This is a genomic window from Pseudomonas chlororaphis subsp. piscium (genome assembly GCF_003850345.1).
Lineage (GTDB): Bacteria > Pseudomonadota > Gammaproteobacteria > Pseudomonadales > Pseudomonadaceae > Aquipseudomonas > Aquipseudomonas piscium.
In genome coordinates this window covers 6904275-6959975 of record NZ_CP027707.1, presented here as the reverse complement: position 1 = coordinate 6959975, position 55701 = coordinate 6904275, and the positions used below count along the sequence as shown (strand labels likewise).

Here is a 55701-nt window from a genome sequence, read left to right as displayed (position 1 = left end):
CATGGCCGGCCTGCTGACCCCTTACGCCACTGGCCAGCTGGTCAAGGCGCTGAAGGCCGAGCAGTCGCTGCCGGTGTTCGTCCACTCGCATGACACGGCCGGCCTGGCTGCGATGTGCCAGCTCAAGGCCATCGAAAACGGCGCCGACCACATCGACACCGCGATCTCCAGCTTCGCCTGGGGCACCAGCCACCCGGGCACCGAGTCGATGGTTGCCGCCCTCAAAGGCAGCGAATTCGACACCGGCCTGGACCTGGAACTGTTGCAGGAAATCGGCCTGTACTTCTACGCCGTGCGCAAGAAGTACCACCAGTTCGAAAGCGAATTCACCGCGGTCGATACCCGGGTGCAGGTCAACCAGGTGCCGGGCGGGATGATTTCCAACCTGGCCAACCAGCTCAAGGAGCAGGGCGCCCTGAACCGCATGAACGAAGTGCTGGCGGAGATCCCGCGGGTGCGTCACGACCTCGGCTACCCGCCGCTGGTGACCCCGACTTCGCAGATCGTCGGCACCCAGGCGTTCTTCAACGTGCTGGCCGGCGAGCGCTACAAGACCATCACCAACGAGGTGAAGCTGTACCTGCAAGGCGGCTATGGCAAGGCGCCGGGTGAGGTGGACGAGAAGCTGCGGCGCCAGGCCATCGGCAGCGAAGAAGTGATCGACGTGCGCCCGGCCGACCTGCTGAAGCCGGAAATGACCAAACTGCGCACTGATATCGGCGCCCTGGCCAAGTCCGAAGAAGACGTGCTGACCTACGCCATGTTCCCGGATATCGGGCGCAAGTTCCTCGAAGAGCGCGAAGCCGGCACCCTGACTCCGGAAGTGCTGCTGCCGATTCCGGAAGCGGGCGGCGTGACCTCAGCCGGCGGCGAAGGCGTACCGACCGAGTTCGTCATCGACGTGCACGGCGAAACCTACCGCGTCGACATCACTGGTGTCGGCGTGAAGGCCGAAGGCAAGCGCCACTTCTACCTGTCCATCGACGGCATGCCGGAAGAAGTGGTGTTCGAGCCGCTCAACGAGTTCGTCGGCAGCGGCAGCAGCAAGCGCAAGCAGGCCAGCGCGCCGGGCCACGTCAGCACCACCATGCCGGGCAATATCGTCGACGTGCTGGTCAAGGAAGGCGACAGCGTCAAGGCCGGCCAGGCCGTACTGATCACCGAAGCCATGAAGATGGAAACCGAAGTCCAGGCGGCCATCGCCGGCAAGGTCACCGCCATCCACGTGGCCAAGGGCGACCGGGTCAACCCGGGCGAAATCCTGATCGAGATCGAAGGCTGAGTTCAGGCCTTCATCTGCAACGTTTTACCTCGGGGGGGCTACGGCCTCCCTTTTTTTTGCCTGTCGCCAGGCGCTGGCGGAACAGCCCGGCGTGCCGCTGCAAGCTGCCTGAAGGGGTATTTTCAGTTTTGAATTTGAGTGCATTTTGATGCACTTATTTCGTTCTGAAATGAATGTATCTGCATTACAATGCACTTTGATGCCGTAATGTTCATTGAAAGTGTATTAAATTGCAGGTGATACAGTGCTTCGGCTGACTTTGCAGCTCTACTGCGCAGGGGCATGGAGCGACGCCATGACCCTGACCTTCGACAGGCCTGAAGAGGGCTTCGCCAGCCCCTGCAGTTTTGGTTATGTGCAGCAGTACCTGGTGGATAACCTGGAGGCGGTTGGCCGTCCGCTGGCCAGGTCGGTCAGTGCGCAGATTCCCTTGGGTTGGGAGCCTTGGCGCGAAGATCGGGCCCCGGCCTTTCTCTATGACCTTGCCCCGACAGCGGCGACCGGACGCTTCTTGCTGCACCAGATCGGCCATGAGCGGCCGGACGGCATGGGCGTCGAATTGTTCCTGTTGGCCCGGTCCACGGCGGCGCCCATCGGTAACCTGCGGATCAAGGAGTCGCTGACGGGGCTGCGCAGGCGTCCGGCGCTGGGATTCTCACGAGACCAGGTGATCGCTCTCGATAACCGCTTTCTCGAATACGCCCACGAACAGGGCGCGGCTTTTGGCGGCACTGCGAGCATCGGTGACCAGGCCCCCAAACTGTTGCTGACCCAGAACCCTGAGGGCCTGCTGTACCCCGACGCGTTGCTTGACGATGCCTCGGCGGCGCGCCACTGGTGGGTGAAGTTCCCCCGTAACCCGGCCACGCAGAATGCCGGCGACATCCTCAGGAGCGAGTTCCACTACTACCGGGCGCTGCAGCAACTGGGCATCGACACGCTGCCGGCCGAGGGCCTGGCCCTGGAAGAGGGCCCCAGGCCCAGCCTGTGGATGCAGCGCTTTGACCGCCGGGTGACGCAGGCGGGTGTCGAGCGCCTGGCGGTGGAGTCGATCTACTCCCTGGCGGGGCTGGTGGGCTATGGCCAGGGAATGCGGCACACCGAAGTGTTGGGGATTCTCGCCGAACTGTGGCGGTCCACGGGCCAGGAGTCGGCGATCCCCGAGCTGGTGGCGGATTACCTGCGCCGTGATCTGCTCAACAAGATCCTCGGCAATTCCTCCAACCATGGCCACAACATCTCGATCATCCGCACCGAAGCTGCGGTGCAACTGGCGCCGATCTACGATCTGGCCCCCATGGTCATGGACGACGAAGGCATTACCCGGACCATTAAATGGCCCGGGCGCATGGAAGTGGCGGGTGACGTGGACTGGCGCCTGGTGTGCGCGAGCCTGAAACCGCTGCTCGACCCTGAAGCTGCCCTGGCGCGCCTGCGGGAGGATGCCGAACGCCTGCGGGCCCTGCCGGATCTGTTGAGCGCCAATGGCTTGCCCGACGCCACCCTGAATCACCCGCGCATTCACTTGCGCCACTTGGACCGACGCCTGCAGGAGTGGGGACTGCGATGACTACAGCCCTGGAAGAGCGCGGCGCGCTGATCGACAACATCCAGCAGGAACTGGCTGCCGGCCGCTTGCCGCTTGGTGATGCAGTCAGGCGCCTGCGTACCGAAGTTACGGCGCTGCATCAGAGCCAGTTCGCCAGGATGTGCCGGATTTCCCTGCGCACCCTGATCCACATCGAGCATGGTGATGGCAATCCGACCCTCAAGTCGCTGAACGCGGTGTTCAAGCCCTTCGGTTTGCAGATGGGGGTGGTGAGCGTGCAGAAAGCCAGTCGCGCCCGCTCGCTGCTCAATGATCTCGAGCGCCTGGAAAAGGGTCCGGGTATGCCCGGGCCCTCGGCACTCAACTGAGCCTCAGCCGCGCTTGGCGTAAGCCTTGCCGTAATGCCTTTCCATCCGCGCCTGGATCAGTTCCAGGCCGATCGACAGCAGCCAGTAGATGATCGCCGCGGTGCTGAGCATTTCGATGTAGCGGTAGCTGGAGCGGCCATAGGACTGGGCCAGGAACATCACTTCCCAGACGCCCATCACCGAGATCAGCGACGAATCCTTGAGCATCGAGATGAACTGGTTGGTGGCCGGCGGGATGATGGTGCGCATGGCTTGCGGCAGGGTCACGCGCCAGAAGATCACGCTGTCGCGCATGCCCAGCGCCAGGGAGGCTTCGCGCTGGCCGTGGGGCACGCCGAGGATGCCGGCGCGGAAGATCTCGCTGAGGTAGGCGCCGTAGTTCAGCGACAGGGCGATGATCCCCGCGGCGATAGCGCCCGGCACCACGCCCAGCTGCGGCAGGCCGAGGTAGATCAGCAGGATCTGGATCAGCAGCGGCGTGCCGCGAAAGAACGAGGCGTAGAAGCTGGCGATGCCAAAGGCCACGGCGCTTTTCGACAGCCGGGCGAGGGCGGTGACGAAGCCCAGCAGCGACGACAGCACAATCGAGCACAGGCAGAGGAACAGGGTCAGCACCGCGCCTTGCAGAAAGCCGTTGGGGGCTAGGGTCAGGCCGAGCAGGTTGGGCAGCTTATCGAGGATGATCGAGAACTTCAGGTCGAAGCTCAGGAAGAAACTGGCGAACAGGCCGAACAGCACCGCCCAGGTCAGGTACAGGCGGGTGCGGAAACCGAAGAGGCGTTTGACCAGCGGCTCGGCTAGCACTTGCGGTGGCCGAGGCGGTTGCGAAAGAGAAGTCATTGGCTGATGTCGGCGCCGATCCATTTCTGCGAGAGCTTGCTCAGGGTGCCGTCCTGCTTCAGCTGGGCGAAGACTTCACGGACCTTGGCATGCCACTGGGCGTCGCCTTTCTCGATGGCCACCGCGTTGGGTTCGGCGTACAGCGGCTCGCCGGCGAGCTTGAAGCGCGGGTCCTGGCTCAGGCGCGGCTGGGCGGTCACCAGGTTGGTGAGGATCGCGTCCAGGCGCACGCCAGCGCCCAGGCCGAGGTCCTGGAAGGCCACGTTGTCGGTGTCATACGGGGCGATCTGCACGTTGTCGAACGGGTACTGCAGCTGGGTGTCCTCGGCGCCCTCGATCACCAGGTTCTTGTTCAGGTAGCTCTCGTAGCTGGAAGCGCTGGTCAGGCCGACCTTCTTGTCGCTCAGGTCCTTGGCGCCGTGGATGCGCTGGTCCTTGGCGTTGACCACGATCACCGCGGGCGAGGCGTAGTACTGCACTGGGAAGTCGAAGACTTCGGCGCGGGCCTTGCTCGGGGTCATGGAGCAGATGCAGATGTCGTAGCGACCGCTCCAGCGGCCGGCGGCGATCACGTCCCAGGACGGTGTTTCCAGGCGCAGCTTCACCCCCAGTCTGTCAGCCACGGCCTTGGCCACGTCGACGTCGAAGCCGTCGAGCTGGTTCTGATCGTTGAGGAAGGAGAAGGGCGGGTAGCTTTCCATCAGCACGCCCACCAGCTCTTTTTTCTGTTCGATACGGTCCAGGGTAGCGCCGGCAAAGGCCTGGCTGGAGGCAGCGAGAATCGTCAGGCCGAGGGCCAGCAGCGGTTTGAAATTCATGGAAGTCCCGAGCAGAAAAAAGGTTGTTATTAACTGAATGGTGCGTATTAAATAGTTATAAGAACGACTCAGATAGTGAGTTATTTTCATAAGCATATGAGTAAAGAGCATATGGGCGCAGGCAGCAGGGTAATTCTGGATGGCGGCATGGGTCGTGAACTGCAACGCCGTGGGGCGCCGTTCAGGCAGCCCGAGTGGTCGGCGCTGGCCCTGAGCGAAGCACCGCAGGCGGTGGAAGCGGTGCATGCGGCTTATATCGAAAGCGGTGCCGACGTCATCACCAGCAACAGCTACGCGGTGGTGCCGTTCCACATTGGCGAAGCGCGTTTTGCCGCAGAGGGGCAGGCGCTGGCGGCCTTGGCCGGCGAGCTGGCGCGGCGAGCGGTACAGGCTTCCGGCAAGCCGGTGCGGGTCGCCGGTTCGCTGCCACCGTTGTTCGGCTCCTATCGCCCGGACCTGTTCGAGGCCGGTCGCGCCGCCGAGTTGCTGGCGCCACTGGTCAACGGCCTGGCCCCCCATGTCGACCTGTGGCTGGCGGAAACCCAGAGTTCCACGGTCGAGGCACGGGCGATCCACGCCGGCCTGCCCAAGGATGGCAAGGCCTTCTGGTTATCCTTCACCTTGCATGATGAGAACCCTGACGAGGTGCCGCGCTTGCGCTCCGGCGAGCTGGTGGCGGATGCGGCGGCGGTGGCCGCCGAATTGGGGGTGGAAACCCTGCTGTTCAACTGCAGCCAGCCGGAAGTGATAGGCGCGGCGATCGACGCGGCGCGGGCAACCTTCGAGCGGCTGGGGGTGAAGATCAATATCGGCGCCTATGCCAACGCCTTCCCGCCGCAGCCGAAGGAAGCCACGGCCAACGATGGCCTCGACCCGCTGCGCGAAGACCTCGACCCGCCGGGTTACCTGCAATGGGCGGCCGATTGGCGGCAACGCGGCGCCAGCCACCTGGGCGGTTGCTGCGGTATCGGGCCGGAGCACATCGCCGTGCTGGCGCAGAAGCTGGCCTGAAAAAGCATCGCGGGCAATCGAGCGTCGACCGGCCGCTCCTACAAGGCCGGATGCTGAACCTGTAGGAGCGAGGCTTGCCCGCGATGACGTCAGCTCAAACACCGCCTGACAAGGGCGTTACCCCCGGCACTCCACCAACCCCTTCAACTGCCCCGAACCGCTCTGGTTGCCCTCGCTCAACCAGCGCTCGAACCCCGCACCGACCTTCGGCCACTCGGAGTCGAGGATCGAATACCAGGCGGTATCGCGGTTCTGGCCCTTGACCACCATGTGCTGGCGGAACACCCCCTCGAAGCTGAAACCCAGGCGCTCGGCCGCATAACGCGAGCGGGCGTTGGCGTTGTTGCACTTCCATTCCAGGCGGCGATAGCCGAGGGCGAAGGCTTCCTTGGCCAGCAGGTACACCGCTTCGGTGCTCTTGGGCGAACGCTGCATGGGCGCGCCGAAGGTGACGTGGCCGATCTCGATGCGGCCCTGGGCCGGGACGATCGACATCAGGCTGAGGATGCCCTGCACCTGGCCGCTGGCCCGGTCGATCACGCTGAAGAAATACGGGTCGCTGTTGGCCGCGTGGTTGTTCAGCCAGTCATTGAAGGCGCTGCGTTCGGTAAAGGGGCCGTAGGGCAGGTAGTCCCACAGCTTGGGATCGGCGCCCGGGCCCTGGAAGGCTTGCCACAGGTCGTCGGCGTGGCGCGCCGGGTCGAGTTTTTCCAGGCGGATGAAGCGCCCTTCGAGCAGGGTGGTGGACGGCGGCGGCACGCCTTTCCAGTCGGCGAGTGAGGTCGGCATGGGGTTCTCCTTGAACGCTTAAAGGGCTTTGCGAAATTGAATGAAACCCGGGCGTTCGGCAATCCGCTCGTAGAGCTGGATGGCGGTGGCGTTGGTTTCGTGGGTCAGCCAGTGGACCTTGCAGCAACCGTCGGCCTTGGCGGTGGCGTAGACGAATTCGATCAGTTGGCGACCGACGCCGGTGCCGCGTTGCTCCGGGATGACCAGCAGGTCCTGCAGGTAGCAGGAGCTCTCGATGCTCCAGTTGGAGCGGTGGTAGATGAAATGCACCATGCCCACCGCCTGCTCGCCGTCCCAGGCCAGGGCGGCGTGGGTCGGTTCGGCAGGGTCGAGAAAGCGCTGCCAGGTGCTGCGGGTGACCGCGTCGGCCAGCTCGGTGTCGTAGAACCGCAGGTAGGCCTGCCACAGCGGCAGCCAGGCTGCGTGATCATTGGCGGTGACGGGGCGGATCTGGATCTGGCTCTGGCTCATGGCTGCTCCTGGCGCATCAGTTGGGAAATGCTCTGGTCATGGGGATCGGCGCTGGCGGCCAATCCGTCGCGCACGCCGTCGATGTCGGTGGTGGTGCGGTTCTGGCTGAGTTTGCGTTTGCCCTCCAGGCGCTGGATCGGCAGGGCGAAGCCGACGATGGCGCGCAGCATGCTGTCCATGAACTCGGCGGGGGCGTCCTCGAATTTCCAGGGGCTGGCGCGGCCGGCTTCATGCTGGTTGGTCAGGGCGCTGACCACTTCGCGGATGCGCTGCGGATCATGGAACACCTCGGCCACGCCATAGGCATGCACGCTTACGTAGTTCCAGGTCGGTACCACTTTGCCGTGCTCGGCCTTGCTCGGGTACAGCGACGGGCTGACGTAGGCTTCGGCGCCCTGGAAGATCAGCAGGGCCTCGGCGCCGCTGGCCAGTTCCTGCCATTGCGGGTTGGCCCTGGCCAGGTGGCCGTAGAGGGTGCCGTACGGGCCCTGGTCCGGAGCGAACAACAGCGGCAGGTGATTGGCCTGCAGACCGCGTTCCCCGTAGGTCACCAGGGTGGCCAGGCGGGTTTCGCCAATCAGTTGGTGCAGGGTGGGCAGGTCTTCTTCGGCGAAAGCGCGGGGTAGGTACATGGAAAAATATCCTTGGCGAATGGCTGCATCCTAGGCAGGCTATTGGTCTGTTGTAAGAGCCATCTTTGGTCATTTTCATAGGTCCATTTGGCCACTCCATTCAGCCGCTCAGGGGACAAACCCATGAACAGCCCGGCATTGCCGCTTTCCTTCAACCCCGCCGGTATCGAGCTGGACCGTGGGCAGGGGCTCAGCCGCCAGCTGTACCAGGCGTTGCGCCAGCGGGTGCTGGACGGCCGGCTGGCCAGCGGCACGCGCCTGCCCGCCAGTCGCGACCTGGCGGCGGCCCTGGAGATTTCCCGCAACAGCGTGGTGCGCGCCTACGACCAGCTGTACGCCGAAGGTTTTATCGAAGGCCGGGTCGGCGACGGCACCTATGTGGCGCAATTGCCCGAGAGCCGGCTGCCGATCAGAAAGTCGGCGAAAAATTTATCCACAAAAGTATCCACAGGGTTATCACCAGGCTTACCCACAGGTTTATCCACAAAAAGCCCGAATTTACCTGGGATTACATCCAGTAAAGTTATCCACAGCGAGGCGTTGGAGCGGGTCGAACAACATCATTTGTCGACCCCGCAAAGCGGTCCGCCACGGGCTTTTCGGGTGGGGATTCCAGCCTTCGATCTGTTCCCGTTCGAAGTGTGGGCCAAGCTGAACGCGGCTTTCTGGCGCAAGCCGGATCTGGGCCAGCTGTGTTATGGCGATTCGGCCGGCGAGGAGCGTCTGCGCGGATTGATCGCCGCCTACCTGCGCAGTTCGCGCGGCATGCAATGCAGCGCTGAACAAATTGTGATCACCAGTGGTGCACAACAGGGCATAAGCCTTTGTGCACAGTTGCTGGTGAACCCTGGCGACGGCGTGGCTGTGGAAAACCCCGGCTATCGGGCGGCGGGGCATGCCTTCGCGATTGCCGGCGCGCGCCTGCACGGGGTGGCGGTGGACAACGAGGGCTTCGACTGCGCAGCCCTGGCGGGTCTGAGCGATTGCCGCCTGGCCTATGTCACGCCGTCCCACCAGTACCCCACCGGGGTGACCCTGAGCCTGGCCCGACGCCTGGAACTGCTGGCCTGGGCCGAGCGCACCAACGGCTGGATAGTCGAGGACGACTATGACGGCGAGTACCGCTACAGCGGGGCGCCGCTGGCACCCTTGGCGGCCCTCGACCGGCAGGGCCGGGTGCTGTACGTCGGTACCTTCGGCAAGGTCGCGTTCCCGGCCTTGCGCCTGGGGTACCTGGTATTGCCACCGGCGCTGGTGCAGCCCTTTGCCCAGCGCCGGGCGGTGGATGTGCGCCATTCCGAGGTCAGCACCCAGGCGGTGATGGCCGAGTTCATGGCCGCCGGGCATTTCCAGCGGCATATCCGGCGCATGCGCCGCGCCGCCTTGAGCCGGCGCGATGCCTTGTTGGCCGGCTGGCCTGTGGATATTCCCGGTGTGGGCAAGTTGCCGAACGTGGCGGCGGGCCTGCACCTGACGATCCCGGTGGACAGCCTGGCCCGGGAGCAGGAACTGGTGGCGCAGGCCGCGGCGGTGGATGTGGAGATCAATGGCCTGAGCAACTACTGGCTGCCGGATTCGCCGCTGCCGCGGGACCAGCGCGCCGGGCTGGTGCTGGGCTTCGCCGCGGTGCCCGAGGCCGCTATCGCCTGTGCCCTGGAGCGTCTGCGTCGGGCCTGGGGCGTGTGACGGCTATACTCGCGGCCATTGTCTTTGCCGAGAACCCTTATGAGCCTGACTCTTTCCGCGGCGCCTGAACGCAAGTTCGGCGCGCCTTTGTTCGCTTTGATCGTGCTGCTGGCCGGCGCTGTATTCCTGCAGGCCCAGGTCGGCTCGCGCCAGGTGTGGCTGTTGCTGCTGGGTGCGGCCCTGGGCCTGACCCTGTATCACGCAGCCTTTGGTTTCACTTCGGCCTGGCGGGTGTTCATCCGCGATCGTCGCGGTGCCGGCCTGCGGGCGCAGATGGTCATGCTGGCGCTGGCGGTGCTGCTGTTCTTCCCGGCCCTGGGCGCGGGCACTCTGTTTGGTTCGCCGGTCACGGGGCTGGTGGCGCCGGCGGGGGTTTCGGTGATTGTCGGTGCGTTCATCTTCGGTATCGGCATGCAACTGGGCGGCGGTTGTGCGTCCGGCACGCTGTTCACCGTGGGTGGCGGTAACGCGCGGATGCTGGTGACCCTGCTGTTTTTCATCTGCGGTTCGCTGATCGCCACCCACCATGTGGACTGGTGGTTCGCCTTGCCATCGTTGCCGCCGGTTTCCATCGTGCAGCACTTCGGTGTGGTGCCGGCATTGGGGCTCAGCCTGGGTCTGTTCGCCTTGATTGCCCTGGTCACGGTACGCCTGGAAAAGAGCCGCCACGGCGCGCTGGAAGCACCGGTCGACAGCGCACACCAAGGTTGGCGCCGTCTGCTGCGCGGGCCTTGGCTGCTGGTGTGGGGCGCGGTCGCCCTGGCCTTGCTGAACTTCGCCACCCTGGCCCTGGCCGGACGGCCCTGGGGTGTCACCTCGGCGTTTGCCCTGTGGGGCGCCAAGATCGCCAGCGGGCTGGGAGTGGATGTCGGCAGCTGGGTGTTCTGGCAGGGCGCGGCGAACGCCAAGGCCCTGGCCGCGCCAGTGTGGCAGGACATCACCAGCGTGATGGATATCGGTATCGTCTTCGGCGCCTTGCTGGCGGCGGGCCTGGCCGGGCGTTTCGCGCCGAGCCTGAAGATTCCCGCGCGTTCGCTGGTGGCGGCGGTGATCGGTGGTTTGCTGCTGGGTTACGGTTCGCGCCTGGCCTATGGCTGCAACATCGGCGCCTATTTCAGCGGCATCGCCTCCGGCAGCCTGCACGGCTGGCTGTGGCTGGTGGCGGCCTTTATCGGCAACGGCGTGGGCGTGCGCCTGCGGCCGTGGTTCTTTGCCGAGGAGCGTCAGCCGCAAGGGCTGACGGGGTGCTGAGGCGACCTTGAGCTTCTAGCTTTTGTAGGAGCGAGGCTTGCCCGCGATAGGGACGCCGCGGTGTATCGGCCACACCGCGTTATCGTTCATCGCGGGCAAGCCTCGCTCCTACAGAAGAACCGGGTGATCAGGTCCCGGCCTTGATCTTGGTCCAGGCCCGGGTCCGTGCCCGCTCCGCGTCGCGGGGTAGCGGCTGCAGGGTGTACAGCGTGTTCATCGCCGCGTCGGTCGGGTACAGGTTGGGGTTGTTGCGGATCGACGGATCGACCAGCTCGGTGGCGTCCTTGTTCGGGTTCGGGTAGCCGACGAAGTCGCTGACCGGGGCGATCACCTTGGGTTGCAGCAGGTAGTTGATGAAGCTGTAGGCATCGTCCGGGTTCTTCGCGCCTTTGGGGATCGCCAGCATGTCGAACCAGATCGGCGCCCCTTCCTTGGGCAGGCGCATGTCCACCACCACGCCGTTCTTGGCTTCCTTGGCGCGGTTGGCGGCCTGGGAGAAGCTGCCGGAATAACCCACTGCCACGCAGATGTCGCCGTTGGCGATGTCGGCCATGTACTTGGACGAGTGGAAGTAGGTGACATAGGGGCGGATCTTCAGCAGCAGCGCTTCGGCCTTGGCGTAGTCCGCCGGTTGCTTGCTGTTGGGGTCCAGGCCCAGGTGCTGCAGGGCCAGCGGCAGGATCTCCGACGGCGAGTCGAGCAGGGCCACGCCGCACTGCTTGAGCTTGCTGATGTTCTCTTCCTTGAAGATCAGGTCCCAGCTGTCCACTGGCGCGTTCTCGCCGAGGGCGGCCTTGACCTTGGCCGGGTTGAAACCGATCAGGATGGTGCCGTACATGTAGGGCACGGCGAACTGGTTGCCCGGGTCGTTGGCCTCGATCAGCTTCATCAGCTTGGGATCGAGATGGTTCCAGTTCGGCAGCTTGCTGCGGTCCAGCGGCTGGAACACCCCGGCCTCGATCTGCTTGGCGAGGAACACGTTGGACGGTACCACCACGTCGTAGCCGGAGTTGCCGGTCAGCAGCTTGGCCTCCAGCGCCTCGTTGGTGTCGAAGATGTCGTAGACCAGCTTGACCTGGCTGTTCTCGGCCTTGAAGTCTTCCAGGGCCTTGGGGGTGATGTAGTCGAACCAGTTGTAGACACGCAGGGTGCGTTCTTCAGCCTGTGCGGCACCGCCCAGCAGCGCCGCGCAGAGCGCGGGCGCGATGTAGCTTTTGAGCCTGTTCATGTTGCGGGTTTCCTTCACTGGGCGCTTTGAAAGCCTTCGAGAACGTTCACGGCGTTGATGCCGATTTCTTCCACCGCATAACCGCCTTCCATGACGAACAGCGTCGGCGTGCCCAGGGCGGCGATGCGCTGCCCCATGGCCAGGTAGTCCGGGCTGTCGAGCCTGAACTGCGAGATCGGGTCGTCCTTGAAGGTGTCCACGCCCAGCGACACCACGACGATGTCGGCGCCATAACGGCGGATTTCCTCGCAGGCCTGTTCCAGCGCCGCGCTCCAGCTGTCCCAGCCGCTGCCGGCGGGCAGCGGGTAGTTGAAGTTGAAGCCAACGCCTGCGCCTTCGCCGAGCTCGTCCGCATAGCCCAGGAAGAACGGGAATTCGGCTTCCGGGTGGCCGTGGATCGAGGTGAACAGCACGTCGCTGCGGGCGTAGAAAATCGACTGGGTGCCGTTGCCGTGGTGGTAGTCGACGTCGAGGATCGCGACCTTCTTGTGGCCCTGGTCGAGGAAGGCCTGGGCGGCGATGGCCGCGTTGTTCAGGTAGCAGTAGCCACCCATCAGGTCGCTGGCGGCGTGGTGTCCCGGCGGACGGCACAGGGCGAAGGCACTGCGCGCGCCGCGCTGGATCACCGCCTGGGCGGTCAGGGCGACTTGCGCAGCACTGTAGGCCGCCTGCCAGGTGCCGGCGGTGATCGGCGCGCCGCCGTCGAAGCTGTAGTAGCCGAGCTGGCCATGCAGGCTGGTGGGGATCACGCTGCGCAGGGTGCGCGCCGGCCAGGTGTAGGGCAGCAGGTCGCCGTCGATGCCCTGGGCGGCCCAGCGGTCCCAGGCGCCCTTGAAGAAGTCCAGGTAGGCGCGGCTGTGGATGCGCTCGATCGGCCCCAGGCCGAAGTCCCTGGGCGCCTCGACCGGGCCCAGGTTGCGATACTTCACGCGGTCCAGCACGTGGTCGGCGCGGGACGGCATTTCGAAGCAGGGCATCAGTTGCCCGTCGATCAGTTCGCAGCGGCCATGGTGCAGGTGGTGATCGTCCGAGTAGATCGTCAGCATTTCTTGTTCTCCGCAGGCTGGTTCGGTGTTCACAGTCTTGCGGCGCTGGGGCTTTTGGAGAACGGCAGGAGCGGCCAAAAGGGGATCGATATGGCCAAAACCTGTGTCCGCAATTCGCCCCCTGAAGCAGCACGGCGCCCCATTGCGGGGCGCCAGCGGGTTCAGCTTGTGGACGGTACTTGAATGAAGCGTTGCAGCACCTGGAGCATGTCCTCGCGTTTTTTCCGGGCAATGATATCCAGCAGCAGGGCGCGACCCTTTTTCTCGCAACGCTGGCCGACATCGGGGTCGGCGCCTTTTTCCAGCAGCAGGGTGAACATGTCCAGGGTCTCCTGCTGGCTGACAAAGGGCGCCTTGTCGTCGGCGGAGGTCTTGTCGGCGACGAACATCAGCAGGCTCTGGCCCATGGGCTGGTCATGGCAGGTGCCGCGACCGTAGCTCAGGTTGAGGTTGGCGCCGGCGTCTATCAGCAGCCTCATGGCCGCGTAATTGCTGCCCCAGAAGGCCCGGTACAGCGCGGTTTCGCCGTCGTCCGCGGTGCGCAGCTCGAGGTTCTGCGGGTGTTGCAGCAGCCAGGTGAAGCCTTCGAGGTTGCGCTTCTGTTCGGCCAGTTGCAGCAGCGGGGTGTAGCCCCGTCTGTTTTGTTCGTCGATGGCGACGCCGGCTTCCAGCAGGAACTTCAGGCGTCCGCCCTGGTTCAGGTCGGGGCTGTCCTTGAGGTCGCGCTCCATGGCCAGCAGGGCCAGGGTGCTCCAGTTGTACTGGCCGCTGGTATGGGCGCCGTGGGCCAGCAGCAGCCGGGCGATCTCCAGGTTTGGCGCGTCTAGGGCGTGCAGCAGGGCGCTGCGCCCGTCATCGGCCATGACTTCGCCACTGACGCCACCGGCCAGCAAGCGCCGGACCTCGGCTTCGTCGCCGGCATCCACGGCGGCCACCAGCGGCCAGAAGCCCTGGCACGCCTGTGGGTTGGCGGACTTCAGGCCCAGGCGCTGGAGTACCCGCGGCGGCACGCTCAACTGGCGTTGCAGGCGCATGCCGCAATACAGCCGATAGCGCTCGATGGCACGGCCCTGGTGGATGTTGTCCAGCGGCCGTTGTTCGAACTGGGCCCAGTCCAGGTCGGCCAGGTTGAGGTAAGTCGGCATGCGCCCGGGTTCCCGGCGCAGCACCTCCAACAGCCAGGGGCGGGCGGTTTTCAGTTGGCCGGCCTCGCTGGTCCAGTAGGCGATGTCGTTGAGCAGGCCTGGGTATTCGCTGTGGTCCAGGGCAATGGTGCGAAAGTCATGGGCGGAAAAGAAACCTTCTACCTGGCGAATGCCCGGCGCCTTGTCCTTGGCTTTGCGCAGTTGCTCGTGGAGTTCGCGGAACTGGGTCCAGACGCTGTCCGCCGTGGCCGGTGGCGAATAGGCATTGAAGGTGATCGGCCCCGTGCCGCTGCTGAAGGGGCGGAACCACTGGGGAAAGCGCTGCAGGGCATACAACCACTGTTGCTCGATCTCGGCGCCTATCGGTTGCAGCGGGGTGAAGTCCATCTGGGTCAGGTCGCGGCGGTGACTGATGGCCAGCATCGGCTGTTTTGGATAACGTTGGTCGATCAGCAGATAACGTTGGCTGAGCTGCCAGTCCGGGCTGATGCAGTTGAAGCTCAGGGGCGTCAGGCTCAGCCCGACTTCGAGTTGATTGCTGGGCGGCCAGTTGTCCGAGACCTGGATCGGGTCGTCCGGCGAGACGCAGGCCCGCAGTTCCTCGGGGCTGAACAGCGGCAAGGGCGGCGACTTGTAGATGCGCTGCTGGTATTGCGCGTCCTGATAGGCGTTGAGATAAAACAGCCCGCGGTACTGGCTGAGCACCATCCGCGCCGGCAGCTGCGCAAGGCCGGGCAGGGGGAACGGCTTGATCTGCAGGGTGGCGGTTTCCGGTTCGTCCAGGACAATGCCGCGGGAGACTTGCCACCATTTGATCTTGGCCAGGTCCAGGTCGAATGCCTGGGCGGCGGGTGCGACAGCGAGCATCAGCAGCGTCAGGCAGATCCCGTAAAAACGGTTGTGCCTGGCAACAGCGCCTGTAAAGAGTTTCAAGATTGCAGTCCCTTGCCGGTATCAAAGGCCGGCAATGTAATGCAATCGGCGGCTTTATGCCGGGGTTTGTGTCAGGGCCGGAACTGGCTGGGGGCGACGCCGCTCCAGCGCACGAAGGCATGGCGGAAGCTCGCGGTTTCGCTGAAGCCCAGGGCCTCGGCGATGCGGTAGATCGGCAGGTCGTCCTCGCAGAGCATCTGCTTGGCCCGCTCGAAGCGCAGCTCGTCGAGCAGTTCCTGATAGCTGCAACCCAGGTCCTTGAGGTGCCGGCGCAGGGTGCGGGCCGAGCAGTTCATCTGTTCGGCCAGGCCTTCCAGGCCCGGCGCCGCGTCCAGTTGCGCCGCCAGCAGCTGGCGGATGCGCCCCAGCCAGGCCTGGCGCCCGGTGAATTCGGTGTTCTGTTTGCGGCAGCGTTCGGCCATGGCCTGGTGGGTGATGGCGTCCGCCAGGGGCAGCGGCTGTTCGAGCCAGCGCCGGTCGAAGGCGAAGGCGTTGGACGTCGCATCGAATTGCAGCGGGCAGTCGAAACGCTCGGCGTAGCGGCCCTGGTAATCGGGGGCGGGGTAGTCGAAGCGGGCACCGCGCAAGGGCAGCGGATGGCCCAGCAGGTCGTCGCAGATGACCTTCATCGACACCAGGCAGAACTCGATATTGAAGGTCGCCAGCGCCGGGTTTTCGCGGTAATCGGCGGCGGTCAGCCAGATCAGCTCGCCGTCCGCTTCCAGGCTCAGCTCGAAAAGTGTTCCCAACAGCGCCGGATAACGCAGCGCCAGGCGCAAAGCGTCACCTAAGGTGGCACTGGTGAGCAGGGCATATCCGAGCATGCCGTAGCTGGAAACGTGCATGCGCCGGCCCAGCTCCAGGCCGATATCCCGTTGCAGGGCCACGGCGTTGGCGCACACCAGCATCTCTTGATTGGTGGTGATACGGGTGTCGGCGCGGCTCAGGTCGGCGGCGTTGATGCCGCTGCCGGCCAGCAGCGCTTCGCTGTCCTGGCCCTGGTCCTTGAAGGTATTGAGCACCAGCGAGACGGCGTTGAGGGTGGTGAGGTGGGAATGCAGCATGTCCGTTTCCAGCCCAGGGGATGCTGAAAACGGAGCAATTTGTATGCCGCGCTACGCAATCCTCTGTAGGAGCGAAGCTTGCTCGCGATGAATTCCAACGACGCTGCGGTGTGACTGTTGGACCGCCGCTTTGCGGCTATCGCGGGCAATCGAGCGTCGACCGGCCGCTCCTACAGGGGGACGGGTGTTTTTGGAGAGATCAGCTCAGCTCACCGCACAGGTCCAGCTCCACCAGGCGCCGCACTTCGGCGCTGTCCAGGCCGGCGCCCAGCAGGGCGTTGAGCTTGCCGAACGCCGCTTCGCGGGTCATACCGCCGCCGGACAGCACGCCGACGCCACGCAGGCGGCTGCCGGCCTCGTAGATATCCAGCTCCACGCCGCCTTCATGGCATTGGGTGATGGCCACCACCACGATGCCCTGTTCCTGGGCGCGTTGCAGGCTGGCCAGGAACTGCGGGTTGTCGCTCGGCCCGGTGCCGCTGCCGAAGCACTCCAGCACCAGCGCCTGGATGCCGCTGCCCAGCAGGGTATCGAGCTGTTCGGCGGCGATGCCCGGCACCAGTGGCAATACGCCGACCCTGGCCAGTTGCTTGCCCTGGCGGTAATCCAGCTGCGGTGGAATAGACGTCGCCTTGGCTCCGCCACCCTGGCGCTGCAACGCCGCGAACGGATGACGGCCGAAGCTGCGGATTTTCGCGCAACGGGTCGGCGCCAGCAGTTCGCCGTGGAAGTACAGGTGCACGCCCGGGGCCAGGCCCTGGCCGAGGGCGACCAGGGCGCCGCCGAGGTTTTCCCAGGCATCGCTGTCGGTCACGCCGGCCGGCAGCATCGAGCCGGTGAACACCACGCGGGCATGCAGGCCCAGCAGTTGGAAGCTCATGGCCGCGGCGCTGTAGGCCAGGGTGTCGGTGCCGTGCAGGATCAGCACGCTGTCGCAGCCCTGCACGTCGACCGCATCGACCACGGCTTCGCGCAGGCGCTGCCAATAGGCGGGGGTCATGTTGGCGCTGTCGATCAGCGGCGCCATCTCGCGAAAGCGCCAGTTGGGCACCACCAGCTCGGGCTGGCTGTGCAGGTAGTCGCGCATCCGCGCCTCGAAACCCGAGGCCGGGGCCAGGCCATGGGCGCTGGCCTGCATGCCGATGGTGCCGCCGGTGTAGAGCACCATGACGTTCTGCGCGGCAGGATAGGTGTTGGCATTCATTGGGGAGTCTCCGGAACGATGACAGCGTGCGGTCGAGCATGACGCCGACCGCAGGGAGTGTCACGTCGGGCGCAAGACATGCGCCCGGTTTTTACCCGATCAGCGTTGCGCTGCGGGAATGCCTTGCGGCTGAGCGTCAGCCTTGACAGCAACCGACGGGCTGGTCGGCCAGGCCTTCAGGTCCAGATCCAGATCGGTAAATTTGCTGGAGTCGAACACAGGCTGGTTGACGCCGGCGCGGCGCTGCTCGTCGTAGTCGCGCATTACGCGCATGCCGACCTTGAACAGCATGGCCAGGGCTATCAGGTTGACGAAGGCCAGGCAGGTCATGGTGATGTCGGCGAAGGCGAACACGGTCGAAAGGTCCTGCATCGAACCCCAGACCACCAGCGCCAGCACCAGGCCGCGGAAAGTCATCAGCGCAGCGCGGTTGCGGGTGAGGAACTGCAGGCTGTTCTCGCCCAGGTAGTAGTTGTAGAGGATACAAGTGAAGACGAACAGCGACAGCGCGACGCTGACGAACATGCGGCCCCAGTCACCGACCACGGCGGCCAGCGAGTTCTGGGTCAGGACGATGCCGTCACCTTCGAAGCCCGGGGTGTAGAAGCCCGACAGCAGGATCAGCAGCGCGGTGCAGGTGCAGATCACGAAGGTGTCGAGGAACACGCTGAAGGCCTGGACCACACCTTGGGCGCCGGGGTGCTTCACGGCGGCCACGGCGGCGACGTTCGGCGCACTGCCCAGGCCCGCTTCGTTGGCGAACACGCCACGCTTCACGCCCATGACGATGGCGCTGCCGAGCAGGCCGCCGAAGGCCGGGTCGAGACCGAAGGCGCTCTTGAAGATGGTTTCCAGCATGGCTGGCACGTGTTCGATCTGGGTGCCGATCACGTACAGGGTCACGCCGATATAGGCCAGGGTCTTGATCGGTACCAGCAGGTCGGACACCGAGGCGATGCGCTTGATGCCGCCGATGAAGGTGATGGCCAGCAGCACTGCCAGGACGATACCGGTGTGTTGCGGGTCGAAAGCAAAGGCGTTCTGCAGCGAGTGGGTCACGGTGTAGGACTGCAGGCCAATGAAGGCGAAGCCGTAGGTGACCAGCAGCAGGATCGAGAACACCACCGCCATGCCTTTGAGCTTGAGGCCGTGCTGGATGTAGTAAGCCGGGCCGCCACGGTACAGGCCGTCGCCATCGGCGCGCTTGTAGACCTGGGCCAGGGTGCATTCGAAGAAGCTGCTGGACATGCCGACCAGTGCGGTCACCCACATCCAGAACACCGCACCCGGACCACCGAGGGTCACGGCGATGCCGACACCGGCGATGTTGCCTGCTCCGACGCGGCCGGCAAGGCTGAGCATCAGGGCCTGGAACGAGCTGAGTTGTCCGGCGCTGCCTTTGAGGCTGTCGCGGAACACCGCGAACATGTGGAAAAAGTGGCGCAATTGAACGAAACGCGAGCGGATCGTGAAGTAGCTACCGAGCCCGACAATGAGCACGATCAGTACTTTCCCTGAGAGGAAGTCGTTGATGACTTCGAGCATGGATTATTCCTCGCTGTTTTTTGTAAAGGCAGAAGCTGGGTGGTCCGAAACATCGAGTTACACACCGTCGTGCGGGCAGCACGACAGGTGGGGCGAGTGTTCGTCCCGGTTCCAATTCGCGGGTTGTTATTAGTTCGGGTTTCCCGTGAGGTTGAGCCTCGTTACCGACGGCTGCCCACGTGAAGAGGGGGCGCACTATACCGGTGCGCGCGCCCGCCGTCTGCATGTTGCGCGTCGAGCCGAGGAATGGCTGGCGGGAAAAGGGGCTGAATCGGTTCTTGCGCGAGCGCCTCGGCGCGCTTTGCGCAGGCGTGGCCGATGTACCGCAACGCCTGGATTACGGCCCCTGCGGTACTGATCACAGCCTTGCAAGCTTGGCAGCGGCTACGCAGCGGTTACATACCGTTCATACAGCCTTTGCCTGGCATCGATTACGTAGCAATTACGTAACGGTTACGTAGCTATTACGTAGTGGACTGGAAGTCCAGCACCAGGCGCCGGCTCTTACAGCCGAAAACGCAGGCAGAGTTGTTGGTTTATTAGGGGAAAAAGAGGCCTTGAGGACGTTTATGGTCCTCAAGGAAAGTACCTGCAAGCGGGATCAGATCGACTCGGGGGTTACCGGGCATTTGCTCAAGAACTGTTGCAGTCCTTGTTGATACTCTTGGGGCTGCATGAGGTCGCTGTGCTTGGCGATGCGATAGGCCAGGCCCTTATGTTCCAGCTCGGCGCAGGCCACGGCATAGAAGTCGGGAGTTTCCCGCAGGTGAGCGATCTGCTCCCAGGCCAACGCACTTTTGCCGCCCTTGGCGTTGCTCAACGTAAAGCCCTGGTCGTCGAACGTCAGGCAATAGATGCCTTCGGCGGCCTTCAGGGACGCGCGCAACCTGGACTCGATCAAGCGTTGATTCAGCCCGCGCAACGGTGCGCGGGGCTTGGCGTGGTTGGCGGCGATACGGGCTTGCAGGTGCTGGAGCCAGCGCCCGGAATAGCGCCACCAGAGCGGGATGAAGATCAGCGCGAACAGCACCAGGGCGACGACCTTCTCTGGCGTGAAGCGCCGCTCGGGGAAATAGATCGCCAGGACGGCGCCGACCAGGCACAGGACGAGCATCAGGGGGCCGAGCAGGCGGCTCTGCCAGTGGGCGACGCGGCCCATGATCCGCGCCTGCTGCTGGTCGTGCTTGAGCATTTCCTGGCGCAGCTTTTCGGCGAGCCTGATTTCGGTGTGGGCGGGGGTGATGCTGAACTGCAGTTCCATGGGGCTGAATCCGATGTCCATGTTCGGTTGAGGGCGGCAGTCTAGCGGTTTGGGTAAATCCCGGCCGCTCGCCGCTCAGGCTGGAAACTGTCGCACATGCTGTTCCACCCACTCGAACAGGCGCTCGTCGAGCTGCGGTCGGTAGCGGTCGTAGGCGTCCTGGTGGCTGTTGAAGAGCGGGTCCTGATTGACCCGCGCGGCCAGCGCGGTAGGGCTGTCGCTCCCGGCGTGGCTCGCCCTCAGGTGTTTCTGTCGCTGATCGGCCTGTTCCAGGGTGTCTGCCAGGGCGTCCAGCCGCAGGTGCCTGAATTGGGCGATGGCCTGGGGCAGGTGAAAGTGCAGGGCACTGTCAAAGCCTTCCCAGCCCTCAAAGGCCAGCCACTCGTGGAGCACCATGAAGCAGCGCGGCGCCGGTGCCAGTCGTTCCAGCTGCTCGAAGGCCAGCCAGTACTGTTGTTGCAGTTGCTCGGCGACTTCTATGGCCTGGGCGATCAGGTCCAGGGCCCGGCCCTTGTCTCGGTGATGTTTGCGCAGGATGCGCTGGGTCAGGGTGAAGCGCGCTTCTTCAATAGCGCTCAAGGCGCGGCCCAGGTCATAGCCGGCGTTGTGCAGAGCTTCCCGGGCTTGCTCCAGAGACAGCCCGGACTTGCTCGCCAGCACTTGCAGCAGCTCGTTCTTGTAGTGCTCGGCGGCCTGCTGGGGGTTGCCTGCGCAGCGCTCGAGCAAGGCCTGGGCATGGCGCAGGCCCACGGGGACCAAGCTGCGCAGTTGCTGTATGGCCTGGATTTGCGTCGGGTCCATCGACGGCAGTGCCTCGGTGTCTGATTGGGCGGGACGCCGATTATCCTCCGCGCCGGGGGGAGTGTGCTTGTTTAAAGCGAGTGGTTTGCCAGACAGATTGCGCTATCAGGTTTGCGGCCCCTGCGGTACCGATCGCAGCCTCGCGGGCTCGGCAGCGGCTACGGGACAATGTCGATCAGGATCGATGGTGGCGCGGGCGGTGATCGGCCGGAGGGATGCGGCGATCTTAATACTGATGAAGTTCGTTGGTGTAGCCGCTGCCGCAGGCTGCGATCGGCTTGGGCGGCACTCCGACGAAGCGGGCGTGGCGATTTCAAGGACGAAGAGCGTCGGCGGAGGTCGGGAGAACGGCAGGCAAAAAAAAGGGCTTGGAGAAGAATCTCCAAGCCCTCAAAAGGTGAGAGGTGTCTAGTCCCTCGACCTGGTGAGCGGTGCCCTGTGGCCAGGGCGGGCGTTGGTCAGGCTTTGAGCGGGACCAGACGCGGGGCAATCATGTTTTCCGGGCGCAGGATGTCGGCGAGCATGGCGTCGTCGAGCAAGCCTTCTTCACGCACCAGTTCCAGTACGCCGCGGCCGCTTTCCAGGGCGATGCGGGCGATACGGGTGGCGTTTTCATAGCCGATGTACGGGTTCAGCGCGGTGACCAGGCCGATCGAGTGCTCGACCAGTTCGCGGCAGCGCTGCTCGTTGGCGGTGATGCCGGTGATGCAGTGCTCGCGCAGCATGTCCATGGCGCGTTGCAGCAGGCGGATCGAGTCGAAGATCTTGAAGGCGATCAGCGGCTCCATCACGTTCAGTTGCAGCTGGCCGCCTTCGGCCGCGATGGTCAGGGCCAGGTCGTTGCCGATGATCTGGAACGCCACCTGGTTGACCGCTTCCGGGATCACCGGGTTGACCTTGCCGGGCATGATCGAGCTGCCTGGCTGGCGCGCCGGCAGGTTGATTTCGTTGATGCCGGTGCGTGGGCCGCTGGACAGCAGGCGCAGGTCGTTGCAGATCTTCGACAGCTTGACCGCAGTGCGCTTGAGCATGCCGGAGAACAGCACGAAGGCGCCCATGTCGGAGGTGGCTTCGATCAGGTCGGCGGCCGGTACCAGCGGCTGGCCGCTGATGGTGGCCAGGCGCTGAACGGCCAGGGCCTGGTAACGCGGGTCGGCGTTGATGCCGGTACCGATGGCGGTACCGCCCAGGTTCACTTCGGTCAGGACTTCTGGCGCCAGGGTCTTCAGGCGGGCCAGGTCTTCGCTCAGGGTGGTGGCGAAGGCGCGGAACTCTTGGCCCAGGGTCATTGGCACGGCGTCTTGCAGCTGGGTACGGCCCATCTTCAGGACGTGGCTGAATTCTTCACCCTTGGCGGCGAACGACTGGATCAGGCTGTCGAGGCTGGCCAGCAGCGCGTCGTGGCCCAGCAGCAGACCCAGGCGGATCGCGGTCGGGTAGGCGTCGTTGGTCGACTGCGCCATGTTCACGTCGTTGTTCGGGTGCAGGTACTGGTATTCGCCCTTGCTGTGGCCCATGGCCTCCAGCGCGATGTTGGCGATGACTTCGTTGGCATTCATGTTGGTCGAAGTGCCAGCGCCGCCTTGAATCATGTCCACCACGAACTCTTCGTGGAAATCGCCGCGGATCAGACGGGCACAGGCTTCGCTGATGGCAGCGTGCTTGGCTTCGCTCAGGTGACCCAGCTCGCGGTTGGCGTCAGCAGCTGCCTGCTTGACCATTGCCAGGGCCACGACCAGTTTTGGGTAGTGCGAAATCGGAACGCCGGAGAGGCGGAAGTTGTTCACCGCTCGCAGGGTCTGGATGCCGTAATACGCTTGAGCAGGTACTTCGAGTACGCCAAGCAGGTCTTTTTCTGTGCGGAAAGATGCAGCGGAGGACATGATAGAAATCATCTCGATATGGACCCGGTCTGTGCCGGAACGCTGCGAATCCTAGGCCTGCGGGAAAATTTGGGCCAATGCTGTTAAACACTGGCCTATGCATAAACGGCATAATGCCCGTGTGACGCCGCTTGCGTGGCAAGCGTGTGACCTAAAATGGTGCGTTCCCCGGGAGGACGTGATGAATCTGGAAAGCAAATGGCTCGAGGACTTCAGTGCCCTGGCCGCCACCCGCAGCTTCTCGCAGGCCGCCGAACGGCGCTTCGTGACCCAGCCAGCCTTCAGCCGGCGGATCCGCAGCCTGGAAGCGGCGCTGGGGCTGACCCTGGTCAACCGCTCGCGCACGCCGATCGAACTGACGGCGGCGGGGCAGTTGTTCCTGGTGACGGCGCGCACGGTGGTCGAGCAACTGGGCGAAGTGCTGCGGCACTTGCATCACCTCGAAGGCGGGCAGGGCGAGGTGATGCAGGTCGCCGCGGCGCACTCCCTGGCCCTGGGTTTCTTCCCGCGCTGGATCGCCCAGCTGCGTAACGAAGGCTTGAACATCGCCACGCGGCTGGTGGCGACCAACGTCGGCGACGCGGTGCATGCCCTGCGCGAAGGCGGCTGCGACCTGATGCTGGCCTTCTACGACCCGGATTCGGCGATGCAGATGGACCCGGAAATCTTCCCTTCGCTGCACCTGGGGCACACCGAGATGCTGCCGGTGTGCGCGGCGGACGCCGCCGGCAAGCCGCTGTTCGACCTGGAAGGCGAGGCCAGCGTGCCGCTGCTGGCGTACAGCGCCGGGGCGTTTCTCGGGCGTTCGGTGAACCAGCTGCTGCGCCAACGCAACCTGCGGTTCACCACGGTGTATGAAACCGCCATGGCCGACAGCCTCAAGAGCATGGCCCTGGAAGGCCTGGGGATTGCCTGGGTGCCGCACCTGAGCGTGCGCGCCGAACTGGCCCGGGGCGAACTGGTGGTCTGCGGCGGCGCGCAATGGCATGTGCCGCTGGAGATCCGCCTGTACCGCTGCGCCCTGGTGCGCAAGGCCAACGTCCGGCTGTTGTGGCGCAAGCTGGAAGGTGGCGCAGCGCAGGGCACGACAGGTGCGTAAGGCTCTTCGCGGGCAGGCCTCGCTCCTGTGGAATCTTCTGTAGGAGCGAGGCTTGCCCGCGATGGCGTCAACCCGGGTGAAAACCACGCCCGGCGGCTGACCCCAAAGTCAATAAAACCGCCGCTTTGCGCCTGAAACATGGTGTATGACAGATGGTCGGCAAAAGTGCGTTTAACTCACCTTTTTCGGTATACTGCGCGGCCTTCGGCCGGTTTGCCCGGCCATAATTCGTACAATCAAGCCACGCACTCTGCGTGGCTTGTTGTTTTTTGACGCGCCCGCGGGCGCCCAGAGAGAAGAGGCACGACGATGAGTGCACTGGTTGGCGTGATCATGGGCTCCAAGTCCGATTGGTCCACCCTTAGCCACACCGCCGATATGCTGGAAAAGCTCGGCATCCCTTACGAGGTGAAAGTGGTCTCTGCCCACCGCACCCCGGACCTGCTGTTCCAGTACGCCGAAGAGGCCGAATCGCGTGGCATCGAGGTGATCATCGCCGGTGCCGGTGGCGCGGCCCACCTGCCAGGCATGTGTGCGGCCAAGACCCACCTGCCGGTGCTGGGCGTTCCGGTGCAGTCGTCGATGCTTTCGGGCGTGGACTCGCTGCTCTCCATCGTGCAGATGCCCGCGGGCATTCCAGTCGCCACCCTGGCCATCGGCAAGGCCGGCGCGATCAACGCCGCGCTGCTGTCGGCGAGCATCCTCGGCGCCAAGCATCCGCAATTCCATACCGTGCTGAAAAAATTCCGCGCTGAGCAGACAGACAGCGTCCTGGACAACCCAGACCCACGCGTCGCCTGAGGTTTTTGACGATGAAGATCGGTGTAATCGGTGGCGGCCAGCTGGGTCGCATGTTGGCTCTGGCGGGCACTCCGCTGGGGATGAACTTCGCTTTCCTCGACCCGGCGCCAGATGCCTGTGCCGCTGCCCTGGGCGAACACCTGCGAGCCGATTACGGCGATCAGGATCACCTGCGCCAGCTGGCTGACGAAGTGGATCTGGTGACCTTCGAGTTCGAAAGCGTGCCGGCGGAAACCGTGGCTTTCCTGTCGCAGTTCGTTCCGGTCTACCCGAGCGCCGAAGCCCTGCGCATCGCCCGCGATCGCTGGTTCGAGAAGAGCATGTTCAAGGACCTGGGGATTCCGACCCCGGCGTTCGCCGACATCCAGTCGCAAGCCGACCTGGAGGCCGCCGTGGCCAGCATCGGCCTGCCGGCCGTGCTGAAAACCCGCACCCTGGGTTACGACGGCAAGGGCCAGAAGGTTCTGCGCAGCCCTGAAGACGTGGTCGGCACCTTCGCCGAGCTGGGCAGCGTGGCCTGCCTGCTGGAGGGCTTCGTGCCGTTCACCGGCGAAGTCTCGCTGATCGCCGTGCGCGCCCGCGATGGCGAAACCCGCTTCTACCCGCTGGTGCACAACACCCACCACAGCGGCATCCTCAAGCTGTCCGTGGCCAGCAGCGATCACCCGCTGCAGGCTCTGGCCGAAGACTATTCCAGCCGGGTGCTCAAGCAGCTGGACTACGTCGGCGTGATGGCGTTCGAGTTCTTTGAAGTCGATGGTGGCCTCAAGGCCAACGAGATCGCGCCACGGGTGCACAACTCCGGGCACTGGACCACCGAAGGCGCCGAGTGCAGCCAGTTCGAAAACCACCTGCGGGCCGTCGCCGGCCTGCCGCTGGGTTCGACCGCCAAGGTCGGCGAGAGCGCGATGATCAACTTCATCGGCGAAGTGCCGGCGGTGGAGAAAGTCATCGCCATCGACGATTGCCACCTGCATCACTACGGCAAGGCCTTCAAGGTCGGGCGCAAGGTCGGTCACGCCAACCTGCGCTGCAAGGACAAGGCGACCCTCGAGGCGCAGATCCTCAAGGTAGAAGCGCTGATCGCCGAATAACTTCCTGGGGCTGCGGTGGAACCAATCGGGGCCGCCGTTCTCTGATGGCAGGATGCCAAGGCGCTGACTAGGCTTTGGCATACCTAACTCATACAGAGGGAAATGCCATGGGAATTATCGGAACCATCTTTATCGGCTTGATCGTTGGCCTGCTGGCCCGCTTCCTGAAACCGGGCGATGACAGCATGGGCTGGATCATGACCATCCTGCTCGGTATCGGCGGTTCGCTGGCGGCCACCTACGGCGGCCAGGCCCTGGGCATCTACCAGGCGGGCCAGGGCGCGGGCTTCATCGGTGCGCTGGTTGGCGCGATCGTGCTGCTGGTGATTTACGGCCTGGTCAAAAAGAACTGATTTAGCGACAAAGCCCTCTCTGCTGCGCAGGTAGAGAGGGCTAGAATGCCCGGCGTTGTCTTGTCCCTTTCTTGCCGAGCTCCTCCATGCGCCGTCTTCTGTTGACTCTTGTTCTGCTGGGCTCAGGCCTGGCCCATGCCGGTGAACTGCCGGAAACCGACTGGCTCGAACTGATGCCCAAGTCGGACCAGAAAGCCCTCGAGCAAATGCCGGAAATCGATCACAACTCCCCCGAAGCCAATGGCACCTTTACCGAAAAGGGTGGCCTGAAGCAGAGCAAGGGGTTGCCGGCGGTGATGTATTCGACCAAGACCGTGCCGGCCATGAACGGCAAGGACATCCGTATCGGTGGTTATCCGGTGCCGCTGGAGTCCGATGCCAAGGGGCGCAGCACGCTGTTTTTCCTCGTGCCTTACCCGGGCGCCTGCATCCACGTGCCGCCACCGCCGCCCAATCAGCTGGTGCTGGTACGCTTCCCCAAGGGCGTGAAGCTGGACGATATCTACACGCCGCTATGGGTGACCGGCCACCTGAAGGTCGAGACGGTCAGCAACGACCTGGCCGACGCGGCCTATGCGCTGGATGCGCAGAAAGTGCGGGTGGTGCAGGAGTCGGATCTGTAAGGCGGGATGCTTGCTTCTGTAGGAGCGAAGCTTGCTTGCGGTGGACGTCAACGATTACGCGGTTTCACTAAATCAGTGCGGTGTGTTGGCCATTCATCGCGAGCAATCGAGCCTCGACCCGATGCTCGCGCAGAAAGAACCCGGTGTTACAGCGCTACGCTGGTAACGCTCACACCCAGGGTATGGCTGGCGCCCGGCGCCAGGGTCACCACGTCATCCATCACGTTGGCGGTCTCGATGCACAACATGCGTTGCCAGCCATCGTTGGCCATGTCGCTGAACTGCTCGGCGCGGGCGATCCAGGGGTTCCAGATCACCGCCGAGCGCGAGCCGTTGCTGGTCAGCTGGATGCGTCGCTCCCAGGCCGGGTCGACGATGCTCAGTTGTGGTGGTGGGTCGAGGTAGATACGGTCGGTCTCGCCGCTGAAATGCAGGTCGCCGGACTGCTGCCGGGTCTTCCAGTCATCCAGGGTCTCGATGTAATTCAGGCCATCCAGCCCTTCGACATGCACCTTGCGCACATCGCTGACCGCGAAGTAGCTGTGCAGCGCCTGGCTGATGCTGACGCTGTGGTCACCCAAGTTGTGGCTGGTGAGGTTGATGTGCAGCTGGTCGTCGAGGCGGATGCTCAGCTTCAGCTCGACCTGGTGCGGCCAGCCTGGCAGCCCGCCTTCGGGGATCGGCAGTTGCAGTTCCACCAGCAGGCTTTCGCCTTCGGCCTCGATACCCAGCAGTTCCCAGTCGGTGGCGCGGACCAGGCCGTGGGCCCCGGCCGGCTCGCTGCTTTGGCGCATGGCCTGGACGCTTTGCGGGTTGCGCGCGAAATTGCCGAACCACGGCCAGCACACCGGAACGCCGGCGCGAATGCTTTTGCCGGTCTTGAACACCGCCTCGTCGTTGAGCCAGATCAGCGGCGGTTGCCCGGCCAATTGATAGCTGAGGATGTGCGCGCCTTGCTGGGCCACCAGCAGTTCGGCCTGACCGTGGCGGATGCGCCAGCAGTTCAGTTCATCCAGTTTCACCGTTTCAACGTGAGGGGTAGGCATGGTGCGGTTCTCGTTCAAAAGCAGGGCTGCTATGGACCACGTAACGGCCGCCGGGTTTAACCCTCGCCGGATTTAACGGGCTCTGGGCGGAACCGAGCGGGTGCGGCCGCTGCCGTCGATGGCAACGAACACGAACACTGCCTCGGTGACCTTGCGCCATTCGCTGGACAGCGGATCGTCGCTCCAGACCTCGACCATCATCTGGATCGAGCTGCGACCGATTTCCAGGGTCTGGGTATAAAAGGAAAGCTGCGCGCCGACCGCTACCGGCACCAGGAACGCCATGCGGTCGATGGCGACGGTGGCGACACGTCCGCCGGCCACGCGACTGGCCATGGCGGTACCCGCCAGGTCCATCTGGGCCACCAGCCAGCCGCCGAAAATATCGCCAAAGCCGTTGGTTTCGCGGGGAAGCGCGGTGATTTGCAGGGCCAGGTCGCCTTGCGGGATCGGATCTTCTTGTTCGAGCTCTATCATGCCGGGGGTGCCTCTGACCCGTGACTCTTCATTGGTACTTCAGGTGAATAGCCGTCTTGAGGAAAAACGATTCAGCCCGAACATACTACGTTCGTCACGTTCTTCGTAAGGCGTACTAAAGGGAAACTCTGCGAAACCGGCTGGCCCAGTCGGCGCCTGGGGCGCCCAGCGGCGTTTTCGCACAGCAACCCTTGCCGGGGCGGCTTTGCTCCAATGCCTGCGAGTATATCGATCGACAGGCTCCACGACGACCATCCGGTTCTGATTTTGACCGTCAATTGTGCGCATCTATGTGCTTTTTCGAACAATTTGCTATCGTGCCGAACCTGCCAGGCCACAACCAGCGCTGTTGCGGCTTCCAGAACCGACTATAAGAGAAGCCCTTGCCATGACCACTGTGCCTTCGAGCATCGCGCAGCCCGCTCGTCCGTTGACCCGCAACGACTACAAGACCCTGTCGCTGTCCGCCCTGGGTGGCGCGCTGGAGTTCTACGACTTCATCATTTTCGTGTTCTTCGCCACGGTGGTCGGCAAGCTGTTCTTCCCGGCGGACATGCCCGAGTGGCTGCGCCTGATGCAGACCTTCGGCATCTTCGCCGCCGGTTATCTGGCCCGGCCTCTGGGCGGGATCGTCATGGCGCACTTCGGTGATCTGCTCGGGCGCAAGAAGATGTTCACCCTGAGCATTTTCATGATGGCGGTGCCGACCCTGATCATGGGCCTGCTGCCGACCTACGCGCAGATCGGCATGTGGGCGCCGATCCTGTTGCTGCTGATGCGGGTGATCCAGGGCGCGGCCATCGGCGGTGAAGTGCCGGGCGCCTGGGTGTTCGTTTCCGAGCATGTACCGCAGCGGCATATCGGCTACGCCTGCGGCACCCTGACCTCGGGCCTGACCGCGGGCATCCTCCTGGGCTCGCTGGTGGCCACCGCGATCAACAGCATCTATACCCCGGGCGAAGTCGCCGATTACGCCTGGCGGATTCCGTTCCTGCTGGGCGGCGTGTTCGGCCTGTTCTCGGTGTACCTGCGCCGCTGGCTGCACGAAACCCCGGTGTTCGCCGAGCTGCAATTGCGCAAGGCGTTGGCCGAGGAAGTGCCGCTGCGCGCGGTGCTGCGCGACCACCGCAGCGCGATCATTCTCTCGATGCTGCTGACCTGGCTGCTGTCCGCCGGGATCATCGTGGTGATCCTGATGACTCCGACCGTGCTGCAGACGGTCTATCACTTCACCCCGACCACCGCGTTGCAGGCCAACAGCCTGGCGATCGTGTTCCTCAGCCTGGGGTGCGTGGCGTCCGGCGCGCTGGCCGACCGTTTTGGCGCCGGCCGGGTGTTCGTGTTCGGCAGCGCGCTGCTGCTGGCGACTTCCTGGACCTTCTACCACAGCCTGCTGGATCACCCGGACTGGCTGTTCCCGCTGTACGCGCTGACCGGCCTGCTGGTGGGCACCATCGGCGCGGTGCCTTATGTGATGGTCAAGGCCTTCCCGGCGGTGGTGCGCTTTAGCGGCCTGTCGTTTTCCTACAACCTGGCCTACGCGATCTTCGGTGGCCTGACGCCGATGGTGGTGACCGCGCTGCTCAAGGAGAGCCCGATGGGCCCGGCCTATTATGTTGCAATTATTTGCAGCATCGGGATCCTGGTCGGCCTGTACCTGTGGAAAAAGGGCCGCTGATCCCGGCCCATCTGTCGCCGCTGCCGCAGGCTGCGATAGGGCCGCAGGCCCTTATGCGCGCTGAAGATCGCCGCGACCCTTCGGGTCGATCGCGGCCTTCGGCAGCGGCTGCAAAACGCCAATCGCACCCTTATAAAGAAAGGCCAGCCTTCCATCGCGAATGCTGGCCTTTCATCTAATTGTCATATTTCAGCCATAGAGTGTTCACACGGCCTACAGATACTTGGCCCGACTTAACACACCCTATCTGCTAGGAGTAAGGCATGAAACTGAAGCGTTTGATGGCGGCAATGACTTTTGTCGCTGCTGGCGTTGCGACTGCCCACGCGGTTGCCGCTGTTGACCCTGCTATCCCGAGCTACACCAAGACCACTGGTGTGTCGGGCAACCTGTCCAGCGTCGGCTCCGATACCCTGGCCAACCTCATGACCCTGTGGGCCGAGCACTACAAGAAAGAATACCCGAACGTAAACATCCAGATTCAGGCCGCTGGCTCCGCCACCGCGCCACCTGCGCTGACCGAAGGCACCTCCAACCTGGGCCCGATGAGCCGCAAGATGAAGGACACCGAACTGGCTGCCTTCGAGCAGAAGTACGGCTACAAGCCAACCGCCATCCCGGTTGCCGTGGACGCCCTGGCCGTGTTCGTGCACAAGGACAACCCGATCCAGCACCTGACCATGGAACAGGTTGACGCGATCTTCTCGTCGACCCGCCTGTGCGGCGCCAAGGAAGACGTCAAGACCTGGGGCGACCTGGGCGTGAAAGGCGACCTGGCCAACAAGCCAGTCCAGCTGTTCGGTCGTAACTCGGTATCCGGCACCTACGGCTACTTCAAGGAAGAAGCCCTGTGCAAAGGCGACTACAAGCCTAACGTCAACGAACAGCCAGGTTCGGCTTCGGTGGTTCAGTCCATCAGCTCCTCGCTGAACGGCATCGGCTACTCGGGCATTGGCTACAAGACCGCTAGCGTGAAGACCGTGGCCCTGGCCAAGAAAGGCAGCAGCGACTTCATCGAAGACACCGAAGAAAACGCCCTGAACGGCAAGTACCCGCTGTCCCGCTTCCTGTACGTGTACATCAACAAGGCCCCGAACAAGCCTCTGGCCCCGCTGGAAGCCGAGTTCGTGAAACTGGTTCTGTCGAAACAGGGCCAGGAAGTAGTGGTGAAAGACGGTTACATCCCACTGCCAGCCAAAGTCGCCGCCAAGGCACTGGCTGACCTGGGCCTGCAGGAAGGCGCTGCAGTCGTAAAGAAGTAACACCCTAGGTCCGGGCCTGTCCCGGACCTTGTAGGAGCGAGCGGGCTCGCTCCTACACCCCCCAATTTTCGATCCGCTGCCAGCTCTGCTATGCGGCGGATTTGTTGCGTCACTGCATTGTCATCTTTCTGTCATACAGGATCGCTAGGGTGTGCGCATGAATGATCTGGCCAACTCCACCATGACTCCGACTTCCCCCCCCAAGCGCATTGACTTCAATACGCCTGAGCTGCAACGCAAGCGCCGCATCCGCGCGCTGAAAGATCGCCTGACCCGTTGGTACGTCCTCGTCGGCGGTCTGGCCGTGCTGGCCGCGATCACCTTGATCTTCTTCTTCCTCGCCTACGTAGTGTTGCCCCTGTTCCAGGGCGCCGACCTGACCTCCAAGGACCCGCTGACCCCAGCCTGGATGCAGGACGCCGGCAAGCCGCTGATGTTCTCCCTGGAAGAGCAGAACCAGGTCGGCATGCGGGTTTCCGACAAGGGCCAGGCGCTGTTCTTCGACATCGATAACGGTGCCGAGCTGCGCCGCGTCGACCTGCCGATTCCGGCCGGCGCTACGGTGACCGCCATCGGTAAGGATCAGCCGGGCAGCCCGCTGGTGGTGGTTGGCTTGTCCAACGGCCAGGCGCTGGTGTTCCGTCATACTTATAAGGTCAGCTACCCGGACGGCAAGAAAACCATCTCGCCGGCCATCGAATACCCCTACGGCGAAACCCCGATCGTGCTGAACGAGCAGGGCGGTGCCCTGGAGCACGTCAACCTCAACGCCAGCGATTCGGCGCTGGTGGTGGCCGGTTCCAGCGGCGCGCAATTGCATGTACTGCAACTGACCCGCGAAGAAAACATGATGACCGGCGAGGTCACCAGCGAGCAGAACCGCATCGAGCTGCCGCAGATGACCGAACCGGTCAAAGCCATGTACATCGACCCGCGCCAGCAGTGGTTGTACGTGATCAACGGGCGTGCCCAGGCCGACGTGTTCAGCCTGCGCGACAAGAGCCTCAACGGTCGCTACAAGCTGCTGGAGGATGCCAATGCCGAAGTGACCGCCAGCACCCAGTTGGTGGGCGGTATCTCGCTGATCATCGGTACCTCCAAGGGCGGACTGGCCCAGTGGTTCATGGCCCGCGACCCGGACGGCGAACTGCGCCTGAAGCAGATCCGGACCTTCCAGATGGGCACCACGCCGATCATCGAAATCACCGCCGAAGAGCGCCGCAAAGGCTTCGTCGCGCTGGACGCCTCGGGCAAGCTCGGCGTGTTCCACAGCACCGCGCACCGCACCCTGCTGGTGGACCAGGTGGTCGAGGGCGAAGGCCTGTTCGGCCTGTCGCCACGGGCCAACCGGGTGATCGTCGAAGCCGGCGGCAAGCTGCAACCGCTGGTGCTCGACAACCCGCACCCGGAAGTGTCCTGGAGCGCGCTGTGGAGCAAGGTCTGGTACGAGAACTACGACGAGCCTAAATACGTCTGGCAATCGACCGCGGCCAACACCGACTTCGAACCCAAGCTGAGCCTCTCGCCACTGACCTTCGGTACTTTGAAGGCGGCGTTCTACGCGATGTTGCTGGCGGCACCGCTGGCGGTTGCCGCGGCGATCTACACCGCTTACTTCATGGCTCCGGGCATGCGCCGCAAGGTCAAGCCGGTGATCGAACTGATGGAAGCGATGCCGACGGTGATCCTCGGCTTCTTCGCCGGCCTGTTCCTGGCGCCTTATGTCGAAGGCCATCTGCCGGGCATCTTCAGCCTGCTGATGCTGCTGCCGATCGGCATCCTGGTGGCCGGTTTCGTCTTCAGCCGCTTGCCTGAATCGGTGCGCCTCAAGGTGCCGGACGGCTGGGAAAGCGCGATCCTGATCCCGGTGATCATCCTGGTGGGCTGGTTCTCGCTGTACATGAGCCCATTCATGGAGAACTGGTTCTTCGGCGGCGACATGCGCATGTGGATCTCCCATGACCTGGGCATCACCTATGACCAACGCAACGCCCTGGTGGTTGGCCTGGCCATGGGTTTCGCGGTGATCCCGAACATCTACTCGATCGCCGAAGACGCCGTGTTCAGCGTGCCGCGCGGCCTTACCCTGGGCTCCCTGGCCCTGGGCGCGACCCCATGGCAGACCATGACCCGCGTGGTGATCCTCACCGCCAGCCCGGGCATCTTCTCGGCGCTGATGATCGGCATGGGCCGCGCGGTCGGCGAAACCATGATCGTGCTGATGGCCACCGGTAACACCCCGGTCATGGAAATGAACCTGTTCGAAGGCCTGCGCACCCTGGCGGCCAACGTCGCGGTGGAAATGCCGGAGTCGGAAGTCGGCGGCAGCCACTACCGCGTGCTGTTCCTCTCGGCGCTGGTGCTGCTGCTGTTCACCTTCGTCATGAACACCCTCGCCGAGCTGATCCGTCAGCGTCTGCGCAAGAAATACTCGTCGCTTTAAGAAAGGTAGAAGTCTGTGAAACAGAACTCCCTGAATGGATGGTTCAAGAGCGGCGCCCCAGGCGTCTGGATCAGCGGTGGCGCGGTGTCCATTGCGGTCATCATGACCATTGGCCTGCTGGCGGTGATTGCCGTGCGCGGTCTGGGCCACTTCTGGCCGGCGGACCTGGTGCATGCCCACTACGACGTGCCGGGCCAGGCCAACCACCTGGTCGTCGGCGAAGTGGTACAGAAAGAAGAAGTGCCGCGGGCGCGCCTGAAGAGCGCCGGCCTGCCGGTGCCGGATGAAGGCCCCGAGTTCATGACCCGCGAGCTGATCAAGGTCGGCAACCGGGACCTGAACGGCAACGACTTCACCTGGATTGTCGGCGACTGGCTGACCAACCAGACCACGCCGCCGGAGCTGATGGCCATCGAGCGCCGCGAGTGGGGCAACTTCTACGGCTACCTGGTCAACGTCAAGCAGGATGGCAAGGTCATCGCCGAAGGCGAAGCGGCCTGGCCGGAACTGCAGGCGCGGATTGAGCGGGTGAGCAAGCTGGCCGCCCAGCTCAAGACCCTGGAGAAATCCGATATCGGCGCGATCAACGCCGGCCTCGAGCGTATCCGTCTGCACGGTCGCAAGCTGGAACTGGACGGCAAGCTCGATGCCGCCGCCCAGGCCGACATGGAAAGCGAGCGCGCCGAGCTGAACGCCCGTTACCAGGAGGTCGAAGCCCGCTTGAGCGACCTGCACGCGCAGTTCAACCGCGACAGCCTGACTGCCCGCGACGCCAACGGCAAGGAAGTGGAAATCGGCCTGGGCAAGGTGGTGCATGCCTACCAGCCGAACGCCATGGGTACCTTCACCAAGCTGGGCTTCTACTTCAGCAAGGTCTGGGAGTTCCTCAGCGACGACCCGCGTGAAGCCAACACTGAAGGCGGCATCTTCCCGGCGATCTTCGGTACCGTGATGATGACCCTGATCATGGCGATGATCGTGACCCCGTTCGGCGTGCTGGCGGCGGTGTACCTGCGTGAATACGCCAAGCAGAACACCCTGACCCGGGTGATCCGCATCGCGGTGAACAACCTGGCGGGGGTTCCGGCCATCGTCTACGGCGTGTTCGGCCTGGGCTTCTTCGTCTATGTGCTGGGTGGCTCCCTCGACCGGCTGTTCTTCCCCGAAGCGCTGCCGGCACCGACCTTCGGTACTCCGGGCCTGCTCTGGGCCTCCCTGACCCTGGCGCTGCTGGCGGTGCCGGTGGTGATCGTGGCCACCGAGGAAGGCCTGGCGCGGATTCCCCGCACCGTGCGTGAAGGTTCCCTGGCCCTGGGCGCGACCAAGGCGGAAACCCTGTGGAAGATCGTGCTGCCGATGGCCAGCCCGGCGATGATGACCGGCATGATCCTCGCGGTGGCCCGCGCCGCCGGTGAAGTGGCGCCGCTGATGCTGGTGGGTGTGGTGAAGCTGGCGCCGTCGCTGCCGGTGGACGGCAACTACCCGTACCTGCACCTGGACCAGAAGATCATGCACCTGGGCTTCCACATCTACGACGTCGGCTTCCAGAGCCCCAACGTCGAGGCCGCGCGGCCGCTGGTGTACGCCACGGCGCTGCTGCTGGTGCTGGTGATCGCGACGCTCAACCTGTCGGCAGTGTGGATTCGTAACCACCTGCGCGAGAAATACAAGGCTTTGGATAGTTAACACCGCCCCTGTAGGAGCGAAGCTTGCTCGCGAAAGCTGTCTGTCAGTCGCATCATTGTCAAATGTGCCGACGCCTTCGCGGGCAAGCCTCTCTCCTGCAAAACGGCAACACCTCTGGCCCATTCTGTGAGGCCAGCGGCTCACTGAAACGAATTTGTTAGCGTAGGGAGTTACCCATGCAGCAAGAAGCACATACCCACGGCATCAACATGTCGGCCCTGGGCCGCGACAAGCAGAGCCTGAGCCTGGAGCAGGAAACCGTGGCCATCGAAGTCCCGGGCCTGAGCCTGTTCTACGGTGAGAAGCAGGCGCTGTTCGACGTCAGCATGAACATTCCGAAGCAGCGCGTGACCGCCTTCATCGGCCCGTCCGGCTGCGGCAAGTCGACCCTGCTGCGGACCTTCAACCGGATGAACGACCTGGTGGACGGCTGCCGCGTGGAAGGCGAGATCAACCTCTACGGCAACAACATCTACCGCAAGGGCGAAGACGTGGCCGAGCTGCGCCGCCGTGTGGGCATGGTGTTCCAGAAGCCCAACCCGTTCCCGAAGACCATCTACGAGAACGTGGTCTACGGCCTGCGCATCCAGGGCATCAACAAGAAGCGCATCCTCGACGAAGCCGTCGAGTGGGCCCTCAAGGGCGCGGCGCTGTGGGACGAGGTCAAGGACCGCCTGCACGACTCGGCGCTCGGCCTGTCCGGTGGTCAGCAGCAGCGTCTGGTGATCGCCCGTACCATCGCCGTGGAACCGGAAGTGCTGCTGCTCGACGAACCCTGCTCGGCACTCGACCCGATTTCCACCCTGAAGGTCGAAGAACTGATCTACGAACTGAAATCGAAGTTCACCATCGTGATCGTGACCCACAACATGCAACAGGCCGCGCGCGTCTCCGACTACACGGCGTTCATGTACATGGGCAAACTGGTGGAATTCGGCGACACCGACACCCTGTTCACCAATCCGGCGAAGAAGCAGACCGAAGACTACATCACCGGTCGTTACGGCTAGGAAGCTGTTGTTGCTCACTGAACTGACGCTGCGGTCCACCGCACCTTACCGGACGCTCCAAGGACGCCAACCATGATTAGTAAAGAAGGCCTCACGCATCACATCTCCCAGCAGTTCAACGCCGAACTCGAGGAGGTGCGCAGCCACCTCCTGGCGATGGGCGGGCTGGTCGAGAAACAAGTCAACGACGCCGTCACCGCGCTGATCGAAGCCGACTCGGGGCTTGCCCAGCAGGTGCGCGAGATCGACGACCAGATCAACCAGATGGAACGCAACATCGACGAAGAATGCCTGCGCATTCTCGCCCGTCGCCAGCCGGCGGCTTCCGACCTGCGCCTGATCATCAGCATCTCCAAGTCGGTGATCGACCTGGAGCGCATCGGCGACGAATCGACCAAGATCGCCCGTCGCGCCATCCAGCTGTGCGAAGAAGGCGAAGCCCCGCGCGGCTACGTGGAAGTGCGACACATCGGCGACCAGGTGCGCAACATGGTGCGCGATGCACTGGACGCTTTTGCCCGCTTCGACGCCGACCTGGCGCTGTCGGTGGCCCAGTACGACAAGATCATCGACCGCGAGTACAAGACCGCTTTGCGTGAGCTGGCCACCTACATGATGGAAGATCCGCGCTCGATCTCGCGCGTTCTGAGCATCATCTGGGTGCTGCGCTCCCTGGAGCGGATCGGCGACCACGCGCGCAACATTTCGGAGCTGGTGATTTACCTGGTGCGCGGTACCGATGTGCGCCACCTGGGGCTCAAGCGGATGAAGGAAGAAGTTGAAGGCACAAGCGCCGAAAGCGCTAATGTTCCGGGTGAAGCTGACGATAAGTAAGGTTGCCCGAGAGAAGCGCCCGGCCCTTTTGGCCGGGCGTTTTCGTTTATGGGGATTGAACTTGAAAAGCAGCGCCCGCGAACGAAAAGTCCTGGCGTGACTGAAGAGTTTTGGCAAAGTGCCATCAGTAAAGCGTTATGCTAGCCGGGATTTTTAAAGGGGTGGTCGATGAGTAAGGTAAGTGTGTTGGTGGTGGATGACGCTTCGTTCATTCGTGACCTGGTGAAGAAGTGTCTGCGCAACTACTTCCCTGGCATCAAGATCGAGGACGCCATCAACGGCCGTAAAGCCCAGGCCCTGCTGGCCCGTGAAGCCTTCGACCTGGTCCTGTGCGACTGGGAAATGCCGGAAATGTCCGGCCTGGAGCTGCTGACCTGGTGCCGCAGCCAGGAGGCGATGAAGGCCATGCCGTTCATCATGGTTACCAGTCGTGGCGACAAGGAGAACGTGGTGCAGGCGATCCAGGCCGGCGTCTCCGGCTACGTCAGCAAGCCGTTCACCAACGAGCAGCTGCTGACCAAGGTCAAGCAGGCGCTGAACAAGGTCGGCAAGCTCGACACCCTGATGAACAGCGCGCCGACCAAGATGAACTCGGCGTTCGGCAATGATTCCCTGAGCGCCCTGACCGGCGGCAAGGCCGAAGTCATTGGCGCCGCTCCGGCGGCTGCGGCGGTCAATCCGTTTGCCAAGCCTGCCGTGGTGTCCGCTCCGGCTCCCGCTGCGGCCCCGTCCCGTGGCCTGCTCAACAGTCCTCCAGTCAAGGCTCCGGCTCCTGCCGCCGCTGCGCCTGCCAGTGGTCGCGGCCAGGGGCAGTTGCGCCTGCCCAGCGGTACCCAGCAGTGTGTGATCAAGGCGCTGAGCATCAAGGAGGCGCTATTGGTGGTGAAGCGCACCGATACACTGCCACAGGTGCTCGACAGCGCCGTGCTGGACCTGGAGCAGGGTGACAATGCCGAAGTGGCGCGCCTGAACGGCTACCTGCATGCGGTGGTGGCCTATGAGCCGAAGCCGGACAGCGAGTGGCTGCAGCTGACTTTCCGCTTCGTCGACCAGGATGCGCAGAAGCTCGACTACATCTCCCGCCTGATCGCCCGCGGCACGGCGCAGAAACACTTCGTCCCCGGCGCCTGAGCCCCTCTCAGCCCCGTTCCTGACCACTATCTCGCGGGCAACCACGCTTCTGTAGGAGCGAGGCTTGCCCGCGATGACGTCCGTTCTGACGCTATATTTTCCAGACCGCTGGCCCCGACCCCGTAGCCGCTGCCGCAGGCCGCGATAAAGCCGAAGGCCTTCAGCGATCTCAAACCTTGCGCCCGCTTCGTCGGAGTGCCGCTCAAGTCGATCGCAGCCTGCGGTGGCTACAACATCCACGCTCCAGTGCCAGTCTGCGTTTGAATGCGGCGCGAAACCTGCTGCAAACACTTCCCTGTACCACGCTTCTGCACGCTGACGAAGGTGATCTGGGGCGTGTCACCCAGGCCTTGTATCTGTTGTTGGATGATGGCTGTGATGTGTTGCAGGCCGCGCAGCGCAAGGCGTTGGGGGAGGGGGCGGTGGTTTGATGCCGTGTGTCCGATTCTCGGTTTTTCAGGTTGATTTATATCTGTACTGATATAGGTTGTGGTCTGTGCTTTTGGCTTTTCTTGTGCCGGGCCACGCTTTGAAACAACCCGGCCGCGCGCTGTGGCGGTCGGGTTGTTTAACCTCTCTGGGGTCAGTAACGGGAGAGGTTCGATGCCTAGGCACAAGGATGTGGTGTTTGTCGGGAGCGCGCTCCGGGACCTCCGGGCTTTTCCGCTGGATGCGCGAAGGGCCGCGGGTTTTCAGCTGGATCTGTTGCAGCAGGGCGAGCAGCCCTATGACTGCCGGTCGATGAAAACCGTGGGGCCGGGGGTGTTCGAGATCAGGATCAGTGAGGACTCAGGGGCGTTTCGGGTGTTTTACGTGGCCAACCGGCCCGCGGCCATTTATGTGCTGCACGCCATGCGCAAGACCACCCGCAAGACCGAAGCGCGGGACATCGAGCTGGCTCGGGCCAGACTTCAGGAGATAAGTGCACGTCATGACCGATCACATGCATACCGAGCGTTTCGCCAGTGTCTGGGACGCGCTCGAAGGTTCGCCCCAGGAAGCCGCCAATATGCGCCTGCGCTCCAAGCTCATGCTGGAGCTGGGCAAGACCATCAAGGTCTGGGGTGTTTCACAGAAGGAGGCCGCCAGGCGGCTCAATATCACCCAGCCGCGACTCAACGACGTGCTCAGCGGCAAGATCAACAAGTTTTCCCTGGATGCGCTGGTCAACCTCTCCGACGCCGCGCAACTGGGCGTCGATATCAGCTTCAGTCCGTCGGCAATGGAACCTCTGGTGCAGGGTTGATTCATACAAAGTCCACGTCGGGCTGCTAGCCTGACTTCAGGCTTTCCTCAGAATCTTGCCCATGTTCATGCACCTGCTGTTTTCCTGCGGTCTGTTGCTGGCTGCCACCTCGGCCATGGCCATGACCATCTACAAGTCCACCGACGCCAATGGCGTGGTGTCCTACAGTGACCGTCCGTCGCCGGGCGCCCAGGTGTTCGTGTTTCGCGATCGCATGGTCGAGCACCTGGAGCGCCAGGTGCGCTTGGATGTCGAGAAGAGCTGGGGGGTGGACAGCGTCTTTGTGCGTAACGACCTGTATGCGCCGGTGGAGATCGAGCTGGGGTTTACCGGCCTGAAGAATATCCGCAGTGCGCCCAGGCAGCCGATTCGCCGGGTACTGCCGGCCCGCAGCCGACAGCGCCTGGCGCAGCTCACGGCGATGCAGGCGGGCAAGCCGCTGATCTATGTCCCGCAGTTCCGTTATTCCCTGGGCGACCCTGCAGGCGCCGCCCAGGCCTATCGTTACCCGTTGCCCTGGCGTGGCGGCCCCTTTCGCCTGACCCAGGGCGCCAACGGCCGGTACAGCCATTTCGGCCCCAAGAGCCGTTATGCCATGGACATCGCCATGCCCGAGGGCACGCCGATCATCGCGGCGCGTGGCGGGGTGGTGGTGAAGACCGAGAACCGCCAGAGCGGGCACGGCACCGACCCTTCCGGCAATTTCGTGCGGGTGCTGCACAACGACGGCACCATGGGGGTGTACCTGCACCTCAAGCGCGGCTCGGTAAGGGTGCGTGAAGGCCAGCGGGTCGTGGTGGGCAGCCCGCTGGCGCTGTCGGGCAACACCGGCAACAGCAGCGGCCCGCACCTGCACTTCGTGGTGCAGCGCAATACCGGCCTGGGGCTGGTGTCGATTCCCTATCAGTTCAACCAGCCCATCGGCAGCCTGCCGAATTTCGCGCTAGGCAAAAAGTAGCCGTGTAGCTGCTGCCGTCAGGCTGCGATAAGGCCGCAGGCCTTCAGCGATCTCTAGATCCTGCGCCCGCTTCGTCGGAGTGCTGCCCAAGTCGATCGCAGCCTGCGGCAGCGGCTACAGGGCGATCAGCGGGTGGGTGTAATCAGGGGAGGGAATCGCGAGCAATCGAGCGTCGACCGGCTGCTCGCGATGAGGTGTCAGACTGTGCTCAGTCGAGCATCAACACCTTGGCCAGGACGATTTTCGGGCCTTTCATCTTCTTGATGATGATGCGCAGGCCTTCGACTTCCATGACCTCTTCTTCTTCCGGTACCCGTTTCAGGGTCTCGTAGACCAGGCCGGCGAGGGTTTCGGCCTCGATATGGTCCAGGTCGATGCCCAGCAGGCGTTCCACCTTGAACAGCGGGGTGTCGCCGCGCACCAGCAACTTGCCAGGCTGGTAGGCGAGGATGCCGCGTTCGGCCTTGCGGTGTTCGTCCTGGATATCGCCAACCAGCACTTCCAGCACGTCTTCCATGGTCAGGTAGCCGATGATCTTGCCGTCGGCTTCCTCCACCAGGGCGAAGTGCGAACCGCCTTTACGGAATTGTTCCAGCAGCTGCGACAGCGGCATGTGCCGGGAAACGCGCTCCAGCGGGCGGGTCAGCTCGGCCAGGTTGAACGACTCGGGAATGTGGTCCAGTGCCGCCAGTTCCAGCAGCAGGTCCTTGATGTGCAGCAGGCCGACGAATTCGTTGCGCTCGCTGTCGTAGACCGGGTAGCGGCTGAACTTGTGGCGGCGGAACAGGGCGAGGATCTGCTTCAGCGGCGCGTTGAACTCTACGCTGATCAGGTCTTCCCGGGAGTTGGCCCAGTCCACCACTTCCAGCTCGCCCATTTCCACGGCCGAGGCCAGTACGCGCATGCCCTGGTCGCTGGGGTCCTGGCCCCGGCTGGAGTGCAGGATCAGCTTCAGTTCTTCGCGGCTGTAGTGGTGCTCGTGATGCGGGCCGGGCTCGCCCTGGCCGGCGATGCGCAGGATGGTGTTGGCGCTGGCGTTGAGCAGGTAGATCGCCGGGTACATCAGCCAGTAGAACAGGTACAGCGGCACCGCCGTCCACAGCGACAGCAGCTCGGGCTTGCGGATGGCCCAGGACTTGGGCGCCAGCTCGCCGACCACGATGTGCAGGTAGGAAATGATGAAGAAGGCGGTAAAGAACGACACGCCCTTGACCACTTCCGCCGAGTCCACGCCCACGGCGCTGAGCAGCGGCGCCAGCAGGTGGGCGAAGGCCGGCTCACCGACCCAGCCCAGGCCAAGGGAGGCCAGGGTGATACCCAACTGGCACGCGGAAAGGTAGGCATCCAGCTGGCTGTGTACGGTGCGCAGGATCTGCCCGCGCCAGCCGTTCTTATGGGCGATGGCCTCGACCCGGGTCGAGCGCAGTTTGACCATGGCGAACTCGGCGGCTACGAAAAAGCCGTTGAGCAGAACCAGGAGCAGTGCAAAAAGAATCATGCCGAAGTCGGCGAAAAGAGACGCGAGGGTAAAACCAGGGGAAGGGTCCATGATGGAGTTTTGCGGGTTCCGTGTATTCGAAAAAGAGAGAAATGCGCGGCGCAATGGCAGGCGCAAGCCAGCCAATGTAGCGGCTGGCAGGGCGATTGCCTAGTGGCGCGTGGCTGTCACCGCTGGTCGGTCAGGGTGCCGGCACGGAATTTTTTCACCTGGGCCGGGGCGAAATGGCAGGTAAAAGTGCTGCCGTGGCCGGGTACGCTGCTGATCTCCAGGCGCGCCCGATGGCGCAGCAGAACATGCTTGACGATGGCCAGGCCCAGGCCGGTGCCGCCGGTGTTGGAGTTGCGGCTGGAGTCGACCCGGTAGAAGCGTTCGGTCAGGCGCGGCAAGTGCTTGCTGTCGATGCCGATCCCCGAGTCCTGCACGCTCAGGTGCGCGCCTTGCTCGTCGCCCCACCAGCGGATGCGGATGTTGCCCTCGGCCGGGGTGTATTTCACGGCGTTGAACACCAGGTTGGAAAAGGCGCTGCGCAGTTCCGCCTCGCTGCCCTTGAGCAGGACCTGCGCGTCGGCTTCCAGGGTGATGCGCTGGTTGCGTTCCCCGGACAGGGCCTGGGCATCGCTCTTGATCGATTGCAGCAGCACATCGATCGGCACCGGCTGGTTGTCCGACGGGTAGTCGGTGGCTTCCAGCTTGGCCAACAGCAGCAGGTCGTTGAGCAGGGTCTGCATGCGCCCGCCTTGCTGCTGCATCTGCTGCAGGGCGCGGCTCCAGCGCGGGTTCACTTCCTCGACATTGTCGAGCAGGGTTTCCAGGTAGCCGCAGATCACCGTCAGCGGCGTGCGCAGCTCGTGGGAGACGTTGGCGATGAAGTCTTTGCGCATCTGTTCCAGCTGGTGGATGCGGGTCACGTCGCGCACCAGCATCAGGTGTTCGTTGTTGCCGTAGCGGGTGATGTACAGCTGGATGCGTACCCGGTCGTTGGTTGGTGAGGGGATTTCCAGCGGCTCGTTGTAATTGTCCTGTTCGAAGTATTCCTTGAAGCGCGGATGACGCACCAGGTTGGTCACCGGCTGGCCGCTGTCTTGCGGGGTCTTCAGGCCCAGCAGGGTTTCCGCGGCGCGGTTCCACCACTCCAGGTTGCCGTCGCTGTCGAGCATGATCACCGCGTCTTTCAGCGCCGCGGTGGACTCCTGGACCCGGTCGATCACCGCTTGCAGGCGCCCGCGTACCCGTTGGTCGCGGCGTTGCAGGTGGTAGATGCTGTCGAACACCTCGCCCCACAGGCCGTAGCCATCGGGCGGTGCTTCATCGGGTTGGTGCAGGCGCAGCCATTCATGCAGGCGCAGCAGCTGTTTGAGGGTCCAGGCCAGATAGATCCCCAGGCCGATGGCCAGGCTCCAGCCGTAGTAACCACTGATCAGGCCCACCAGCAGGCAGCCGGTGACCAACAGCAGCATGTGGCGAATCAGGGTGCCATGCCAGTTTTGGTTCACTTAACACGCGTCCTTGTAAGCGTCTGGCGAATAAGGGGCCGGCTTCAGGCCTTGGTGGAAAAACGGTAGCCGGTGCCGCGCACGGTTTGTACCAGATTCTCGTAGGCATCGCCCAAGGCTTTGCGCAGACGGCGGATATGCACGTCGACGGTGCGTTCTTCGACATAGACGTTGCCGCCCCAGACCTGGTCCAGCAACTGGCCGCGGGTGTAGGCGCGTTCCTGGTGGGTCATGAAGAATTGCAGCAGGCGGTATTCGGTCGGGCCCATTTCGGCCGGTTTGCCGTCGATGGTCACGCGGTGGCTGATCGGGTCCAGCAGCAGGCCGCCGACTTCGATCGGCGCCTCGCCATCGGTCGGGCCGGCGCGGCGCAGCACGGCTTTGAGGCGCGCTACCAGCTCGCGAGGGGAGAACGGCTTGGTGATGTAGTCGTCGGCGCCGACTTCCAGGCCCTGGATCTTGTTGTCCTCTTCGCCCTTGGCGGTGAGCATGATGATCGGGATGTCACCGGTCAGTTCATCGCGTTTCAGGCGTCGGGCCAGCTCGATGCCGGAGGTGCCGGGCAGCATCCAGTCGAGCAGGATCAGGTCGGGCTTGCGGTCGACGATGATGGCATGGGCCTGCTGGGAGTTCTCCGCCTCCAGGCAGTCGTAGCCGGCCATTTCCAACGCAACGGCGATCATTTCGCGAATGGGCGCTTCGTCGTCAACGATCAGAATGCTCCTGCCAACCATGCTCAATCCTCTTGTCATTTAACTGTCTTGCGCCGCATTAGATAACGGAATTATTGCAGTCGTGTGACAGTATTTTAGGTGCTGGGGCGAGGGCTGCATTCATGGACTAAGCTTTGGGTCCGAATCCTGACAACCACCAAAGAAGGTTTCCATGACTCAACTCACGAAATCCTGCAAAGCCCTGTTGCTGAGCGCTGCGCTGGCCTTGCCCGGGCTGGCGTTCGCCGCGGAGCCGGCGATGGTCAAAGATGGTATGTACGTCGACCACAAGGGCATGACCCTGTACACCTTTGCCAAGGATGCCGGCGGCAAGTCCATGTGCAACGACAAGTGCGCCGCCAACTGGCCGCCGCTGATGGCCGCCAGCGGCGACAAGGCCATGGGCGAGTGGACCGTCATCAAGCGTGACGACGGCTCCATGCAGTGGGCCTACGACGGCAAGCCGCTGTACACCTTCGTGATGGACAAGAAAGCCGGTGACATGACCGGCGACGGCAAGATGGACGGCGCCTGGAAAGTGGCCAAGCCTGATTGACCGCAGTGTTTCTTCGCGGGCAAGCCTCGCTCCTACGTAGGAGCGAGGCTTGCCCGCGATAACGATCTTCAGCGCACCGCGTAATCCACGACTATCCCCAGGAAAATCGCCAACCCTGCCCAGTGGTTGTGCAGGAAGGCCTTGAAGCACTTCATCCGGTCGCGATCGCGAGTGTCCCAGAACTCCCAGGCAAAACAGCCGGCCGCGGCCAGCAAGCCCAGATGGAACCAGCCCCCCAGTTCGAAGCGCGCGCCTGCCAGCAGCAGGCACCCCAGCGCCAGGCCCTGCAGGGTCAGAATGATCACCCGGTCGGCTTCGCCGAACAGGATTGCGGTGGATTTCACTCCGATCTTCAGGTCGTCGTCGCGGTCGGTCATCGCGTAATAGGTATCATAAGCCACGGTCCACAGCAGGTTGGCGATGTACAACAGCCAGGCGGTGGCCGGCAGTTCGCCGGTCTCGGCGGTGAAGGCCATCGGGATGCCCCAGGAGAACGCCGCGCCTAGCACTACTTGCGGGTAATAGGTGTAGCGCTTCATGAAGGGGTAGCTGGCCGCCAGGGCCAGGCCGCCCAGCGACAGCCAGATGGTGGCCGCGTTGGTGCACAGCACCAGCAGGAAGCTGATGAACATCAGCACGGCGAAGAACACCAGGGCTTCCTTGGAGCTGATCTTGCCGCTGACCAGCGGACGCTGTTCGGTGCGCTTCACATGGCCGTCGACCTTGCGGTCGGCCCAGTCGTTGATCACGCAGCCGCCAGCCCGGGTGAGGGTCACGCCGAGGACGAAAATCACGATATTGGCCAGCGATGGCGAGCCTTCGCCGGCAATCCACAGGGCCCAGAGGGTCGGCCAGAGCAGCAGGTAGATGCCGATCGGCTTATCCATGCGGGTCAGCTGAATGAAGTCCCAGGCGCGTGGATTCAGGCGGTTGAGGGATTTGAGCAGGCTCTGATACATCAGCGGTTCTCCAGCTGGGCGCTGACGGCGCTCCACAGGGACGGCAGGAAGATTTCGGCGACCAGCACGCTCAGGGTTGCGCGATCGAAGCGCGAACGGCGGGCCCAGAGGTCATCGGCTTGCACCTCGTCGGGCAACCATGGGCGTGGGTAATGGCAGACTTCGATGGGGCGGCGTTGAAAAGCCTGGTCGCAGAACAGCAGTTCGCCCAGGGAGCGGCTGCCCAGTTCGTCCATGTTCAGCCCGCCATCCTGCAGGGCACTGCGGGCCGCCACGCTGCGGGCGAATACCCAGGCCTGGCCGTGACCGCGCAGATACACCTCGCGTACCCAGCCCTGGCTGCCTGGCGGCAGGTCCAGCGCGGCGCATTCGTCGGCGCGCAGGGTCTGCCAGCCTTCGACCAGCGGCGTCACGCTGAAACCGTCATTGGAGAGACGGGTCAGGCGCCGGGTCAGAGAACCTTCATCGAACAGCCAGTCGAGGGTTTGTGCGTCGGGGAGGGGCGTCAGCCGGCTTTGCGAGAGCCAGTCCGGGGTAGAAAATGGAGAGATTGAGTGCGGCACAGTGGGTCATTATTGGCAGCAAATGAGGCCGCGAGCTTAGCATGGCGACAGGCGATTTTGCCGCAATGGAGCGGCCGCCCGCAGCGAACGTGCTTGCATCCGTCGGTGCTCATCAGTACAAAACGCGCTGGGCCGGACGCGCCGCCTGGCGTCATCCAGAGTCGATTCATCGACCATCCCGCCGGCAACAGCCTGAGAACCTGAGGAAACGCGTAAATGAAAAAGTGGCAATGTGTGGTCTGCGGCCTGATCTACAACGAAGCCGACGGCTGGCCGGACGACGGAATCTTGCCCGGTACCCGCTGGGAAGACGTGCCTGAAGACTGGCTCTGCCCGGATTGCGGAGTTGGCAAAATGGATTTCGAAATGATCGAAATCGGCTGATCACAACCTGTGATCCCCTGAACCTGAAGGAGTAAGGAATGAACGCACCTGTCGTCATCGTGGGCACCGGGCTGGCCGGCTACAACCTGGCCCGAGAGTTTCGCAAGCTCGATAGCGAAACGCCGCTGCTGCTGATTACCGCCGATGACGGACGTTCCTATTCCAAGCCGATGCTGTCCACCGGCTTTGGCAAGAACAAGGAAGCCGACGGCCTGAGCATGGCCGAACCCGGCGCCATGGCCGAGCAACTGAAGGCCGAGGTGCGCACCCATACCCGCATCAGCGGCATCGACCCTGGCCACAAGCGCCTGTGGATTGGTGAAGAAGCGGTGAGCTACCGCGACCTGATCCTCGCTTGGGGCGCGGAAACCGTGCGCGTACCGGTGGAGGGCGATGCCGGTGACCTGATCTTCCCGATCAACGACCTGGAAGACTACGCGCGCTTTCGCGCGGCCGCGGCCGGCAAGCGCCGGGTGCTGCTGCTGGGCGCCGGTCTGATCGGCTGTGAGTTCGCCAACGACCTGATCCTCGGCGGTTACGAGGTGGACCTGGTGGCGCCTTGCGAGCAGGTCATGCCAACTCTGCTGCACCCTGCGGCCGCCGCCGCGGTACAGGCCGGGCTGGAAAGCCTGGGCGCGCGCTTCCACCTGGGGCCGGTGCTCAATCGCTTGCAGCGCACGGCGGATGGCCTTGAGGCGCATCTGTCCGATGGAGAGGTGATTGCCTGCGATCTGGTGGTGTCGGCGATCGGCCTGCGTCCGCGCATTGACCTGGCCGCCGCTGCGGGGGTGATGGTCAACCGTGGGGTGGTGGTGGACCGGCATCTCAAGACCTCCCACGCCAACATCTATGCCTTGGGCGACTGCGCCGAGGTCGATGGGCTGAATTTGCTGTACGTCATGCCCCTCATGAGTTGTGCGCGAGCGCTGGCACAGACCCTGGCTGGCAACCCGACGGCAGTCAGCTACGGCCCGATGCCGATCACCGTGAAAACCCCGGTCTGCCCGCTGGTGGTTTCGCCACCGCCACGCGGCCTGGAAGGCGTGTGGACGGTCGAAGGGCAGGGCGCCGATATCAAGGCGCTGTGCCGCGATGCCGGCGGCAAACTGCTGGGTTATGCGCTGACCGGGGCCGCGGTCATGGACAAACTGGCCCTGAACAAGGAGCTTCCCGGCTTGTTGGCCTAAATACTGGTCGTTCTGTCGGAATAATCATGTGTTTGCCACTACAAAGGTCGCGCAGAGACTGGCGCCACTCCTAACCGCGTGCCATCCTCACACCCGTCTGCCGCAGAGTAGAGCCTGCGGCGCCTTGGGCGCTGTTCCGGAAGAACAGCACGGACATAACAACAAAAAACCGTCAAAGAGGCTTCACTATGCGTAAACCAGAACTCGCCGCTGCAATTGCTGAAAAAGCGGATCTGACCAAAGAACAGGCCAACCGCGTTCTCAACGCCGTTCTCGAAGAAATCACCGGCGCCCTGCATCGTAAGGACAGTGTCACCCTGGTAGGTTTCGGAACCTTCCTGCAGCGTCACCGTGGCGCCCGTACCGGCAAGAACCCGCAAACCGGTGAACCGGTGAAGATCAAGGCCAGCAATACCGTAGCCTTCAAGCCAGGCAAATCGCTGAAAGACAGCGTCAATCCATAACTGTTGCGAACTCCCTCGATAGCGGGGAGAACCGTATTGAAAAATGGGCAAGCCGATAACTCGGATGCCCATTTTTTATGGGTGGCTGTTCGGCATATAAAGAACAGGAATGCCTAACGCAAGTTTCGCCAACTACATCTGTATTGTTCAAAAAACATACAGACTGTTTGATGGCAAACTACTACCCGAAGTGCCATCATATTAGTGGCACTTTCCGAAGTTAGGTGTTTGTACGCGGACTGCACTGTTTTATAAAAGTTCAGAATTAAGACTATTCCCATATCCGGCACTTTTCGACTCGGCATAGCATTGTCCCTTAATCATTGAGTCGTGCTCTGGTTCATATCGCGCAAGGCTCTGGCTCGCGGCTCCTGGCGTTTCTGGTTGGAATAGGGATTCAACTGGCTGTCTAGGGGGAACCCCTGTCATATATAAGGCAATCTCTTACGAGCAGCCGATGACAGTTCGTCTTGTTGTTCGAGGGGATGCTTGCTAGTGGCCATCATACTGATTACGATGCGCGCTCTTGAAAGAGCAGGCTCAATTGGATGAGTACGCTCTTTGATACTGTCCAGCACGCGAAAAATGTCTCGCGTGCGTATAGACCGTAATCTCGAAAAAGGCCATGGATGTCCTACTCAAGTAAACTTTCTGCCCATTACCTCGAACTCGCCAAGGCCTCTATTTCCAAAGAGAGTTTCGCGGGTGAGGACGTTCGCTTCTCCAGCGAATACGAGGCGTTGGAAAGTGAGTTGGGCAAAGCCCAATCCATGCACGAAAGCGGTCAGATCGACTGGCTGAAAATCCTCGAAAACAGTGAAGCGCTGCTGCGTACCCAGTCCAAGGATCTGCGGGTGGCCGCCTGGCTTACCTGGGCCTTGTATCAGCGTGAATCCTTCCCCGGCCTGCTGGCCGGCTTTGGTCTTCTGCAGCACCTGTGCGAACAGCATTGGGCGCAGATCCACCCCGCCAAACTGCGTACCCGGTCTGCCGCCATCGGCTGGCTGGTGCCGCGTCTCGAGCAGGTGCTGGGCGAAAACGTCGCGATCAAGGAGCAGTTGCCGCTGTTCCGCCGCCTGGTGGAGCACCTGGAAGGGCTCGATGCCGTGCTCACCGAGCATCTGGGCGACGATGGACCCTTGCTGCTGCCGATCTGCCGGCGGCTGTCGACCATGGTCCTGCGCGCCGCCGACAACCAGCCGGAACCCGGCGCCGTGGGCGCGGTGGTGGCGCAGGTCAAGCAGGCCGCGACCCAGTTGTTCACGCCCGGCGCGCCTATCGACAACGAGAAGGAAGCGCAGAAGGCCCTGCGGGCGTTGCAGGAAAATGCCCGGCCGCTGAGCGCCTGGTGGCTCAAGCAGAAGGCCACCGATGTGCGTGCCCTGCGCTTGAACCGCACCATGCTGTGGTTGCCCATCGATGCCGTCCCGGAGCGCAATGCCGAGCAGATCACCGCGTTGCGCGGGCTGCCGGCCGACAAGCTGAAGACCTACCAGGAGCGTTTTGCCAATGGGCAATACGCCGACCTGCTGGTGGAGCTCGAAGCCAGCCTGGCCAGGGCGCCGTTCTGGTTCGACGGCCAGCGCATGGTCTGGGAATGCCTGCAAGGGTTGAACGCCGACCAGGCGATGCGTGAGGTGGAGTTTCACTTCGCACTCCTGTTGCAGCGCCTGCCGGGCGTAGTCGAGTTGCGTTTCCACGACGGCGCGCCTTTCGCCGATCCGGCCACCCGCAGTTGGATCAGCGCCCACGTCATGCCCCATCTGCAAAGCGCCAGCGCGCCGCGCAAGGTCGAAGCGACCGCCAGCCAGCCCGCTTGGGAAGAAGCCCTCGAAGAGGTATTGCCGATCCTGCGCAAGGACGGCCTCAAGGCCGCCGTGCAGATCCTCAAGCAAGGCCTGCAGAACGCCCACGGCGGGCGGGTGCGGTTCTTCTGGCAGTTCAGCCTGGCGCGGCTGTGCTTCATGGCCAAGAAATACGAGCTGGCCAAGACCCAGCTCGAAACCCTCGATCAAGAATTACTGAGCTCGGGCCTGCATGCCTGGGAGCCGGATCTTGCGTTGGAAGTGCTGCACCTCCTGCATAGCTGCTGTGAGTTGTTGCCGCAGAACCACGCAGTGCGAGAACGCAAGGAAGAGATTTATCGCAGGCTGTGCCACCTCGACCTCGAAGTGGTACTCGAATAGGCCCCAGGGCCAACAACCGCAAGGAGAAAAGCCATGGCCAAAGAAGGCTCGGTAGCCCCCAAGGAACGCATCAACGTCACCTTCAAACCCGCCACCGGCGGTGCTCAGGAAGAGATTGAACTGCCGTTGAAGCTACTGGCAATCGGTGATTACACCCAGCGCGTGGACGAGCGCAAAGTGGAAGACCGCAAGCCGATCAGCATCGACAAAATGACGTTCGACGAAGTGCTGGCCAAGCAGGAGCTGAGCCTGACGCTGAGCGTGCCTAACCGTCTTCAGGAAGAGGGCGACACCGAAGAGCTGGCGGTCAAGCTGCGCGTCAACTCGATGAAGGACTTCAACCCGGCCAGCCTGGTCGAGCAAGTGCCTGAGCTGAAAAAACTGATGGAACTGCGCGACGCGCTGGTGGCACTCAAGGGTCCGCTGGGTAACGCCCCTGCATTCCGTAAAGCCATCGAAGGCGTACTCGCCGACGACGAATCGCGCGGTCGTGTACTCGGTGAGCTGGGCCTGAACGCCGCAGCCACCGAAGCCTGAGTCTCTATCAGTCAAGGAAGCCAAACACTATGAGCACTAGTGCAGCACAACAGAAAAGCAACGAGAACGGCGAGTACAGCATTCTCGACAGCATCATCGCCGAAACCCGCCTGACTCCGGACGACGAAGCCTACGACATCGCCAAGCGCGGTGTGTCGGCCTTCATCGAAGAGCTGCTCAAGCCTCAGAACGATGGCGAGCCGGTCAAGAAGGCCATGGTTGACCGCATGATCGCTGAGATCGATGCCAAGCTCAGCCGCCAGATGGACGAAATCCTTCACCACGAAGACTTCCAGTCCCTGGAGTCGGCCTGGCGTGGCCTGCAGTTGTTGGTCGACCGCACCAACTTCCGCGAAAACATCAAGATCGAAATCCTCAACGTTTCCAAGCAGGACCTGCTGGACGACTTCGAAGATTCGCCGGAAGTGATGCAGGCTGGCCTGTACAAGCACATCTACACCGCTGAATACGGCCAGTTCGGTGGCCAGCCGGTGGGCGCGATCATCGCCAACTACTTCATGTCGCCAAGCTCGCCAGACGTGAAGCTGATGCAGTACGTGTCCAGCGTTGCCTGCATGTCCCACGCGCCATTCATCGCCGCGGCCGGTCCGAAGTTCTTCGGCCTGGAAAGCTTCACCGGCCTGCCGGACCTGAAGGATCTGAAAGACCACTTCGAAGGCCCGCAATTCGCCAAATGGCAGAGCTTCCGCCAGTCGGAAGACTCGCGCTACATCGGCCTGACCGTACCGCGCTTCCTGCTGCGCAACCCGTACGATCCGGAAGAGAACCCGGTCAAATCCTTCGTCTACAAGGAAACCGTTGCCAACAGCCACGAACACTACCTGTGGGGCAACACCGCGTACGCGTTCGGTACCAAACTGACCGACAGCTTCGCCAAGTTCCGCTGGTGCCCGAACATCATCGGCCCGCAGAGCGGTGGCGCGGTAGAAGACCTGCCGTTGCACCACTTCGAAAGCATGGGTGAAATCGAAACCAAGATTCCTACAGAGGTTCTGGTTTCCGACCGCCGTGAATACGAACTGGCCGAGGAAGGCTTCATCTCCCTGACCATGCGCAAAGGCAGCGACAACGCGGCGTTCTTCTCCGCCAGCTCGGTGCAGAAGCCGAAGTTCTTCGGCATCAGCGCGGAAGGCAAGGCTGCGGAGCTGAACTACAAGCTCGGTACCCAGCTGCCGTACATGATGATCGTCAACCGCCTGGCTCACTACCTGAAAGTGCTGCAGCGCGAGCAACTCGGTTCATGGAAAGAACGTACCGACCTCGAGCTGGAACTCAACAAGTGGATCCGCCAGTACGTCGCCGACCAGGAAAACCCGAGCGCCGAAGTTCGTGGCCGTCGTCCGCTGCGCGCCGCGCAGATCATCGTCAGCGATGTGGAAGGGGAGCCGGGCTGGTACCGCGTCAGCCTGAACGTGCGCCCGCACTTCAAGTACATGGGTGCCGATTTCACCCTGTCGCTGGTTGGCAAGCTGGACAAAGAGTAACCAGGAGCTAGGTCATGACCGGATACGGCAGCCTTTTCGAACGCCTGAGTGGCGAGGCCGACAAGCGTGTCGGCTGGAGCCGCGAGGTTTCCGCCATGGCGTCGGTGGCTGCCCATCTGGGCAAGATGCTCAGCACCCGTGCGGGCAGCGTGCAGACGCTGTCCGATTACGGGTTGCCCGATCTCAACGACATGCGCCTGAGCCTGCACGATGCCCTGAGCCAGGCCCGCCTGGCCATCGAAAGTTTCATCGAAGCCTACGAGCCGCGTCTGAGCAATGTGCGTGTCGTTTCCCTGCCGCGTGATCACGACCAGCTCAAGCTGGCTTTCAATATCGAAGGCCTGCTTGAGGTGGACGGGTTCAAGCGCCAGGTCAGTTTTTCCGCGCGCCTGGATGGCAGCGGACAGGTCAAGGTCAGTTAAGCAAGGAAACGACGATGTCAGGTAAACCCGCAGCACGCGTCAGCGACCCCACCGCCTGCCCGCTCCCCGGCCACGCAACCAATCCGATCGCCGCCGGCTCCGGCGATGTGTTCTTCGACGGCCTGCCCGCCGCCCGCCAGGGAGATGCCTCGGCCTGTGGCGGCGCGATGGCCAGCGCCTTGGCGACCACGGTGCTGATCAACGGCAAAGCCGCGGCTACCGTCGGTTCGGTGGGCACTCACGGCAATACAGTCACGGCTGGATCGGGGACGGTGATTATCGGTGACTCCCACTCGGCGGCGCCGTTTGTTCCTCCATCACCGCTGATTATTCCTGGATTTGATGAGCAGTTTGCGCTGACAGATGAGGCGGGAGCTCCGATTGCCAATCGCCGATATCTGCTTGTTCGCGAAGATGGCACGCAGGAAGAAGGGATTACCAATGATGCAGGGCTTACTCATCGGCTTGCTCGACATGAGCGAGCAGAGAAAGTCGAAGTCTACGTAGCAGCGGGAAGTTGATGAATGGCCACTGATACCATCAGCACTTCAAGTGGCACTTTCAAAAAAGTCGCTACGGTGCAAAGTTCCCCTACCAAAGAGCTTGTCCCTAAGCCGGTTGTAGTTGAGCAAGGGCTGACCGTATTTTTGGGTGGCGCTGGGATGATTGGTGGTTATAACGCCGACATGATCAACGCATTTACCGAGATAGGCATCGCTAATTCTGTCTACGGAAACTATTCATCCTTGATCACTGGGGCGGATGAGTATGTCCATCCAATGGTTGATATGCTCGCCGACGCATCGGCGGTTATTTTTTACAATCAGGATAGTAGTAGGCCGGCAGAGTTTGAATATGACCAGTTGGGAGTTGTAAAAGAAAGAACCGATTTGTATGGTTTGGTCGCTGTTAAAAGCACTATGCCGGTTATAGAAAGCCAACCTGCGGATTTCTCCCTTGCTGCCATTGGCATATCAAAAAAGATTCCGACTTCTGGACAGTTCAATATTGTCGGGTACTCATGGGGGGCGGTAATTGCAGCGCGTAGCGCTATGTATCATGCGCGCAAGGATATTACCGTCGATCACTTGGTTCTCATCGGTGCGCCGATCAATCAGGACTTGAAGGATGCGGTAACCGGGCATCCGAAAATAATCAAAACAATAATTATTGACCTGACAGATAAGGGCGATCCGATTTATGCCGGGATGACGGATGCCGAATTGGTTGGCGTTGCACCCGAGCTTGCGGGGCAGATGTCAGGCACTAACCAAGGACACTTTTACTATTCAGGGGATGATGCAGACGGTCAATTAAGGCATCGGGAACTTGCAAAGCGGCTTTATGACGAAGGGCTTCGATAAAGTGATGCGATATTTCGTTATCTTCATTTCTCTTGTCATGCTGTCTTTGAGCTTTATCGATCCCAAAGCCCCGTGGGGGGGTAGTATCGATTTTATGGGCTTATTGCTCCCTCAGGCGGTGTATACATTTTTTTTCGTGGTTTGTATTTTTCTTTATCTTCCGATGATAGTTGTCGGTTTTTATTATTTTGTAAAAAGTGCAGTTCGTTTGGTCAAGTTTCGAGATCTCAGGGGTGGGTTCGAGCCGTTTATTTTGTTTGCGCTTATCGTGGTGAGTTTGAGCCGGTTCGGCGATTGGGTTGTTTATGAGATTTTCTAAATTCCAACCTTGTCGCTGCAATCAATGGGTGTCCCGTGAATTGTTCTAACGGGCCGATGCCAGCTATCGCTGCACCCTCGACGGGGGGCAAGGTGTTGCGACTCCTCAACGCATTCCTTTGTTCAGTCGGAGTGCTGACGATTCTGGTGCTGTTTGCGCTGCTGTTTACCTGGCAGCGGGATACCCCGCCAAAACTGTTCGCTCATCCCAATGCACTGTGGGTTGGCGCTGAGGATGGCGGTGTGTTCGTCGAAATCGCCAAGGCCGAGGCGCCGGATTATTACGTCGAGATTCGACACGAGAATGGGGACATCTGGGCTGAAGGCTGGATCCGCTACGACAGTAAAGATGGCTTCCCGCTGAGTGCCGCCGCCATCACCGGGTTTGGTGGCGAGGCGCTTTATCTACAGACCAGCGTTGCGATGACGCCTGAAAAAGCGGAGGGCCGGTAATCATGAGAGAGGAGGTTCGCATGCTCAGCGCAGGCCGCCGTCGACTGCTTATTACAGCCCTGTGGATTCCGCTGGCCGTTCTCCTGCTGATGCTGCTGGACGAGTGCCTGAGGGGCACCCCCTTGACCCTCGAGTTGTTCGAAACCTACGCGTTGAGCATGGGCATTGCGGCGTACATCGCCTTTGCCCTTCTGGAGATGTGCCTGCTGCGTGGCAAGAGCGAGCAACAAGTACTCGCGCGGGTCTGGCTCGGGCCGTTGTTGTTCATCCCTTTTTACGCCACTTCGTGGATGCTTTTCCGGTTGGCAAAAATGCTTGGCGGTGATGCCAGTGACGTTGCACCGATGTTTGGTTGGCTGGTTTCTATTCCGTGTGTGCTCATCGCGGGCTACGTGGTTTCCGGGCTGACGGTTGCGCTCTACAGGACGGTTTATTCATGAGATTCAATACCAGGCAGGTAACCCGTGTCCTTTAACCACTACTACCAAAGCGAACTCACCGCGCTGCGTCAGCTGGGTCGCCGTTTCGCCGAGCGTAGTCCGGCCCTG

Annotated in this window: 54 protein-coding genes and 2 pseudogenes (2 of these 56 running past the window's edge); 35 read left to right on the top strand and 21 right to left on the bottom strand. The window is 62.8% G+C overall.

What is annotated here, in order from left to right; genetic code table 11:
• From oadA to C4K38_RS31730, 3 genes and pseudogenes are all read left to right on the top strand, one after another.
• On the top strand, positions 1-1282 hold the 3' portion of the coding sequence (oadA, locus tag C4K38_RS31740) for a sodium-extruding oxaloacetate decarboxylase subunit alpha (protein ID WP_053276726.1). Its footprint begins 527 nt before the window's first position; 1282 of the gene's 1809 nt are visible here — the last part of the coding sequence; the start codon falls outside the window, past its left edge; its stop codon occupies positions 1280-1282.
• Between the two features lie 295 nt (positions 1283-1577).
• Positions 1578-2852 (top strand): type II toxin-antitoxin system HipA family toxin, encoded by a 1275-nt coding sequence (locus tag C4K38_RS31735; RefSeq protein ID WP_053276725.1) that lies wholly within the window; start codon positions 1578-1580, stop codon positions 2850-2852.
• A pseudogene (locus C4K38_RS31730) lies at positions 2849-3115 on the top strand (helix-turn-helix domain-containing protein); the annotation flags it as partial. The gene C4K38_RS31735 and the pseudogene C4K38_RS31730, both read left to right, overlap by 4 nt.
• Before the next feature lie 87 nt (positions 3116-3202).
• Here C4K38_RS31730 and C4K38_RS31725 read toward each other — a convergent pair.
• Positions 3203-4039 (bottom strand): amino acid ABC transporter permease, encoded by an 837-nt coding sequence (locus C4K38_RS31725; RefSeq protein ID WP_053276723.1) that lies wholly within the window; start codon positions 4037-4039, stop codon positions 3203-3205.
• Positions 4036-4857 (bottom strand): ABC transporter substrate-binding protein, encoded by an 822-nt coding sequence (locus C4K38_RS31720; RefSeq protein WP_053276722.1) that lies wholly within the window; start codon positions 4855-4857, stop codon positions 4036-4038. Before C4K38_RS31720 ends, C4K38_RS31725 begins: the two co-directional genes overlap by 4 nt.
• Positions 4858-4968: 111 nt before the next feature.
• Here C4K38_RS31720 and C4K38_RS31715 point away from each other — a divergent pair, with 111 nt between their 5' ends.
• Positions 4969-5868: a homocysteine S-methyltransferase family protein gene (locus C4K38_RS31715; protein WP_053276721.1), complete on the top strand. Its 900-nt coding sequence runs from the start codon at positions 4969-4971 to the stop codon at positions 5866-5868.
• 117 nt (positions 5869-5985) lie between these two features.
• On the opposite strand, the gene C4K38_RS31710 is transcribed toward C4K38_RS31715, so the two are convergent.
• From C4K38_RS31710 to C4K38_RS31700, 3 genes are read right to left on the bottom strand one after another with little or no spacing between them, the layout of a single operon-like run.
• Entirely contained in the window at positions 5986-6657 is a 672-nt protein-coding gene (locus C4K38_RS31710) for a GNAT family N-acetyltransferase (protein WP_053276720.1), read from the bottom strand.
• A gap of 18 nt (positions 6658-6675) precedes the next feature.
• Positions 6676-7128 carry a GNAT family N-acetyltransferase gene (locus C4K38_RS31705; protein ID WP_053276719.1) on the bottom strand — a complete coding sequence of 151 codons (453 nt, stop codon included), beginning with the start codon at positions 7126-7128 and terminating at the stop codon, positions 6676-6678.
• A complete protein-coding gene (locus C4K38_RS31700) occupies positions 7125-7760 on the bottom strand; it encodes an FMN-binding negative transcriptional regulator (RefSeq protein WP_053276718.1) in 636 nt (211 codons plus the stop codon). The genes C4K38_RS31705 and C4K38_RS31700 overlap by 4 nt, the downstream gene beginning before the upstream one ends.
• Positions 7761-7883: 123 nt before the next feature.
• Between C4K38_RS31700 and pdxR the strand changes: the two genes are divergently transcribed.
• Complete coding sequence (gene pdxR, locus C4K38_RS31695; RefSeq protein WP_053276717.1) at positions 7884-9446, top strand: MocR-like pyridoxine biosynthesis transcription factor PdxR; 1563 nt, start codon at positions 7884-7886, stop codon at positions 9444-9446.
• A gap of 39 nt (positions 9447-9485) precedes the next feature.
• Positions 9486-10697, top strand: a complete 1212-nt coding sequence (locus C4K38_RS31690; RefSeq protein WP_053276716.1) for a YeeE/YedE family protein — start codon at positions 9486-9488, stop codon at positions 10695-10697.
• A 127-nt stretch (positions 10698-10824) separates the two neighbouring features.
• Here C4K38_RS31690 and C4K38_RS31685 read toward each other — a convergent pair whose 3' ends face one another.
• The 9 genes from C4K38_RS31685 to aspA all read right to left on the bottom strand — a co-directional run bounded on the left by C4K38_RS31685 (position 10825) and on the right by aspA (position 22807).
• Positions 10825-11925: a polyamine ABC transporter substrate-binding protein gene (locus C4K38_RS31685; protein ID WP_053276715.1), complete on the bottom strand. Its 1101-nt coding sequence runs from the start codon at positions 11923-11925 to the stop codon at positions 10825-10827.
• A gap of 14 nt (positions 11926-11939) precedes the next feature.
• Positions 11940-12971 (bottom strand): histone deacetylase family protein, encoded by a 1032-nt coding sequence (locus tag C4K38_RS31680; RefSeq protein WP_053276714.1) that lies wholly within the window; start codon positions 12969-12971, stop codon positions 11940-11942.
• 161 nt (positions 12972-13132) lie between these two features.
• A complete protein-coding gene (locus C4K38_RS31675; protein WP_053276713.1) occupies positions 13133-15049 on the bottom strand; it encodes an ankyrin repeat domain-containing protein in 1917 nt (638 codons plus the stop codon).
• Between the two features lie 71 nt (positions 15050-15120).
• The gene (locus C4K38_RS31670) at positions 15121-16113 is read right to left on the bottom strand and encodes an AraC family transcriptional regulator (protein WP_053276712.1); all 993 of its coding nucleotides are present in this window, start codon (positions 16111-16113) and stop codon (positions 15121-15123) included.
• Positions 16114-16312: 199 nt separating this feature from the next.
• The gene (locus C4K38_RS31665; RefSeq protein ID WP_053276711.1) at positions 16313-17317 is read right to left on the bottom strand and encodes an asparaginase; all 1005 of its coding nucleotides are present in this window, start codon (positions 17315-17317) and stop codon (positions 16313-16315) included.
• A gap of 99 nt (positions 17318-17416) precedes the next feature.
• Positions 17417-18862: an alanine/glycine:cation symporter family protein gene (locus C4K38_RS31660; RefSeq protein WP_053276710.1), complete on the bottom strand. Its 1446-nt coding sequence runs from the start codon at positions 18860-18862 to the stop codon at positions 17417-17419.
• A 601-nt stretch (positions 18863-19463) separates the two neighbouring features.
• Positions 19464-20123 carry a YcxB family protein gene (locus C4K38_RS31655; RefSeq protein ID WP_053276709.1) on the bottom strand — a complete coding sequence of 220 codons (660 nt, stop codon included), beginning with the start codon at positions 20121-20123 and terminating at the stop codon, positions 19464-19466.
• A 75-nt stretch (positions 20124-20198) separates the two neighbouring features.
• Positions 20199-20924: a hypothetical protein gene (locus C4K38_RS31650; protein ID WP_053276708.1), complete on the bottom strand. Its 726-nt coding sequence runs from the start codon at positions 20922-20924 to the stop codon at positions 20199-20201.
• Positions 20925-21382: 458 nt separating this feature from the next.
• A complete protein-coding gene (gene aspA, locus C4K38_RS31645) occupies positions 21383-22807 on the bottom strand; it encodes an aspartate ammonia-lyase (RefSeq protein WP_007928510.1) in 1425 nt (474 codons plus the stop codon).
• A gap of 181 nt (positions 22808-22988) precedes the next feature.
• On the opposite strand from aspA, the gene C4K38_RS31640 reads away from it, so the two are divergent.
• The 5 genes from C4K38_RS31640 to C4K38_RS31620 all read left to right on the top strand — a co-directional run bounded on the left by C4K38_RS31640 (position 22989) and on the right by C4K38_RS31620 (position 26777).
• Complete coding sequence (locus C4K38_RS31640; protein WP_053276707.1) at positions 22989-23906, top strand: LysR substrate-binding domain-containing protein; 918 nt, start codon at positions 22989-22991, stop codon at positions 23904-23906.
• A 309-nt stretch (positions 23907-24215) separates the two neighbouring features.
• On the top strand, positions 24216-24707 hold the full coding sequence (gene purE / locus C4K38_RS31635; RefSeq protein ID WP_009051611.1) for a 5-(carboxyamino)imidazole ribonucleotide mutase: 492 nt from the start codon (positions 24216-24218) through the stop codon (positions 24705-24707).
• 11 nt (positions 24708-24718) lie between these two features.
• Complete coding sequence (locus C4K38_RS31630; protein WP_025806976.1) at positions 24719-25801, top strand: 5-(carboxyamino)imidazole ribonucleotide synthase; 1083 nt, start codon at positions 24719-24721, stop codon at positions 25799-25801.
• 107 nt (positions 25802-25908) lie between these two features.
• Positions 25909-26154 carry a GlsB/YeaQ/YmgE family stress response membrane protein gene (locus C4K38_RS31625; RefSeq protein ID WP_007995826.1) on the top strand — a complete coding sequence of 82 codons (246 nt, stop codon included), beginning with the start codon at positions 25909-25911 and terminating at the stop codon, positions 26152-26154.
• A gap of 86 nt (positions 26155-26240) precedes the next feature.
• Positions 26241-26777 carry a DUF3299 domain-containing protein gene (locus tag C4K38_RS31620; RefSeq protein ID WP_025806977.1) on the top strand — a complete coding sequence of 179 codons (537 nt, stop codon included), beginning with the start codon at positions 26241-26243 and terminating at the stop codon, positions 26775-26777.
• A gap of 146 nt (positions 26778-26923) precedes the next feature.
• Here the strand turns inward: C4K38_RS31620 and C4K38_RS31615 are convergent, their stop codons facing one another.
• A complete protein-coding gene (locus tag C4K38_RS31615; RefSeq protein WP_053276865.1) occupies positions 26924-27823 on the bottom strand; it encodes a D-hexose-6-phosphate mutarotase in 900 nt (299 codons plus the stop codon).
• A gap of 72 nt (positions 27824-27895) precedes the next feature.
• Complete coding sequence (locus tag C4K38_RS31610; protein ID WP_003229628.1) at positions 27896-28300, bottom strand: acyl-CoA thioesterase; 405 nt, start codon at positions 28298-28300, stop codon at positions 27896-27898.
• A gap of 388 nt (positions 28301-28688) precedes the next feature.
• On the opposite strand from C4K38_RS31610, the gene C4K38_RS31605 reads away from it, so the two are divergent.
• The 10 genes and pseudogenes from C4K38_RS31605 to C4K38_RS31560 all read left to right on the top strand — a co-directional run bounded on the left by C4K38_RS31605 (position 28689) and on the right by C4K38_RS31560 (position 40548).
• Positions 28689-29978: an MFS transporter gene (locus C4K38_RS31605; protein WP_053276706.1), complete on the top strand. Its 1290-nt coding sequence runs from the start codon at positions 28689-28691 to the stop codon at positions 29976-29978.
• 263 nt (positions 29979-30241) lie between these two features.
• Complete coding sequence (locus tag C4K38_RS31600) at positions 30242-31240, top strand: phosphate ABC transporter substrate-binding protein PstS family protein (RefSeq protein ID WP_053276705.1); 999 nt, start codon at positions 30242-30244, stop codon at positions 31238-31240.
• Between the two features lie 409 nt (positions 31241-31649).
• Positions 31650-33683, top strand: a complete 2034-nt coding sequence (locus C4K38_RS31595) for an ABC transporter permease subunit (RefSeq protein ID WP_172833186.1) — start codon at positions 31650-31652, stop codon at positions 33681-33683.
• A 15-nt stretch (positions 33684-33698) separates the two neighbouring features.
• Positions 33699-35369, top strand: a complete 1671-nt coding sequence (pstA, locus tag C4K38_RS31590; protein WP_053276703.1) for a phosphate ABC transporter permease PstA — start codon at positions 33699-33701, stop codon at positions 35367-35369.
• A 176-nt stretch (positions 35370-35545) separates the two neighbouring features.
• Positions 35546-36379 (top strand): phosphate ABC transporter ATP-binding protein PstB, encoded by an 834-nt coding sequence (gene pstB / locus C4K38_RS31585; RefSeq protein WP_009051604.1) that lies wholly within the window; start codon positions 35546-35548, stop codon positions 36377-36379.
• A 72-nt stretch (positions 36380-36451) separates the two neighbouring features.
• Positions 36452-37213, top strand: a complete 762-nt coding sequence (phoU, locus tag C4K38_RS31580) for a phosphate signaling complex protein PhoU (RefSeq protein ID WP_007928528.1) — start codon at positions 36452-36454, stop codon at positions 37211-37213.
• A gap of 168 nt (positions 37214-37381) precedes the next feature.
• Entirely contained in the window at positions 37382-38344 is a 963-nt protein-coding gene (locus tag C4K38_RS31575) for a response regulator (RefSeq protein ID WP_053276702.1), read from the top strand.
• A 603-nt stretch (positions 38345-38947) separates the two neighbouring features.
• Positions 38948-39268, top strand: a pseudogene (locus tag C4K38_RS31570) (type II toxin-antitoxin system RelE/ParE family toxin); the annotation flags it as partial.
• Positions 39269-39275: 7 nt separating this feature from the next.
• Positions 39276-39590: a helix-turn-helix domain-containing protein gene (locus tag C4K38_RS31565; protein WP_053276701.1), complete on the top strand. Its 315-nt coding sequence runs from the start codon at positions 39276-39278 to the stop codon at positions 39588-39590.
• Between the two features lie 61 nt (positions 39591-39651).
• A complete protein-coding gene (locus C4K38_RS31560) occupies positions 39652-40548 on the top strand; it encodes a peptidoglycan DD-metalloendopeptidase family protein (protein ID WP_053276700.1) in 897 nt (298 codons plus the stop codon).
• Positions 40549-40756: 208 nt separating this feature from the next.
• On the opposite strand, the gene C4K38_RS31555 is transcribed toward C4K38_RS31560, so the two are convergent.
• From C4K38_RS31555 to phoB, 3 genes are all read right to left on the bottom strand, one after another.
• Complete coding sequence (locus C4K38_RS31555; protein WP_007930300.1) at positions 40757-42097, bottom strand: hemolysin family protein; 1341 nt, start codon at positions 42095-42097, stop codon at positions 40757-40759.
• Between the two features lie 116 nt (positions 42098-42213).
• Positions 42214-43506, bottom strand: a complete 1293-nt coding sequence (phoR, locus tag C4K38_RS31550) for a phosphate regulon sensor histidine kinase PhoR (RefSeq protein WP_231998604.1) — start codon at positions 43504-43506, stop codon at positions 42214-42216.
• An 80-nt stretch (positions 43507-43586) separates the two neighbouring features.
• On the bottom strand, positions 43587-44276 hold the full coding sequence (phoB, locus tag C4K38_RS31545; RefSeq protein ID WP_007896474.1) for a phosphate regulon transcriptional regulator PhoB: 690 nt from the start codon (positions 44274-44276) through the stop codon (positions 43587-43589).
• A 151-nt stretch (positions 44277-44427) separates the two neighbouring features.
• Between phoB and C4K38_RS31540 the strand changes: the two genes are divergently transcribed.
• On the top strand, positions 44428-44811 hold the full coding sequence (locus tag C4K38_RS31540) for a COG4315 family predicted lipoprotein (RefSeq protein WP_053276698.1): 384 nt from the start codon (positions 44428-44430) through the stop codon (positions 44809-44811).
• A gap of 68 nt (positions 44812-44879) precedes the next feature.
• On the opposite strand, the gene ubiA is transcribed toward C4K38_RS31540, so the two are convergent.
• Both ubiA and C4K38_RS31530 read right to left on the bottom strand, forming a co-directional pair.
• Positions 44880-45770: a 4-hydroxybenzoate octaprenyltransferase gene (gene ubiA / locus C4K38_RS31535; protein WP_053276697.1), complete on the bottom strand. Its 891-nt coding sequence runs from the start codon at positions 45768-45770 to the stop codon at positions 44880-44882.
• Complete coding sequence (locus C4K38_RS31530; RefSeq protein ID WP_053276696.1) at positions 45770-46333, bottom strand: chorismate--pyruvate lyase family protein; 564 nt, start codon at positions 46331-46333, stop codon at positions 45770-45772. The genes ubiA and C4K38_RS31530 overlap by 1 nt, the downstream gene beginning before the upstream one ends.
• 216 nt (positions 46334-46549) lie before the next feature.
• Here C4K38_RS31530 and C4K38_RS31525 point away from each other — a divergent pair, with 216 nt between their 5' ends.
• From C4K38_RS31525 to tssF, 13 genes are all read left to right on the top strand, one after another.
• Positions 46550-46717 carry a rubredoxin gene (locus C4K38_RS31525; protein WP_007930291.1) on the top strand — a complete coding sequence of 56 codons (168 nt, stop codon included), beginning with the start codon at positions 46550-46552 and terminating at the stop codon, positions 46715-46717.
• A gap of 38 nt (positions 46718-46755) precedes the next feature.
• Positions 46756-47904 (top strand): NAD(P)/FAD-dependent oxidoreductase, encoded by a 1149-nt coding sequence (locus tag C4K38_RS31520; protein ID WP_053276695.1) that lies wholly within the window; start codon positions 46756-46758, stop codon positions 47902-47904.
• 188 nt (positions 47905-48092) lie between these two features.
• Entirely contained in the window at positions 48093-48368 is a 276-nt protein-coding gene (locus C4K38_RS31515) for an HU family DNA-binding protein (protein ID WP_003213368.1), read from the top strand.
• A gap of 629 nt (positions 48369-48997) precedes the next feature.
• Positions 48998-50554: a type VI secretion system protein TssA gene (gene tssA, locus C4K38_RS31510; RefSeq protein WP_053276694.1), complete on the top strand. Its 1557-nt coding sequence runs from the start codon at positions 48998-49000 to the stop codon at positions 50552-50554.
• A gap of 33 nt (positions 50555-50587) precedes the next feature.
• Positions 50588-51091 (top strand): type VI secretion system contractile sheath small subunit, encoded by a 504-nt coding sequence (gene tssB / locus C4K38_RS31505; RefSeq protein WP_007930286.1) that lies wholly within the window; start codon positions 50588-50590, stop codon positions 51089-51091.
• Positions 51092-51120: 29 nt separating this feature from the next.
• Positions 51121-52596 (top strand): type VI secretion system contractile sheath large subunit, encoded by a 1476-nt coding sequence (gene tssC / locus C4K38_RS31500; protein ID WP_007930285.1) that lies wholly within the window; start codon positions 51121-51123, stop codon positions 52594-52596.
• Between the two features lie 14 nt (positions 52597-52610).
• Entirely contained in the window at positions 52611-53018 is a 408-nt protein-coding gene (tssE, locus tag C4K38_RS31495) for a type VI secretion system baseplate subunit TssE (protein WP_007930282.1), read from the top strand.
• Positions 53019-53032: 14 nt separating this feature from the next.
• Positions 53033-53539 (top strand): PAAR domain-containing protein, encoded by a 507-nt coding sequence (locus C4K38_RS31490; RefSeq protein ID WP_036998079.1) that lies wholly within the window; start codon positions 53033-53035, stop codon positions 53537-53539.
• 3 nt (positions 53540-53542) lie between these two features.
• Positions 53543-54382: a hypothetical protein gene (locus C4K38_RS31485; RefSeq protein ID WP_053276693.1), complete on the top strand. Its 840-nt coding sequence runs from the start codon at positions 53543-53545 to the stop codon at positions 54380-54382.
• Positions 54363-54701: a hypothetical protein gene (locus tag C4K38_RS31480; protein ID WP_053276692.1), complete on the top strand. Its 339-nt coding sequence runs from the start codon at positions 54363-54365 to the stop codon at positions 54699-54701. The genes C4K38_RS31485 and C4K38_RS31480 overlap by 20 nt, the downstream gene beginning before the upstream one ends.
• Positions 54702-54832: 131 nt before the next feature.
• The gene (locus C4K38_RS31475; RefSeq protein ID WP_231998582.1) at positions 54833-55153 is read left to right on the top strand and encodes a hypothetical protein; all 321 of its coding nucleotides are present in this window, start codon (positions 54833-54835) and stop codon (positions 55151-55153) included.
• A 20-nt stretch (positions 55154-55173) separates the two neighbouring features.
• Positions 55174-55593 carry a hypothetical protein gene (locus tag C4K38_RS31470; RefSeq protein ID WP_124345330.1) on the top strand — a complete coding sequence of 140 codons (420 nt, stop codon included), beginning with the start codon at positions 55174-55176 and terminating at the stop codon, positions 55591-55593.
• A gap of 24 nt (positions 55594-55617) precedes the next feature.
• On the top strand, positions 55618-55701 hold the 5' portion of the coding sequence (gene tssF, locus C4K38_RS31465; RefSeq protein WP_025806996.1) for a type VI secretion system baseplate subunit TssF. 1704 nt of this gene lie beyond the right edge of the window; the window shows 84 of its 1788 coding nt (coding positions 1-84); the start codon lies at positions 55618-55620; its stop codon lies beyond the right edge, outside the window.

Coding starts and splice junctions, on each gene's coding strand:
- C4K38_RS31735 (WP_053276725.1), top strand. CDS start 1,578: ATGACCCTGACCTTCGACAGGCCTGAAGAGGGCTTCGCCAGCCCCTGC.
- C4K38_RS31725 (WP_053276723.1), bottom strand. CDS start 4,039: ATGACTTCTCTTTCGCAACCGCCTCGGCCACCGCAAGTGCTAGCCGAG.
- C4K38_RS31720 (WP_053276722.1), bottom strand. CDS start 4,857: ATGAATTTCAAACCGCTGCTGGCCCTCGGCCTGACGATTCTCGCTGCC.
- C4K38_RS31715 (WP_053276721.1), top strand. CDS start 4,969: ATGGGCGCAGGCAGCAGGGTAATTCTGGATGGCGGCATGGGTCGTGAA.
- C4K38_RS31710 (WP_053276720.1), bottom strand. CDS start 6,657: ATGCCGACCTCACTCGCCGACTGGAAAGGCGTGCCGCCGCCGTCCACC.
- C4K38_RS31705 (WP_053276719.1), bottom strand. CDS start 7,128: ATGAGCCAGAGCCAGATCCAGATCCGCCCCGTCACCGCCAATGATCAC.
- C4K38_RS31700 (WP_053276718.1), bottom strand. CDS start 7,760: ATGTACCTACCCCGCGCTTTCGCCGAAGAAGACCTGCCCACCCTGCAC.
- pdxR (WP_053276717.1), top strand. CDS start 7,884: ATGAACAGCCCGGCATTGCCGCTTTCCTTCAACCCCGCCGGTATCGAG.
- C4K38_RS31690 (WP_053276716.1), top strand. CDS start 9,486: ATGAGCCTGACTCTTTCCGCGGCGCCTGAACGCAAGTTCGGCGCGCCT.
- C4K38_RS31685 (WP_053276715.1), bottom strand. CDS start 11,925: ATGAACAGGCTCAAAAGCTACATCGCGCCCGCGCTCTGCGCGGCGCTG.
- C4K38_RS31680 (WP_053276714.1), bottom strand. CDS start 12,971: ATGCTGACGATCTACTCGGACGATCACCACCTGCACCATGGCCGCTGC.
- C4K38_RS31670 (WP_053276712.1), bottom strand. CDS start 16,113: ATGCTGCATTCCCACCTCACCACCCTCAACGCCGTCTCGCTGGTGCTC.
- C4K38_RS31665 (WP_053276711.1), bottom strand. CDS start 17,317: ATGAATGCCAACACCTATCCTGCCGCGCAGAACGTCATGGTGCTCTAC.
- C4K38_RS31660 (WP_053276710.1), bottom strand. CDS start 18,862: ATGCTCGAAGTCATCAACGACTTCCTCTCAGGGAAAGTACTGATCGTG.
- C4K38_RS31655 (WP_053276709.1), bottom strand. CDS start 20,123: ATGGAACTGCAGTTCAGCATCACCCCCGCCCACACCGAAATCAGGCTC.
- C4K38_RS31650 (WP_053276708.1), bottom strand. CDS start 20,924: ATGGACCCGACGCAAATCCAGGCCATACAGCAACTGCGCAGCTTGGTC.
- aspA (WP_007928510.1), bottom strand. CDS start 22,807: ATGTCCTCCGCTGCATCTTTCCGCACAGAAAAAGACCTGCTTGGCGTA.
- C4K38_RS31640 (WP_053276707.1), top strand. CDS start 22,989: ATGAATCTGGAAAGCAAATGGCTCGAGGACTTCAGTGCCCTGGCCGCC.
- purE (WP_009051611.1), top strand. CDS start 24,216: ATGAGTGCACTGGTTGGCGTGATCATGGGCTCCAAGTCCGATTGGTCC.
- C4K38_RS31630 (WP_025806976.1), top strand. CDS start 24,719: ATGAAGATCGGTGTAATCGGTGGCGGCCAGCTGGGTCGCATGTTGGCT.
- C4K38_RS31625 (WP_007995826.1), top strand. CDS start 25,909: ATGGGAATTATCGGAACCATCTTTATCGGCTTGATCGTTGGCCTGCTG.
- C4K38_RS31620 (WP_025806977.1), top strand. CDS start 26,241: ATGCGCCGTCTTCTGTTGACTCTTGTTCTGCTGGGCTCAGGCCTGGCC.
- C4K38_RS31615 (WP_053276865.1), bottom strand. CDS start 27,823: ATGCCTACCCCTCACGTTGAAACGGTGAAACTGGATGAACTGAACTGC.
- C4K38_RS31610 (WP_003229628.1), bottom strand. CDS start 28,300: ATGATAGAGCTCGAACAAGAAGATCCGATCCCGCAAGGCGACCTGGCC.
- C4K38_RS31605 (WP_053276706.1), top strand. CDS start 28,689: ATGACCACTGTGCCTTCGAGCATCGCGCAGCCCGCTCGTCCGTTGACC.
- C4K38_RS31600 (WP_053276705.1), top strand. CDS start 30,242: ATGAAACTGAAGCGTTTGATGGCGGCAATGACTTTTGTCGCTGCTGGC.
- C4K38_RS31595 (WP_172833186.1), top strand. CDS start 31,650: ATGCAGGACGCCGGCAAGCCGCTGATGTTCTCCCTGGAAGAGCAGAAC.
- pstB (WP_009051604.1), top strand. CDS start 35,546: ATGCAGCAAGAAGCACATACCCACGGCATCAACATGTCGGCCCTGGGC.
- phoU (WP_007928528.1), top strand. CDS start 36,452: ATGATTAGTAAAGAAGGCCTCACGCATCACATCTCCCAGCAGTTCAAC.
- C4K38_RS31575 (WP_053276702.1), top strand. CDS start 37,382: ATGAGTAAGGTAAGTGTGTTGGTGGTGGATGACGCTTCGTTCATTCGT.
- C4K38_RS31565 (WP_053276701.1), top strand. CDS start 39,276: ATGACCGATCACATGCATACCGAGCGTTTCGCCAGTGTCTGGGACGCG.
- C4K38_RS31560 (WP_053276700.1), top strand. CDS start 39,652: ATGTTCATGCACCTGCTGTTTTCCTGCGGTCTGTTGCTGGCTGCCACC.
- C4K38_RS31555 (WP_007930300.1), bottom strand. CDS start 42,097: ATGGACCCTTCCCCTGGTTTTACCCTCGCGTCTCTTTTCGCCGACTTC.
- phoR (WP_231998604.1), bottom strand. CDS start 43,506: ATGCTGCTGTTGGTCACCGGCTGCCTGCTGGTGGGCCTGATCAGTGGT.
- phoB (WP_007896474.1), bottom strand. CDS start 44,276: ATGGTTGGCAGGAGCATTCTGATCGTTGACGACGAAGCGCCCATTCGC.
- C4K38_RS31540 (WP_053276698.1), top strand. CDS start 44,428: ATGACTCAACTCACGAAATCCTGCAAAGCCCTGTTGCTGAGCGCTGCG.
- ubiA (WP_053276697.1), bottom strand. CDS start 45,770: ATGTATCAGAGCCTGCTCAAATCCCTCAACCGCCTGAATCCACGCGCC.
- C4K38_RS31525 (WP_007930291.1), top strand. CDS start 46,550: ATGAAAAAGTGGCAATGTGTGGTCTGCGGCCTGATCTACAACGAAGCC.
- C4K38_RS31520 (WP_053276695.1), top strand. CDS start 46,756: ATGAACGCACCTGTCGTCATCGTGGGCACCGGGCTGGCCGGCTACAAC.
- C4K38_RS31515 (WP_003213368.1), top strand. CDS start 48,093: ATGCGTAAACCAGAACTCGCCGCTGCAATTGCTGAAAAAGCGGATCTG.
- tssA (WP_053276694.1), top strand. CDS start 48,998: ATGTCCTACTCAAGTAAACTTTCTGCCCATTACCTCGAACTCGCCAAG.
- tssB (WP_007930286.1), top strand. CDS start 50,588: ATGGCCAAAGAAGGCTCGGTAGCCCCCAAGGAACGCATCAACGTCACC.
- tssC (WP_007930285.1), top strand. CDS start 51,121: ATGAGCACTAGTGCAGCACAACAGAAAAGCAACGAGAACGGCGAGTAC.
- tssE (WP_007930282.1), top strand. CDS start 52,611: ATGACCGGATACGGCAGCCTTTTCGAACGCCTGAGTGGCGAGGCCGAC.
- C4K38_RS31490 (WP_036998079.1), top strand. CDS start 53,033: ATGTCAGGTAAACCCGCAGCACGCGTCAGCGACCCCACCGCCTGCCCG.
- C4K38_RS31485 (WP_053276693.1), top strand. CDS start 53,543: ATGGCCACTGATACCATCAGCACTTCAAGTGGCACTTTCAAAAAAGTC.
- C4K38_RS31480 (WP_053276692.1), top strand. CDS start 54,363: ATGACGAAGGGCTTCGATAAAGTGATGCGATATTTCGTTATCTTCATT.
- C4K38_RS31470 (WP_124345330.1), top strand. CDS start 55,174: ATGCTCAGCGCAGGCCGCCGTCGACTGCTTATTACAGCCCTGTGGATT.